45 protein-coding genes (1 of these 45 running past the window's edge) are annotated in these 57,671 nt (G+C 40.2%); 29 read left to right on the forward strand and 16 right to left on the reverse strand.

Going from position 1 to position 57,671, the window contains the following annotated elements; all coding sequences use genetic code 11:
- Window positions 1-4 precede the first annotated feature (4 nt).
- The 5 genes from ACWICE_RS06595 to ACWICE_RS06615 form a co-directional block, all read right to left on the reverse strand.
- The gene (locus ACWICE_RS06595; protein WP_454297891.1) at window positions 5-439 is read right to left on the reverse strand and encodes a DUF1801 domain-containing protein; all 435 of its coding nucleotides are present in this window, start codon (window positions 437-439) and stop codon (window positions 5-7) included.
- 2 nt (window positions 440-441) lie between these two features.
- Window positions 442-894, reverse strand: coding sequence for an SRPBCC family protein (locus tag ACWICE_RS06600; protein ID WP_254530077.1), 453 nt, complete (start codon window positions 892-894; stop codon window positions 442-444).
- 1 nt (window position 895) lies between these two features.
- Window positions 896-1,291 carry a VOC family protein gene (locus ACWICE_RS06605; RefSeq protein ID WP_185211971.1) on the reverse strand — a complete coding sequence of 132 codons (396 nt, stop codon included), beginning with the start codon at window positions 1,289-1,291 and terminating at the stop codon, window positions 896-898.
- Between the two features lie 12 nt (window positions 1,292-1,303).
- Window positions 1,304-1,720, reverse strand: a complete 417-nt coding sequence (locus tag ACWICE_RS06610; RefSeq protein WP_185217911.1) for an SRPBCC family protein — start codon at window positions 1,718-1,720, stop codon at window positions 1,304-1,306.
- 74 nt (window positions 1,721-1,794) lie between these two features.
- On the reverse strand, window positions 1,795-2,646 hold the full coding sequence (locus tag ACWICE_RS06615) for an alpha/beta fold hydrolase (RefSeq protein ID WP_454297892.1): 852 nt from the start codon (window positions 2,644-2,646) through the stop codon (window positions 1,795-1,797).
- A gap of 241 nt (window positions 2,647-2,887) precedes the next feature.
- Here ACWICE_RS06615 and ACWICE_RS06620 point away from each other — a divergent pair, with 241 nt between their 5' ends.
- From ACWICE_RS06620 to ACWICE_RS06655, 8 genes are all read left to right on the forward strand, one after another.
- Window positions 2,888-3,340, forward strand: a complete 453-nt coding sequence (locus ACWICE_RS06620; protein ID WP_185217913.1) for an SRPBCC domain-containing protein — start codon at window positions 2,888-2,890, stop codon at window positions 3,338-3,340.
- Window positions 3,341-3,351: 11 nt separating this feature from the next.
- The gene (locus tag ACWICE_RS06625) at window positions 3,352-4,287 is read left to right on the forward strand and encodes a DUF1801 domain-containing protein (RefSeq protein ID WP_454297893.1); all 936 of its coding nucleotides are present in this window, start codon (window positions 3,352-3,354) and stop codon (window positions 4,285-4,287) included.
- A 101-nt stretch (window positions 4,288-4,388) separates the two neighbouring features.
- Entirely contained in the window at window positions 4,389-5,504 is a 1,116-nt protein-coding gene (locus tag ACWICE_RS06630; protein ID WP_313258036.1) for an aldo/keto reductase, read from the forward strand.
- Between the two features lie 8 nt (window positions 5,505-5,512).
- Window positions 5,513-6,379 (forward strand): NAD(P)-dependent oxidoreductase, encoded by an 867-nt coding sequence (locus ACWICE_RS06635; RefSeq protein ID WP_313258034.1) that lies wholly within the window; start codon window positions 5,513-5,515, stop codon window positions 6,377-6,379.
- Between the two features lie 16 nt (window positions 6,380-6,395).
- Window positions 6,396-7,136 (forward strand): dienelactone hydrolase family protein, encoded by a 741-nt coding sequence (locus tag ACWICE_RS06640; protein WP_454297894.1) that lies wholly within the window; start codon window positions 6,396-6,398, stop codon window positions 7,134-7,136.
- 1,364 nt (window positions 7,137-8,500) lie between these two features.
- Entirely contained in the window at window positions 8,501-11,734 is a 3,234-nt protein-coding gene (locus ACWICE_RS06645; protein WP_237219527.1) for a SusC/RagA family TonB-linked outer membrane protein, read from the forward strand.
- 12 nt (window positions 11,735-11,746) lie between these two features.
- Entirely contained in the window at window positions 11,747-13,621 is a 1,875-nt protein-coding gene (locus ACWICE_RS06650) for a RagB/SusD family nutrient uptake outer membrane protein (protein ID WP_454297895.1), read from the forward strand.
- A 160-nt stretch (window positions 13,622-13,781) separates the two neighbouring features.
- Entirely contained in the window at window positions 13,782-16,244 is a 2,463-nt protein-coding gene (locus ACWICE_RS06655) for a phosphocholine-specific phospholipase C (protein WP_454297896.1), read from the forward strand.
- Here the strand turns inward: ACWICE_RS06655 and ACWICE_RS06660 are convergent.
- On the reverse strand, window positions 16,204-17,076 hold the full coding sequence (locus ACWICE_RS06660; RefSeq protein ID WP_185217918.1) for a universal stress protein: 873 nt from the start codon (window positions 17,074-17,076) through the stop codon (window positions 16,204-16,206). The genes ACWICE_RS06655 and ACWICE_RS06660 overlap by 41 nt on opposite strands.
- 181 nt (window positions 17,077-17,257) lie before the next feature.
- Here ACWICE_RS06660 and ACWICE_RS06665 point away from each other — a divergent pair, with 181 nt between their 5' ends.
- Complete coding sequence (locus tag ACWICE_RS06665; RefSeq protein WP_454297897.1) at window positions 17,258-19,933, forward strand: cation-translocating P-type ATPase; 2,676 nt, start codon at window positions 17,258-17,260, stop codon at window positions 19,931-19,933.
- A gap of 4 nt (window positions 19,934-19,937) precedes the next feature.
- On the opposite strand, the gene ACWICE_RS06670 is transcribed toward ACWICE_RS06665, so the two are convergent.
- Window positions 19,938-20,441 (reverse strand): thermonuclease family protein, encoded by a 504-nt coding sequence (locus tag ACWICE_RS06670; protein WP_454297898.1) that lies wholly within the window; start codon window positions 20,439-20,441, stop codon window positions 19,938-19,940.
- Window positions 20,442-20,789: 348 nt separating this feature from the next.
- Here ACWICE_RS06670 and ACWICE_RS06675 point away from each other — a divergent pair, with 348 nt between their 5' ends.
- From ACWICE_RS06675 to ACWICE_RS06720, 10 genes are all read left to right on the forward strand, one after another.
- On the forward strand, window positions 20,790-22,133 hold the full coding sequence (locus tag ACWICE_RS06675) for a sigma-54-dependent transcriptional regulator (RefSeq protein ID WP_454297899.1): 1,344 nt from the start codon (window positions 20,790-20,792) through the stop codon (window positions 22,131-22,133).
- A gap of 324 nt (window positions 22,134-22,457) precedes the next feature.
- Window positions 22,458-22,817: a DUF7674 family protein gene (locus tag ACWICE_RS06680; RefSeq protein WP_185211984.1), complete on the forward strand. Its 360-nt coding sequence runs from the start codon at window positions 22,458-22,460 to the stop codon at window positions 22,815-22,817.
- 92 nt (window positions 22,818-22,909) lie between these two features.
- On the forward strand, window positions 22,910-23,245 hold the full coding sequence (locus tag ACWICE_RS06685; RefSeq protein WP_185211985.1) for a DUF7674 family protein: 336 nt from the start codon (window positions 22,910-22,912) through the stop codon (window positions 23,243-23,245).
- Between the two features lie 4 nt (window positions 23,246-23,249).
- Window positions 23,250-23,327, forward strand: a complete 78-nt coding sequence (locus ACWICE_RS06690; RefSeq protein WP_185212105.1) for a potassium-transporting ATPase subunit F — start codon at window positions 23,250-23,252, stop codon at window positions 23,325-23,327.
- A gap of 21 nt (window positions 23,328-23,348) precedes the next feature.
- On the forward strand, window positions 23,349-25,037 hold the full coding sequence (gene kdpA, locus ACWICE_RS06695) for a potassium-transporting ATPase subunit KdpA (protein ID WP_454297919.1): 1,689 nt from the start codon (window positions 23,349-23,351) through the stop codon (window positions 25,035-25,037).
- Between the two features lie 16 nt (window positions 25,038-25,053).
- Complete coding sequence (gene kdpB, locus ACWICE_RS06700) at window positions 25,054-27,063, forward strand: potassium-transporting ATPase subunit KdpB (RefSeq protein WP_454297900.1); 2,010 nt, start codon at window positions 25,054-25,056, stop codon at window positions 27,061-27,063.
- 6 nt (window positions 27,064-27,069) lie between these two features.
- Window positions 27,070-27,657 carry a K(+)-transporting ATPase subunit C gene (locus ACWICE_RS06705; RefSeq protein WP_454297901.1) on the forward strand — a complete coding sequence of 196 codons (588 nt, stop codon included), beginning with the start codon at window positions 27,070-27,072 and terminating at the stop codon, window positions 27,655-27,657.
- On the forward strand, window positions 27,647-28,726 hold the full coding sequence (locus ACWICE_RS06710) for a porin (RefSeq protein WP_454297902.1): 1,080 nt from the start codon (window positions 27,647-27,649) through the stop codon (window positions 28,724-28,726). The genes ACWICE_RS06705 and ACWICE_RS06710 overlap by 11 nt, the downstream gene beginning before the upstream one ends.
- Before the next feature lie 13 nt (window positions 28,727-28,739).
- Window positions 28,740-29,864, forward strand: coding sequence for a sensor protein KdpD (locus tag ACWICE_RS06715; RefSeq protein ID WP_185211989.1), 1,125 nt, complete (start codon window positions 28,740-28,742; stop codon window positions 29,862-29,864).
- Entirely contained in the window at window positions 29,861-31,573 is a 1,713-nt protein-coding gene (locus ACWICE_RS06720; protein ID WP_454297903.1) for an ATP-binding protein, read from the forward strand. The genes ACWICE_RS06715 and ACWICE_RS06720 overlap by 4 nt, the downstream gene beginning before the upstream one ends.
- Here ACWICE_RS06720 and ACWICE_RS06725 read toward each other — a convergent pair.
- Entirely contained in the window at window positions 31,570-31,881 is a 312-nt protein-coding gene (locus tag ACWICE_RS06725) for a hypothetical protein (RefSeq protein ID WP_214648481.1), read from the reverse strand. The two genes, ACWICE_RS06720 and ACWICE_RS06725, sit on opposite strands and share 4 nt — an antisense overlap.
- Before the next feature lie 662 nt (window positions 31,882-32,543).
- Here ACWICE_RS06725 and ACWICE_RS06730 point away from each other — a divergent pair.
- The 6 genes from ACWICE_RS06730 (at window position 32,544) to ACWICE_RS06755 (ending at window position 39,652) form a co-directional block, all read left to right on the forward strand.
- Entirely contained in the window at window positions 32,544-32,726 is a 183-nt protein-coding gene (locus ACWICE_RS06730; RefSeq protein ID WP_185211991.1) for a hypothetical protein, read from the forward strand.
- A 39-nt stretch (window positions 32,727-32,765) separates the two neighbouring features.
- Window positions 32,766-34,376 (forward strand): hypothetical protein, encoded by a 1,611-nt coding sequence (locus ACWICE_RS06735; protein ID WP_454297904.1) that lies wholly within the window; start codon window positions 32,766-32,768, stop codon window positions 34,374-34,376.
- 546 nt (window positions 34,377-34,922) lie between these two features.
- Window positions 34,923-35,612, forward strand: a complete 690-nt coding sequence (locus ACWICE_RS06740; RefSeq protein ID WP_313258008.1) for a hypothetical protein — start codon at window positions 34,923-34,925, stop codon at window positions 35,610-35,612.
- 158 nt (window positions 35,613-35,770) lie between these two features.
- Window positions 35,771-36,718 (forward strand): DUF5106 domain-containing protein, encoded by a 948-nt coding sequence (locus ACWICE_RS06745; RefSeq protein WP_454297905.1) that lies wholly within the window; start codon window positions 35,771-35,773, stop codon window positions 36,716-36,718.
- Window positions 36,719-37,764: 1,046 nt separating this feature from the next.
- Entirely contained in the window at window positions 37,765-38,169 is a 405-nt protein-coding gene (locus ACWICE_RS06750) for a hypothetical protein (protein WP_185211995.1), read from the forward strand.
- Window positions 38,170-38,437: 268 nt separating this feature from the next.
- On the forward strand, window positions 38,438-39,652 hold the full coding sequence (locus tag ACWICE_RS06755) for an MFS transporter (RefSeq protein ID WP_454297906.1): 1,215 nt from the start codon (window positions 38,438-38,440) through the stop codon (window positions 39,650-39,652).
- Here ACWICE_RS06755 and ACWICE_RS06760 read toward each other — a convergent pair.
- A complete protein-coding gene (locus ACWICE_RS06760) occupies window positions 39,641-40,249 on the reverse strand; it encodes a class I SAM-dependent DNA methyltransferase (RefSeq protein WP_454297907.1) in 609 nt (202 codons plus the stop codon). The genes ACWICE_RS06755 and ACWICE_RS06760 overlap by 12 nt on opposite strands.
- Before the next feature lie 7 nt (window positions 40,250-40,256).
- The gene (locus ACWICE_RS06765; RefSeq protein ID WP_185211998.1) at window positions 40,257-40,817 is read right to left on the reverse strand and encodes a DUF4230 domain-containing protein; all 561 of its coding nucleotides are present in this window, start codon (window positions 40,815-40,817) and stop codon (window positions 40,257-40,259) included.
- 219 nt (window positions 40,818-41,036) lie between these two features.
- Here ACWICE_RS06765 and ACWICE_RS06770 point away from each other — a divergent pair, with 219 nt between their 5' ends.
- Window positions 41,037-42,548: a TPM domain-containing protein gene (locus ACWICE_RS06770; protein WP_454297908.1), complete on the forward strand. Its 1,512-nt coding sequence runs from the start codon at window positions 41,037-41,039 to the stop codon at window positions 42,546-42,548.
- Here ACWICE_RS06770 and ACWICE_RS06775 read toward each other — a convergent pair.
- Entirely contained in the window at window positions 42,516-42,974 is a 459-nt protein-coding gene (locus tag ACWICE_RS06775; RefSeq protein ID WP_454297909.1) for a hypothetical protein, read from the reverse strand. The two genes, ACWICE_RS06770 and ACWICE_RS06775, sit on opposite strands and share 33 nt — an antisense overlap.
- A gap of 311 nt (window positions 42,975-43,285) precedes the next feature.
- Here ACWICE_RS06775 and ACWICE_RS06780 point away from each other — a divergent pair, with 311 nt between their 5' ends.
- Entirely contained in the window at window positions 43,286-44,353 is a 1,068-nt protein-coding gene (locus tag ACWICE_RS06780) for a baeRF3 domain-containing protein (protein WP_185217938.1), read from the forward strand.
- A gap of 301 nt (window positions 44,354-44,654) precedes the next feature.
- Here ACWICE_RS06780 and ACWICE_RS06785 read toward each other — a convergent pair whose 3' ends face one another.
- Genes ACWICE_RS06785 through ACWICE_RS06805 form a run of 5 tightly spaced genes read right to left on the reverse strand, consistent with a single transcriptional unit; the run spans window position 44,655 to window position 53,680 of the window.
- Window positions 44,655-46,505 (reverse strand): glycoside hydrolase family 2 protein, encoded by a 1,851-nt coding sequence (locus tag ACWICE_RS06785; protein WP_454297910.1) that lies wholly within the window; start codon window positions 46,503-46,505, stop codon window positions 44,655-44,657.
- 11 nt (window positions 46,506-46,516) lie between these two features.
- The gene (locus ACWICE_RS06790) at window positions 46,517-48,007 is read right to left on the reverse strand and encodes a sulfatase (RefSeq protein WP_454297911.1); all 1,491 of its coding nucleotides are present in this window, start codon (window positions 48,005-48,007) and stop codon (window positions 46,517-46,519) included.
- Window positions 48,008-48,013: 6 nt separating this feature from the next.
- Window positions 48,014-48,688, reverse strand: coding sequence for a DUF3823 domain-containing protein (locus ACWICE_RS06795; RefSeq protein ID WP_185217940.1), 675 nt, complete (start codon window positions 48,686-48,688; stop codon window positions 48,014-48,016).
- Window positions 48,689-48,692: 4 nt separating this feature from the next.
- A complete protein-coding gene (locus ACWICE_RS06800) occupies window positions 48,693-50,510 on the reverse strand; it encodes a RagB/SusD family nutrient uptake outer membrane protein (RefSeq protein ID WP_313257988.1) in 1,818 nt (605 codons plus the stop codon).
- A 2-nt stretch (window positions 50,511-50,512) separates the two neighbouring features.
- Window positions 50,513-53,680: a SusC/RagA family TonB-linked outer membrane protein gene (locus tag ACWICE_RS06805; protein ID WP_214649466.1), complete on the reverse strand. Its 3,168-nt coding sequence runs from the start codon at window positions 53,678-53,680 to the stop codon at window positions 50,513-50,515.
- A gap of 180 nt (window positions 53,681-53,860) precedes the next feature.
- Between ACWICE_RS06805 and ACWICE_RS06810 the strand changes: the two genes are divergently transcribed.
- On the forward strand, window positions 53,861-56,971 hold the full coding sequence (locus ACWICE_RS06810; protein ID WP_454297912.1) for a ligand-binding sensor domain-containing protein: 3,111 nt from the start codon (window positions 53,861-53,863) through the stop codon (window positions 56,969-56,971).
- A gap of 4 nt (window positions 56,972-56,975) precedes the next feature.
- Window positions 56,976-57,671, forward strand: partial view of a response regulator transcription factor gene (locus ACWICE_RS06815; protein ID WP_454291583.1) — the 5' portion only. Its footprint extends 108 nt past the window's final position; the window shows 696 of its 804 coding nt (coding positions 1-696); the start codon lies at window positions 56,976-56,978; the stop codon falls past the right edge of the window.

The following is a 57,671-nucleotide window of genomic DNA, read 5'->3' on the forward strand; positions in this document are numbered from 1 at the left end:
AAGTTTATTTTTCTGGATGGATCCTTTCGTATTTATCTGAAATAAATGCAATCGATTCTTTCATCATGTTCTTGAGAACATTAATGTTTATATCCTCCAGTTTTTTGATATAGATACAGGCTTTACCCATCTTGAATTTTCCGAAACCTTCCAAGAGATGCTTATGTTCCTCACATCCGGTAAATACATATAGGGAAATGGCAGCTTTCCTAGGAGAAAAACCCAATAAAGGGGCGTCTCCCCGATGCCCCGTAGGATATATGTAATGATATTGACCAAAACCGATAATACTTGGTCCGAACATTATTGCTGGTTCTCCAGTAGCTTCTTCCATCAGCTCAATCAGTGCCAAGGAGTCTTTTTTCTTTTGTTCATTGTCTATTTCATCGATATATGCATAGACATCATCTGCAGTAAATTGCGTTTTTACTTTAGCCATAACTATTGTTCACAGATTTCCTTTAATTTCTTTAATGCATCAGGCCACATTTCATCAAACATGTGTAGATCATCTTCATCAGAAATTTCCAAAGAGCAGAGGACATTTGTCTTCCCGCCTTCTTCCTTAAACCTATAGATCTCCAGCGCATTTCGCCAATTGTCAATTCCTGGACCTTCATATTTTTCGCCGTTTTGGTCAAACATGCCCAGATGTCGGATGATCACGATCTCTCCAGGGATATTCTTGTCTATTACCGAGACCATTCCAGCCTCATTGCCATTTTGATCCAAGGATAGAAACTTTACTTTCGAATTTTCTTCCCAATTGCCTTTTACATCTGATGTAGGGCTGAAGGGTTTAGTCCATTCCCGATAACTATCCCGGGTTAGCATTTTGGAATGAACAGTTTTTGCATCAGCATTGATTTGCTCGCTAAAATATATTGTTTTCATTTTATTGGAATTTACCGAACCCAAAAACTGCACCAGCTGGATCCTGAATGATTACATAATTATAGGTGCCATCGGCTTTCTTGTTTTCATGCACAAGCTTTCCGCCACGGGCAATAGCCTTTTCCAGTGTAGCTGCCACATCATCTACGCAGACATACATGATCCACTGTGGTGGGATGCTCGCATTGATTCCCCGTTGGTTGCAAATGCCTCCAGCTGGATTCTTCTCGTCATAGAGCATCGCATAATCGTTGTAAGATTCCTCGCCATCTTTCATGGCCACTGGATATTCCTGCCAACCTATGACATCTTTATAGAATTCCTTCAAGGAATCAGCTTGATTGGTCGTCAGATCTGCCCATACGATCTGACCTGCTTTATATTTCTTTTCTGTCATGTTCTTCGTTTTTTATTTGCTTTCCACGTGTTTCTTGAAATTATCCAAGATCGCTTGCCAGCCTTCCCTTTGCATATCCTCAGGATTTGAAGCCTCCATGTCAAAGTCAATGCTGACAGCTGTCTTTCCATTCTCGTCTTTAAACTTGATGTCCGTTTCGCGATTGTCCCCCAATACATAAGATATGCTGTTCATGGCGGTAACTTCCGTATAGGTGCCTTCAAAATCAAATTCAAAACTGCCATCCTTGGCTGCCATTTTGTTTTTGAACTTACCACCAACGCGTAAGTCATTTTCAGAAGAGGGGCAATGCCAATCCTCTGATGCATGGTTCCATTGTTTAATATCTTCTGGATTATTGTAAGCATCCCAAACTGTTTGAATAGGAGCATTGATTAAGGTCTCAATGTGAATTCTTTTCTTTTCCATTATAGTTTTTTCTTGTGTTAGTCGAATTTAAAGGATTAATATTTACATCAACTTGCCCTATGGCAAGAAATTATTTATTGCTCCCCAATCTTCACTAGGTTATTGATCGAATTGATGATCAGGTTCCAATCCTCCTCATGCAATTCATGGCCTGTACCCTCAAGCACAACCAAATTTTGGCCTTTTATTTTTTGCATCAGGGATATGGCGTTTTGAAAATGACAGATAATATCCTCTGTACCATGGATTACCAAGACCGGAACATTGATTTTATCCAACTGATTATAGTATTCCATACCACCGGCAATACTGGCATGATTGAACTGGCTCCTGAAATTTTTTGCCCTGCGATAGGATTCCCGTAAATAATTCTCTGCTCGCAAAACGTTCAAAGGTTTTTTGCCACTCATCAAATGGGATCCCTCCAGCAAATAATGGATGACCTTGTCTTCATTTTCCCAATCAATTTCAGCTGCTTTTGCATGGAATTCTAAAATCATAGGGTCCATTTCCGGGACGGGAATGTCCGAATCTCCCCATGGCATCGTACTGAATAGACATAAAGATTTTACCCGTTCAGGATGCTTGATTGCTACAATCTGCGCAATCATTCCGCCCAAAGATATACCGACTAAATGCGCTGCCGGAATTTCATAGGCATCTATAATAGCGACCAAATCCTCAGCAAAATCTACAATGTCATAGCTTGCTTCACCTTCAGGCACAGAAGTGGATTGACCGGTATCCCTAAAATCATATCGAATCACAAACACCCCCTTGTCCGCCAGCTTTTGGCAAAACTCGCTGTCCCAAAACAACATGGAAACTGTTGCTCCTGCAATCAGTACCACGGCAGGATTTCTTTTATTTCCAAAGGATTGAGTAAATAAACTGATGTTTTGATGCTGTACAATCTTATCCATCATATGTTATGTAAACTGGTTTTTTGTATAAATTAGTCCGTCGTTAATGATAAAACAATGTAATCATCTTTTCTGTTTTATTCTGTCCATTAGGATGGATTTATAAATAATATCTTTTTCAAGATAAATTAAACATTAAATTAGATTTATAATTGAGGGCGTTAACAAAACTAGAGCTACTTTAATAATCCATTTTCAGCCTAGCATAACACTCAATTAGGTTTACACTATCAAATAAAACAACATGAACGAAAATCTAAGTGCGAGAGCATCGATACAGATCTTGAAACCTATCGAAGAGGTTTTTGAGGCTATAGTAGATCCTGAAAAAATGAGCAATTATTTTATTGAAAGATCGAGTGGAAGATTAGAGGAAGGAGTGACGGTAGAATGGAAGTTTCCTGAGTTTGAAGATATCTTTCCGGTAACCGGAAAATTTATCCGGGCATACGATTACATATCATTTGATTGGAGTGGAGGCGAAGAAGGGATGATGGTAGAGATCTTTTTGGAACCTTTCCATGATAATTTTACGGTAGTCCGAATCAAGGAAAGCTATATGCCGGTCAATGAAGAAGGTATAAAGCAAGCCATTGGACAAACTGAAGGTTGGGCTAATTTTCTTTCATCGCTGAAAGCTAGCCTTGAATATGGGATTAACCTGAGAAAAGGGGCTTTTGATTTTATGAAACCTTAAGCTGATTACCTATGTCAACATTTACCAATATCGATGAATACATTGCAGGCTTTGATGGGGAAGGCCAAAAAACATTGAAAGATGTTCGCGCAATCATCAAAAAAGCGGCTCCAAAAGAAGCCAAGGAAACTATCAATTACAGGATGCCAACTTTTAGGTATAATGGAAACTTGATCCATTTTGCCATGTTCAAAAATCACCTTGGACTGTATCCCGGAACAGAAGCTATCGAACATTTTGCAGATGCCCTTAAGCCATATAAAACCTCAAAAGGAGCCATTCAAATTTCATTGGACCAAGCGCTGCCTGAAAAATTAATTACAGATATTGTCCAATTCAATGCCGAGCGATTAAAAGAAAAGGAATATCCTAGTTGGGAAACCAAAAATGAACGCTGGAACGATTGTCAGGAACTGATGAACCAAATCGTCTTAAAGAATAAAACGCCACTCAAGCGAGAAATTAAATGGGGATCCGATGTCTATACTTACGAAGGTAAGAACGTCATTGGATGGGGTGGATTCAAGGATTTCTTTTCTTTGTGGTTCTACAATGGAGTTTTCCTTGAGGATAAAGAACAAGTTTTGGTTACAGCTTCGGAAGGAAAAACCAAATCTTTAAGGCAATGGAGGTTTACCGATATCAAGGATATGGATGAAAAGAAAATCCTAGCCTATATCGAAGAGTCCGTACAGACCATCAAGGATGGAAAGGAAATCAAACCAGACCGTTCTGCCCCAAAACAAGTGGATGGCCTGTTGAAAGAAGAGCTTGCGAAAGACAGGATATTCAATGAAGCATTTGAAAAGCTTACTCCCGGAAAGAAAAAAGAATATATCGAATACATTGACGAAGCCAAACAAGAGAAAACCAAACTCAGTCGGGTGGAAAAAATAAAACCTTTGATCCTCGAAGGAAAAGGTTTACACGATAAATACAAGAAATAAGTCTATCTTAATGATAGGCTTTTTTTGTTTTAATACAACAAATACAAATTTTATCTGTTCAGTTAATAGAGGGTTTTCATAAATCTTTAAATAATCAATGAATGAATAGAAGAGATTTTATCAACCAAGGTTTAGTTTTAGGTGGCAGCCTTTCCTTAGGCTGGAAATCCTATGCCGGAAATAGACCGATAAGCAAAGAAAATTTAATGGAAAAAAACAATCAATCAGGAAGGTTTCGTCCCAAAACTCTTAGTGGTTTTGGAGGAGTAGCGTTAGGAAATGGATTTAACCATAACACAGACCTGGCTTGTCATGAAGCCATGGATGCGGCTTGGAATGCTGGAGTCAGGTATTTTGACACTTCGCCATGGTATGGCCTAGGTATCAGTGAAAGAAGGATGGGCCTGTATCTGAAAGAAAAAAACAAGGAGGAATACAGCATATCCAGCAAGATTGGAAGGATATTGGTGCCGCACGATAATTACAAACAAGAAGGTTTGATGTGGAAGGGGCAAATGAATGCCTCCTATAAATATGATTATTCGGCTGAAGGGGCAAGGAAATCGGTTGAAGATAGTTTACAGCGATTAGGCATTGGGTCGATGGACATTGTATTTGTCCATGATCTGTCTCCCGACAATGGCGATATGGGGAAAGATTGGCTCTCATATTTTGAAACGGCAAAGAATGGAGCATTTAAGGAACTGACCAAAATGCGTGAGGAGGGAATCATCAAGGCTTGGGGATTAGGGGTCAATACGATTGAACCTATCTTAAAGACGATGGAGGTAGCAGATCCGGATATTTTCCTCTCTGCTTGCCAATATTCCCTGATCCATTATGAGGACGACCTTACCCAGGTCTTTCCTAAAATTGCCGAAAAAGGTTTATCCATTGTGGTAGGCGCTCCACTATGCGCGGGTTTCCTAGCCGGCAAGCCTCGGTACCTCTATGGATCCAAGATCCCTGAATTTGCAGCTGAAAAGCTAAAACAGCTTCAACAGGTAGCCGATAACCATCAGGTTGATCTCAGGACAGCAGCTCTGCAATTTTCAGCAGCACCAGAGGTGGTGTCTTCTGTTATTCCTGGAGCTAGTTCAGCAGAACAGGCCAAGCAAAATGCAGCTTCCTTTGAAGTGAAAATACCAAGTGGATTCTGGGATGAGCTGAAACATGAAAAGATTATTTCTGAACAAGCTCCAGTACCAAATGCTTAAATTGCAGCATGGATATAAAAGATAAAATCGGCTTCATCGGTTTGGGAAATATGGGGAAGCCAATGGCAAAGAATCTAGAAAAAGCTGGATTGGACCTCTATGTATACAACAGGACTGCAGAGAAAATGCAAGATTTTGCTGAAAAAAGCACTCCTTGCAATGATATCGGAAGCCTCGTAAAGAACTGCGATATCATTTTTACTATGCTGACCAATGATGATGCCGTGCATGCCGTCTACGAGACGATATTGACCATGGACATCAAAGGGAAGTTGTTTGTGGATATGAGTACCATTTCCCAAGATGCTTCCAAGACCATCTCTGAAATCACGAAATCGAAAGGTGCCAGTTTCATCGATGCGCCAGTTGCTGGTAGTACCCAGCCAGCCAAAGAGGGAACCTTGATTTTTATGGTCGGTGCCGAGGAAGAGGACAAACAGCGCGTTATGCCTTATCTGGAATTGATGGGCAAGGAGGTGAAATATATGGGTAAAAATGGAAAGGGTGTTTCGGCAAAACTCTGTATCAATTATTACCTGTCCATATTATATCAAGGAATGGCTGAAACTGTTCTGTTTGCAGAAAAACTGGGAATATCTAGAGAAGATATGATGAGCATTATCAATGAAAGCGCCAGCGGTAGTGGAGCCTCCAAAGTTAAGACCGCTTCCATCATCAAGAATGAATTCCCCGCAGCCTTTTCGGTTGACCTTATGCTGAAAGATGTAAAATTGGCGGTAGATGCCGGTGCTGATTACCCATTGACCCAAGATATCCTAAAGACCTATCAGGGAGCCAAGGATGCTGGGTTTGCTACGATGGATGTCATGAGCATTATCCCATTCATCAAAGAGCATGGAAATTTAGAATCGTAAATCAAAACTATAAATTATGAAAAATCAATCTTTTATAATTTTATTAAGTCTGCTGTTGAGCAATGCGGTATTTGGCCAAGAGCTTAAAGAAGTGGATTATAAAGAAGGTAATCAGGCCTTAAAAGGGATGGTCAGCAGTAATGCGGGCCAAAAACTTCCAGGAGTTCTCATTCTTCCGGCATGGAAGGGAATCGATCAGGAGGCAAAAGATGCCGCTATAGCACTTGAAAAAGAGGGTTATATCGCTTTTATTGCTGATATCTACGGAGTCGGCAATGCACCAGCGGATAATGCCGCATCTTCAAAATTGTCCTCCCAGTATAAGAATGATTACCAAACTTATCAAAAAAGGATCCAAGCAGGCATAGACGAACTAAAGAAAGCTGGGGCAACCAAGGTCGCTGTTATAGGTTATTGTTTTGGTGGTACCGGAGCGTTAGAAACGGCTAGGGGAGGTTTACCAGTAGAAGCAGTGGTCTGCATCCATGGTGGACTAGCAAAAGCTGCCGACCGACCAAATGGAGAAATCAAAGCCAAAGTATTAGTCGAGCACCCCGCAGATGATGCTGGGGTAAAACCGGAACATTATGAGGGCTTGGTCAAGGAATTAAATGAAGGGAAAGCAGATTGGCAGATCATTACTTATGCCAATTCCAAACATACTTTTACAAATCCGGAATCTCCTGATTATAATCCAACGATGGCTAAACGCGCATGGAATCATACGCTCATGTTTTTGAAAGAGGCCTTGAAATAAAGGAATCTATTCATTAAAATTATTTTTTGTTTTATGCCCCAAGGAATTGGGGCTTTATTTCGATGGGGTGGAATCTTTGTAGAAAGTGAATGTTTGAAATGGCCAACCCACAGCGCGGGTGTAATATTTTTCAATAGATCTTTCTGAATGGAATTAAATCAAAAAAAATGGTTTCCTCATCTTACGATTTCGGAATGACCCCAAATTCCCAAAAAAAATAAAAAATAGATTCTTCGTTTCACTCTGAATCCCCCTGTAGCGCATTTTGATCCTGAACGATTAGTGAAGAACCTGTACGGTTCTCCTCCCTCAGGTCCTGTCATGCTGCAGCAAAGGTGCAGAACTGTTCGCCAAACCAAACTATCTAAGATTGACGCACTGTACGCCAATCCAAATTCTTTTATATTAGGTTTGCATTGCTCCGAGATACTTCGGATGAACCTCAGTATGAAAAAAAAATAATCAAATGATATTGTCTGGGGAGGGGAGTATGGAGTCAAGTATTGACCTTGTTTTGGTCTTGTTTTCAAAATTCGCAATATGCATCAATCTATATCCACATTCCATTCGAAGACTTCTTAACTTGATGGAAAGTCAAGTCCGAAAGAATGCTGAAAAAATCATGATCAATCACCTTATTTTTTCAAGGTAAATTTCGGCTGTTTCTCGAATATGTCTCGAATGAGTCTCGAATAAAACCTGTATAAATCACTGGGTATTCTGATCAAAAACAAGAGAGTTTTTGAGTTAGTTTCTACAGGTTAATATAGGATTGATTTGTTTAATATCGAGGTACTCTTTTATATTTCTTCTTATAGATCCATAGATGGAAAAGGGAAGTGATAAATAAAGCAAAAAACAAGGTCCATTCGCTGGTCATAATTTGGGTTTTTATGGAGTATACGGCAGTCCAAAGAAAACTACTGAAAAAGATTAATAATGTTAGGATGGTTTTCATGTTAATAATTAATTCTTGAAAATATTTCTTTCAAGATAATGTTAATATTATTGAAGGTCAACATTTTAGTTATAAATATATATTAATTTTTTGTTTACTTATAAATATTTCGTATAGAAATAAATTGAGCTTTTGTTATAAATTTTTGAAAATTTAGCCTGTTAATTAGATTATCTTTAGTTTTTGTTACAATATGTTGTGAAATTAGTATAGATACTCCGATGTTTTTTAATTTATTGAAAAGCAATAGGTTGATAAATGTTTGTTGAACATTTAATTTCTTTAAAAAGAAAATTTACCGGATATAATTAGCGTTTTATTTAGCGAATGGTTTGCACATCTTATCCTTTTGTCTATCTTAGGATAACTAAACATAAATCTATAATAACTTAAACGCCTTAATTCTATGGTTAAACGCCGCCATCTTTTCAATGGAAAGGGTGGGTTAAAAATGCTTCGGGTTGGAGGAATCACAATGCTTTGCAGTATTGCCTCTGTGTCCGCATTTTCCCATTCCGCAGTGCATGCAACTCATTTTGCAACGCATTGGCAAAATCAAGTAACTGTAAGAGGAACAGTGAAAGATATCTCGACAGGCCAACCCTTGGCCGGAGTAACTGTAAGTGTTAAAGGAACTAACCAAGCCACAACAACCGATGAAAATGGAAATTATTCTTTGGAAGGTGTGCCTGGGTCAGCAACCTTGGTATTTACTTCAGTGGGACTAGAGAAAAAAGAAGTCTCTGTCTCCAATCAATCCAGCATCAACGTAGATCTAACCCCGACATCGGATAATATCGATGAGGTGGTAGTCGTTGGTTATGGTACACAAAAGAAAGAAACCGTAACAGGAGCGGTATCAGCTGTTAAGGGGGAAGAGCTGAAAAAATCTCCTGCAATCAACCTATCCAATGCGATGGCCGGACGTGTTCCGGGTGTGGTAGCAACGAATGGAAGTGGTGAACCGGGTTATGATGGTTCCAATATCCGTATCCGTGGTACGAACACCTTGGGAGATTCAGGTCCACTGATCGTAATCGATGGTATCCCTGCACGTGCTGGAGGTATCGATCGTTTGAACCCTGCAGATATCGAGAACATCTCGGTGCTGAAGGATGCGTCGGCAGCCATTTATGGTGCCCGTGCAGCAAACGGGGTAATCTTGGTAACGACAAAACGCGGTAAGACAGGCAAGCCATTGCTTTCCTATACCTTCAACCAAGGTTTTTCGCAACCTACTGTAGTCCCAAAATTGGCTGATGCAAGCGAATATGCCGAAATGAGAAATGAACTGGAAATCTACAAACTTCCGGTGGCCGAGTGGGGCGCTGCATTGGATGCCTTTAATTCAGCAGGTTCCTATAAGCGACCGAATGGTAACACGATAACGGCTCCATTTGATCCAGAGGACAAAAAACTATTTGCTGATGGATCTGATCCTTGGGGTCACCCAAATACCGATTGGTACGGAGAAGCATTAAAGAACTGGTCACCACAAGCCAAGCACAATGTGCAATTGGAAGGTGGTACCGAAGACCTTCGTTACTTAATGTCAATGGGTTACCTGAACCAGGATGGATATTACAAGAATTCAGCAACGGGGTATAAACAATATGATATCCGTGTGAACTTGGATGCCAATATCAACAAATACATCAAAACACAGTTTGGTATATTGGGCAGACAGGAAAACAGGAACTTTCCAACAAAAGGAGCAGGAACCATTTTCCGTATGTTGATGCGTGGTAACCCGACCATGCCAGCTTACTGGCCAAATGGAATGCCGGGACCTGATATCGAATACGGGGAAAACCCAGTGGTAATTTCTACGGATGCAACAGGTTACGACCGCGACAAGCGCTATTATTTCCAAACCAACGGACAGATCGAGATCAAGATCCCTGGCGTGGAAGGATTGAAAGTGACCGGTACAGCAGCCGTGGATAAATATGTAAGAGGTACCAAAAGATGGGAGATTCCATGGTTCCTATATACCTGGCAGGGTGACTACGAAGCCGATGGAACCACACCAAAATTGGTAGCTGGTAAAAGAGGTCCTGCAGAGCCTAGATTAAACCAAAGTAGTGAAGATCAAATGAACGTATTATTGGGTGCTGTTGCATCTTATGATAAAACCATTGGTGACCATATCTTTAATATCTTGGCCGGGGTAAACCGCGAAACGATCCGAAACGACAATTTCTCTGCATTTAGAAGATACTTTATCTCCAATAATATCGACTATCTATTCGCTGGTGGTGATACAGAAAAGGATAACAATGGTAGTGCATGGGAAAGAGCTCGTTTGAACTATTTCGGTAGGTTCAACTACAATTATAAGAACAAATACATCGCTGAGTTATTGTGGCGTGTGGACGGTTCTTACATGTTCCCTACAGATACCCGTTATGGATTCTTCCCAGGAGCGATGTTAGGTTGGATGGTTTCTGAAGAGAATTTCTGGAAAGAGAATGTGCCATTTGTAAATTATTTTAAAATCCGTGCATCCTATGGACAGATGGGTAACGATAATATCTATTTTGAAGGTGCATTACAAGAATACCAATACTTCAACACCTATGGTTTCAACTCTTACATTATCAATAATGAGATCGTAAAATCCCTAAGAGAAAGTCGCGTTCCGAATATGTTCATCACATGGGAGGTTGCCAATAACTACAACTTAGGATTTGATCTACAATTCTTGGGCGGTAAATTCAATGCTGAATTTGATCTCTTCAAAAACAGTCGTGAAAGTATCCTTTGGAGAAGAAATGCATCTATTCCACAAAGTACAGGGATGTCATTACCGGTAGAGAACATCGGTAAGGTAGATAACTCCGGTTTTGACTTGAATATCGGCTACCGTGAGACGTTCGGTGAACTAGGATTCAGTGCATCGGTGAACGGAGGTTATGCGAAGAACAAGATCATTTTCTGGGATGAAGCACCAGGAGCACCAGAATGGCAAAAGAGTACAGGAAGAGCGATCAACGCGGGCATGTACTATATCTATGATGGTGTTTTCAAAGATCAAGCAGAGATTGATGCGAACAAAATCGATTACAGTGATATCACCGGGAACCTACGTCCTGGGGACATGAAATATCAGGATTATGATGGCGATGGAAAGATCACACCGGATGACCGTGTACGTCGTGACAAGAACAATGTGCCAACCTTCCAGGGCGGTTTGAACCTAGGGTTTACCTATAAGAACTTTGATCTATCAGTCTTGTTCCAAGGAGCCATGGGGGCAGAAACGCGTATCGGTACGGATGAATCCGGAGCCATTGGTAACTACCTGATTGATTTCTATGAAAACCGCTGGTCTATTGATAACCCAAGCAGTGAACATCCACGTATTACAGACCGTAGTGATCAATACTTCTCCTACAACAATACCTATTGGATGCGTAACACCGATTACCTACGTTTGAAAAACGTTGAATTGGGGTATAATGCACCTACCGACTGGACGAAGAAATTCGGAGTAAGCAGCCTGAGGGTATTTGTAAGTGGACAGAACTTGTTGACTTGGAGTGGAATGAAAGTTTATGATCCGGAATCGACCAATGCTATTGGGCATTATTACCCACAAGCTAGATTGATCAATTCAGGCGTAATGGTTTCTTTTTAAAAATAGACAGACATGAAATTTAAATTCAAATTACAATATATATCCTTGGCCTTTGTGGGGTTAATGGCTTCCTGTAATGATGATTTCGTCAGCACACGACCATTAAACGAAGCGCCTGAGGAACTAGTGTGGACGGATGCCGCATTAGCACAAGCCTTTATCTATGAGATCTACAATGGATTTGGGGTTGGAGGATTCGAAGAGCAGCAGATGGCTTCGATGACGGATGAGGCATTGTTTACCCATCCAGGACGTGGAATCAATACCGTAACCGAGAGCAGATCCAATGCTGCCGACCAAGGTTATATCATGGGTACCTACAGCTATGGGAACATGTACAGCCGCATCCGTGCGACGAATGTTGCCATCCAAAAATTAAGGGCCCCGGAAATCGATAAAGCAAAAGCGGATCAACTTTTAGGTGAAGCTTATTTTTTAAGAGCCTATTTCTATCAGCAGCTATTGCGTTTTTATGGTGCTGTTCCATTGGTAACGAAGGTTTACCAATTAGGGGAAGCAGACTACATGAAAGAAAGAAATACCTATGAGGAGTGTGTGAACCTGATCGTGAGCGATTGTGATTCGGCGACAACATTATTGACAGGCGTAGCGAAAGTTAACGGTCGTGCCAATGAGGTTGCTGCGCTTGCATTAAAAGCTAGGGTATTGACCTATGCAGCATCAGATCTGCATGATATCCCAACAGCTAAAGGTAAATCTGCCGTTATCAGTGGATATGGAAAGCCAGAATTCTTGGGTTATTTGTCAGGCGACAGAAAAGCAAGATGGCAAAAAGCTAAGGATGCAGCGAAGAAGGTTGTTGACCGTGCTGAGTACGGTTATCAAATGAGCTTGACTGCTCCAGCAACAGCCGAAGAGGGTAAGGCAAATTACCTGGATATAGCGATGGGTGGTGGAAGTAAAGTGGCGAATGCGGATGGTAAGAAAGACCTGATCTTAGGTCGTTTCTTTGTTGACTTGAAAGATGAGCGTGGTGGCTGGGTAGGTCGTGATAACGGTCCTAACGGATACCATAACTGGTCTGGAAACTCACCAATTCAATTATTGGTTGATGATTATGAGTTTAGGTCAGGTGTGAAGTTTGACTGGAACAATCCAACCCATAAAGCAGCACCTTATACGGATCGTGACCCTAGGTTCTACGTGACCATCAGTGCTGATGGTGCAGGTTGGAAACCAAGAACGGAAGACGTTCGGAATAGAGATCCATTCAATCAGATCCAGACAGGCCGTTATGAAATCGGAAACGGTTCAGGAACGAAAACAGTGGTATTCGGATTGGATACCAGAAACAGTCCGATTGAGGATTGGAATGGTTCGTACACAGGTTATTACTACAGGAAATTTGTGGATCCAAACCCGGCAATCGTAGATCAAAATACACGTCAGCAGATTCCTTGGCCATTATTGCGCTACACCGAAGCCGTATTGAACTATGTGGAGGCATGTATCGAACTGGGCGAGGATGCAGAAGCGAAAACTTGGTTAAACAAGATCCGTTTCCGTGCAGGTATGCCAGCGATTACCGAAGCGGGGGCAGCCTTGAAAGAGCGCTACCGTAACGAGCGACGTATTGAGCTTGCATATGAAGAGCACCGTTTCTTTGATGCACGCCGTTGGATGATCGCTTCGACCACCTTAGGTCGTAAAGTAACGATCATGGATGTTTTCGGGCAATTGAAACCGGGAAAAACCGTAAGTCTGTACAAACATGATCCAGCAAATTACACGTATATCTATACGGTAAATACATTGAATCCAGGTATTGAAAACAGAAGCTGGAATGATAAGATGTACTTTAGTTCATTCCACCGAGATGAAATCAACAGGAACACTAAATTATTGCAGAATCCTGGTTACGAATAGGATTAGGTAAGTTTATAGATTGGCCCAACCGGAAGGTTGGGCTTTTTTGTGTAATAATATTAAGGTTATGATAAGTTTTGGTTAAATCTTAGGGTTAGAATGCCTATATTAAAGTTTAAACTGATTAAAATGATAGCTTTGCTGTCTAAACTAATTTTTAATGGATAATAGAAGAGAATTTCTAAAGAAAGCTTCGATGCTTGCAGGTTCCACTGCTGCCATAAACCTAATACCTGAATCAATACAAAGAGCCTTAGCCATTGATGCCAAACCAGGAAGTAGCTACTTGGATGCGGAACACATTGTTTTTTTAATGCAAGAGAACCGATCATTTGACCATTGTTATGGTACCTTGAAAGGTGTCCGTGGATTCAATGATCCTCGGGCCATGCGTCAACCCAGTGGTTTGCCGGTTTGGTACCAACAGAATAATAAAGCGGAGATCTATGCTCCCTTTCATTTAGATATTGAAAACACCAAGATTACCTGGATGGGAAGCCTACCACATGGCTGGCGCGACATGGTCGCCGCCCGCAATGAGGGGAAGATGGATACCTGGTTGGAAGCTAAACAAGCCGGAGATCCTGAGTACAAACATATCCCACTGACCATGGGCTATTTTGAAAGAAAGGATATTCCATTTTATTATGCTTTCGCGGATGCCTTTACGGTGTGTGATCAACATTTCTGTTCCTCCCTGACGGGTACCAGTGCCAATCGTTCCTATTTTTGGTCGGGTACAGTGCGCGAAGAACCCCATAATCCAGAATCTACGGCCCATGTCGATAATTCGCAGATCAATTACAAAGATGTGAGTTGGAAAACTTATCCAGAGCGATTGCAGGAAGCTGGAATTTCATGGAAGGTATATCAGAATGAATTGAGTCTGCCCGTTGGATTCGAAGGTGAAGAAGAGGATTGGTTGGCCAACTTTACCGATAATAACCTAGAATTCCATAAACAATATCAGGTAAAATTCCATCCAGCATATTATAGCTTTGCGCAGAAAAAAGTTAAGGAAATCGAGCATTTACTGACCGTAGCTAAATTTGCGAACCAAGAAGCCTATCAAAAGGTGGTGAATGAATTGGAGGGTTATAAAAAGGATGTAGAAAAATATTCAGCAGAGAATTTCAAGAAATTAAGCAAGCAAGAGCAAGAAATCCATCTTCGTGCCTTTGCGACCAATACAAATGACCCGAATTACCATAAGCTTTCCAAGATCAAGGGGCAAGATGGGGTCGAGATAGAAGTGCCTAAGGGTGATGTTTTTCATCAGTTCCGCGAGGATGTGAAATCAGGAAACCTGCCTGCAGTATCTTGGTTGGTAGCGCCATGTCGTTTTTCGGATCATCCAGGATCACCATGGTACGGTGCTTGGTATGTTTCTGAAAGCTTGGATATCCTGACAGCCAATCCCGAAGTATGGAAGAAAACCATCTTTATCCTGACCTATGATGAGAATGATGGTTACTTTGATCATATTGCGCCTTTTATTTCACCATTGAGCAGTAAAAAGGAAACTGGTGCAGTTCCAAAAGGGATGAATACAGCAGACGAATATGTAACCGTAGAGCAAGAGAATAAGAGAACAGGAAGGGAAACCGGGGTTCATGATAGTCCAATAGGATTAGGATATCGTGTGCCATTGGTCATTGCCTCACCATGGTCAAAAGGCGGGTGGGTAAATTCAGAAGTATGCGACCATACCTCGACCTTGCAGTTTTTAGAGCATTTTATCCAGAAAAAATATAAGAAAGAAGTCAAGGAGACAAACCTGACCGATTGGAGAAGACTGATCTGTGGAAACCTAACATCTTCCTTCAGGCCGATTCCAGAAAATCAGCGTCCGACCATTGATTTTGTCAACAGGGATCAATATGTAGAACGGATATTTTCAGCAAAGGATAAGTCCATTCCTGGTAACTTCAAGGCCGTTAACCCTGATAGTCTTTCCAAGATTAAGAATAACCTTTCCTTTAATACCGGTTTAGGATTGCAAGAGAAAGGAACAAAACCAGCCTGTGCCATTCCTTATGATATGGATGTGAACCTATCTGTGGAGGGAGGGAAATTATACTTCCATTTTGGTCTTTATGGAAACCTAAGCCATAGTAAAACGGTAGGAGTACCCTTTCAATTGATTTCGCATACCGCCTATGGTGCGAAGAACGAAATCGGGAGAACCTGGAATTTTGCTGTTAAAGCTAAAGAAGAGTTGGTTTACAGCATAGATCTTTCCGATATAAAAAATGATACCTTCTGTTTCTCCGTACATGGGCCGAATGGATTCTATAGAGCATTCAAAGGGAAGGTGAAGTCAGCATTTCCAACCCTAAAATCTGTAAGCGGCCATGCGAATATGGGTTTCCAATTGGAATTGAAAAACAGTACCGTGGACCTGAAAGTACAGGATCCTTCCTATGGACATTCGCCAAAGATCCTTGCTGCTCGTAAAAGCAAAAAAGAGAATTGGAAATTGGATCAATCCAATGGCTGGTATGATTTTGAGGTTACCTCGGATCAAGATCCAGACCTATTCATTAAATATGCAGGTCATATAGAAAATGGCAAAGCAAGTATTACTGATCCCTTAATGGGTGGAGAAAATATTCTCGCATAAAGAAGCTCGGTACAGTCAGTTCATTGGCAATTGATTTTGTCAAACTTTTAGAAAATAAATTAGCAAAGAAGCTTTTCCTGGTATAAGTAAGAAGGAGTAAATCTACTCCTTCTTCCAGGATCATTTGCTCGATGCAATAGGGGATTGGTTGTTTGACATCAATCCTATTGATCATCTGTTTACTTTTGAACGTGACTGAATTCACGCCTGTATGTTTAAGCATCTTTTCTTCCCAATATAGTATAGTGTTCTGGTCATTGCTTTTATTGGACTCGAGCACATGCAAAAGTGTCAAGTCAATTGCAGGACTTGTTCTATGGATAAAACTATCGATGAGGTCAAATTCTGTAGCCTGGAAATTGGTCAGCATCCCGATATTTTCCAGTTTAAAGTCCTGATATGATTCAGGAACGGCAATTACTCCAATTGGGGATTCCTGGATAATTTCGAAGGTATTGCTGCCAAACACCAATCCCTTTAATCCGCTAGCACCTTTTGTACCCATAATGATGAAGGGTGCATTGTTTTCAGTAGCTACCTTTAAAATTGTTTCCGTCAAATTTCCGTCGATACATGCGGTAGTCAATCCAAGATTAGGAAAATCAGTTTTTATCCTGTTTTCCAGTTTCAGCATTTCACCTATGGAAGCATCTTCATTGTGTTTCGCTACGGCTTCATTGAATTCTGATGTGGCAAGCAGTCTATCAAACTTTTGATATACATGGAGTACATGAATATCCCAGTTAAATTTGATGGCTAGGTTTGCGGCATATTTAATGGCTACCCATGCGTTTTCAGAAAAGTCGGTTGGAATTAAAAGTGCGTTTTTCATAATACTATCGGTAGGATGAGTGTATTCCAAATATAGCCAAAAGAAAGGCCTGAATCAAGTTTTACCCCTGGAAGGGCAGAATGGTGTCCCATATTAACTAAAATGCTGAGTGAAAGTGATTGAAATCATCGAAAGAAAGATGATTTAGAACTATTTTTGGGTTTAGGGTATTTACTATAATATGGCAGAAGAACAAAAATCGATAAGCAACAATAGTTATTCATTAAGTGTAGAAGAGTCTCTCAAGAACATGGGCGTAAATCCATCGGAGGGTCTGAGTGGTCCGGAAGTAGAAAAGAGGTTGCAGGAATATGGCAAGAACAAACTTCAGGAACAGAAACGGAAATCCATTTTTCGCATATTCTTTGAACAGCTGAATGATGCGCTGATCTATGTTCTTTTTGCCGCTGTAGGGATTACCTTTTTTATGGGTGAATATACCGATGGTATCATCATTTTGATCGTCATATTGATCAATGCCTTTCTGGGGCTATTTCAGGAAGTGCGGGCAAACAATGCCATTGATGCTTTGAGAAACCTTTCCCATCCAAAAGCTATTGTGAGAAGAGAAGGAAAGGTTTTGGAGATTGATTCTGAGCTATTGGTTCCTGGTGATATTGTGATGCTGGAGGCAGGCCGATATATACCTGCTGATTTACGCTTGATTGAATCCGCGAATCTTCAGATTGATGAATCTGCCCTTACGGGAGAATCTGTTGCTGCTGAAAAAGATGCAGGGGCAAAATTTGCTGAAGAATACATCCCATTAGGAGATCGGATCAACTTGGCTTATATGTCAACTTTGGTGACCTATGGGCGAGGAGTTGGTTTGGTAATCGGAACTTCCAATCAGACCGAGGTTGGAAAAATTGCTGGTTTTCTGAATACTGGGGAAACGGAGGAGACACCATTGGAGATCCGTCTGGACCATTTAGGCAAAACTCTGGGTAAAGTGGCCATTGGTATCTGTGTGGTCATATTTATAATATCTTATTTCCAGGGCAGAGACTTGACGGAGATGTTCCTGACTTCGGTTTCCTTAGCGGTTGCTTCCATTCCGGAGGGTCTAGCTGCCATTGTTGCGATCGTGCTGTCCATCGGGGTTACTAAAATGGCCAAGCAAAATGCCATTATCAAGAAACTTCCAGCGGTCGAGACCCTAGGGTCGGTAACCATCGTCTGTTCCGATAAGACTGGGACATTGACCCAAAATAAGATGACGGTTCAGGAAGCTTTTACCTTTAGTGATGATTTGATCTCCGTGGATGATGAAGGGGAGAATACTTTTGAAGAAAACCTATTGGCTGAAGCCATGGTGCTAGCATCCGATGCAACGCTTGAAGAAGATAAACAGACTGGTGATCCAACGGAAGTTGCTTTACTGGCTTTGGCTGATCAATGGGAAATGGACAGGAAAGAACTTCAGAGCAATCAACCAAGGGTGGATGAGTTAGCCTTTGATTCGGATCGGAAAATGATGTCGACCCTGCATAACCATGATGCTAAATATATTTTGTATACCAAAGGTGCTGTGGATAGCCTTCTTCCGAACTGTAAATATATTATTCAAAGTGAAGAATTACATCCCATAACGGAAGATCATAAAAAGCAGATCACTGATGCCGTGGAGGCGATGTCTACTAAAGCATTGCGGACATTAGCAGTAGCTTTTAAGGAGAGTGATTCCAAAATAGAGAAGGAGGAGTTTGAAAAGGACCTGGTTTTTATTGGGCTGGTGGGTATGATTGACCCTCCAAGGAAGGAAGTGAAGGACTCCATAGAAAAGGCGAAAGAAGCTGGGGTGACAACCATTATGATTACCGGTGACCATGGCAATACAGCATTTGCCATTGCGAAGGAATTAGGGATTGCCGAAAATTTTGATCAGGTTACAACAGGGAAAGAGATCAACGCTATTTCCTACGAAGAACTGGAATCCCATATTGCTGATTACCGGGTATTTGCTAGGGTTTCTCCGGAACATAAGGTCAATATCGTCAAAGCATTCAAATCGAAAGGAAACATTGTTTCCATGACCGGAGATGGGGTAAATGATGCGCCTTCCTTGAATGCTGCCGATATCGGGGTTGCCATGGGGATTACAGGGACAGATGTTGCCAAGAACGCATCGGATATGATCCTTGCGGATGATAACTTCTCGACAATCATTGGGGCGATAGAGCAAGGCAGAAATATTTATAATAATATCAAGAAATCGGTCGTGTTTTTATTGGCCAGTAATTTGGGCGAGGTTATTACCATGTTGGTGACCATCGTGGCGGGCTTGCCTGTTCCGTTATTGGCGACACAATTGTTATGGATCAATCTAATCACGGATACCTTGCCAGCAGTTGCCTTAGGGATGGATCCGGGTGATCCGAATGTGATGAAGGAGAAGCCCAGGGAATTAAATGAAAACTTTTTTTCACATGGCGGTACGCAAAGGGTTATCGTAGCGGGAATTTTGATCGGCCTATTGACGGCAGCAGCCTTTTTGATCGGTTATTTTGAACATGGCTACAACCCATTTAAGGATCAAATTCCTGAAGATATACATTCCTATGCACGGACTATGGCTTTCTTGACCATTATTGCCTGTCAATTGTTTTATTCCTTGTCATTTAGGAGCGAGAGTAAATCCATCTTTAAGGTTGGAATATTCTCAAATAAGTATTTAGTGTTTGCCATTATTCTAGGATTTGCCTTGCAGTTATTAGTGCTGTTTGTTCCAGTGTTGAGGGAGTCCTTTAAATTGCAAATTATTGGGCTTAATGATTGGCTAAAAGTTTTAGGATTTGGTTTGGTGCCACTCTTTGTCAATGAATTATTTAAGCTGATTAGAAATAAAGCCAATTAGAATTCTATTTGGCTTTCAATCTCTGTTGCTGTCTCTTGATTTTTCGGAATTCCCAAGGGGCAGTAACGGTCTTAAGAGACCAGATATTCATTTTATTAAGCTTTGCTTCAGCTTCAGCAAGTGCATATTCTTCTGATTGATCAAATTGTGTGAAATGCCAAGCAAGACCAACCTTTAATAGGCTTAAATTTACCTCCAGACCATCAACATATATTTTGCCAATGGCACGTTTGTAATGGTCGTAATCCAGGATGGCTACTTCTACCTGTTTTTGGAAGCAGAGCTGACCTGCATAATCTTTTGCAACCTGATAATAATCCTGACCTTTCTCTGGGCTATCAATTCCATGGAGCCTAATCCTGTGCTGCTGGTTTAGACTGTCCAAAACTGTCATCGTATCCCCATCTGAGATTTTTACCACTTTGCCCTTTAGCAATTCCTGACTGAAGGCAGATTGGGAAATCAATAAAAGCAGGAAGGATATGCTCAGTAGATGTTTGAATGTCATGCTGCAAAAATAGCAATCAATTCCACCTTACAAACCGCATAGCAGGAATATTACCATCTGTATACTTTAATGCATTTGTAGTTAGAAGGATAGTTTTTTTATATGCCTGAATAAGCAACAGGGCTGAGTTGTTAAATTATGTTAAGATTGGCAAGGGTTGACGCGATTTGCTTTTGAGTTGCGTTATATCATCAACAAAGTAAAAAAGTAAAAAAAAGAAATTTCATAATTTAGGTTAATAATTGGTTTGATAAAATCCTGAGGCTCCCCGCCTTGGGATTTTTCTATTATTTTGACAATTTAGCGCCATATGTTGTAAATACTAATTAGTAAATACTAATTTAGACCATGCTTAAGAAGATTTTGCTTATTGATGATGAGGATAAACTACGCCAATTACTCGCTAGGATTATCCAATTGGAGTGGGATGATCTGGAAGTTTTTCAGGCGGCCAATCTCAAGGCTGGTTATCAGATCCTAAAAACCAAAGAAATCGATGTGGTTTTGTGTGATGTGAAGCTTCCGGATGGGAATGGGGTAGAAGCAGTTCTGGAAATCAAGAAGCTACAACCCTTGGCCGAAGTTTTACTGATGACAGCATTTGGGCAAATTGCCGATGGTGTACAAGCCATTAAAAACGGTGCTTTTGATTATATGACCAAAGGAGATGATAACAATAAAGTCATTCCATTGATCAATAAGGCTTTTCAAAAGGTAGAAATGGCGAAACCCTTGATGCAACTGGAGGAGAAAGTTGGTAAGAAATATTCCTTTGATCAGGTCGTAGGGAAATCTAAAGAATTGCAAAATGCGATATCCCTTGGCAAGAAGGTTGCCCAGACTGATGCCACAGTTTTATTGTTAGGTGAAACGGGTACGGGGAAGGAAGTGTTTGCACAAGCAATCCACTATGATAGCAAACGGAATTCGAAATCCTTTGTCGCCTTAAATTGTTCTGCAGTGAGCAAGGACCTTTTAGAATCTGAATTGTTTGGCCATGTGGCCGGAGCATTTACCGGTGCACTGAAAGATAAAAAAGGATTGTTTGAGGAAGCCAATCAAGGAACCTTATTCTTGGATGAAATAGGTGAAATGCCCATTGAACTGCAAGCAAAACTATTGCGGGTGCTGGAAACGGGAGAGTTCCTGAAAGTAGGGGAAAGTAGACCAACGAAAGTCAATGTTCGCGTTATTGCCGCAACCAATAGAAACTTGGAACAGGAAGCTGAGGAAGGAATGTTTCGATCTGATCTCTATTATAGGCTTTCGGTATTCACGATAACATTACCTTCTCTAAAGGATCGTACATCTGATATTCCGTTGTTAGTGAAACATTTTGTGGCTCTCCAAGCTGCAAAATTGAATATGCTTGTTCCAAAAATAGATGATTCCTATATTGATTTACTGCAAAAGCATACCTGGAAAGGTAATGTCCGGGAGCTTAAAAACAGTATCGAAAGAAGTTTGATTCTCATTGAAGGCGATACGTTGGATGCGAACGCTTTGCCCTATGAGTTTTGTATGCAAGAAGGTACTTCCAATAGCTTATCAGCTATGGCACTCGCCGAAATGGAACGTAAGCATATCCAAAAGGTTTTGGCCTTTACGAAAGGAAACAAGGCCGAAGCTGCACGTTTGTTGGAAATCGGAGTAGCTACCTTGTATAGAAAAATTGAGGAGTACAAGATATAGTATTTAGTATTAAGTATTAAGTATTTAGACCTATGTCCATCCCTAAATAGGGTTGACCGTAATCCTTTTCATATGTGTTTGTAGTATAATCTTGGTTTATCCTAAAATCCTATGCATCCTGGTTCATTCCATGAGCTTGGTTTATCCTCGAATCCCATTCATCCTGGTTCTCAAAATGATAACAACCCTATCAAAATGATAGGGTTTTTTATTGCCTATATTTTTCTGTTTTAATTTATCCTGTTGATAAGTAGTTAGTTAGGGGTTTGTTTCATTGGCTGGAATAGAGATTGGCATCTAGGGTCAAATATGATTTTTTTTATTATGGAAAAGATTACATCCCAAGAGATGGCAAATTATGTAGGAAGGCATATCCGGAAATTATCACCACGGCTGAAGAGTCTAAAATCTGAAGGTAATGTGGCTGCGGTTATGCAGGTGATCGTGAGTTATATGCGCGAATTATGTCAAAGGAAAAATTTCCGATATGTGCAGCGGATATTAGCCTGCGTAGGTATCCTATATCAAAAAGGTGATCAGCAGATCAGGCAACATGTGGAGTATCTGTTTATGCACTGCTTAACGAGAATGGACCATTTGTGCAGTTCCAAGCAATGGAGCAAGATTATCTCAGAGCTCCCTCAAGGTCTTAAGGAAGTTTACATCATTCAACACATCAAGTAACATGATATTAACCGTAGCATTATTGATTTTGGGCATTGTCTGCTTTGCTCTATTCTTCAAATCAGTTGATTTTTTCGACAAAATCTAAGGACATGGAAAGTAAAATTATTTCAACCGTAAAAGCTTGGCTACCTCACTGTGTGAAGGGAGGGAAGCTGGAGTCAGAATATGAGGTTCTTCAACGTGTTGCTGAATATTGTTTGGCAAATTTTGAAGGTTCTTCAGATGAACAGCAAATGACCCGTGAAGCATTGCATGTCATAGGGATTTTGTATGGCGGGGGATCTTTGCATGTGAAGAATGCCATTGAGAATGAGTTTCTGGAACGAATGGCTTCCATGGAATCTCCGGCAAGCTTAAGGAAACATCTTACCTTTTTCCCAAAGGAAATGAGGTCAGTTTATGTAAAAACTATTATAGAAAATTAGAGATATGATCGCATTATTAATCGTCGCCATCATGGTTTTTTTGTACACCATGTATGTATTGTTGAATCCTGAAAAATTTTAAGGAAAAGAAAAAATGAATCTAATTAACACAGAAATATGGGGAGTTGTCTTAATGTTTATAGCAACTATCATCCTTGCTATACCCCTTGGTAAATATATCGCCAATGTTTTTTCCGATAAACCTAGTTTCTTGGATAAAGTGTTTGGTCCGGTCGAAAAAGGGATTATGCGACTTTCAGGTGTTGACTTTAAGAAGGAAATGACCTGGAAGGAACATTTAGTCGCTCTATTGACCATCAACTTAGTCTGGTTTGTTGTAGGGATGTTGGTCTTGATGTTTCAAGCCTATCTCCCTTTAAATCCTGATGGTAATCCGAATATGTCGTCAGACTTAGCATTTAATACCGTCATTTCCTTTTTGGTAAACTGTAATCTTCAGCATTATTCAGGGGAAACGGGTTTAAGCTATTTATCCCAAACTGGATTGATGTTCCTTCAGTTCGTGAGTGCAGGTATTGGGATTTCGGCTGCAATTGTACTGTTCAAGGCCTTTAAGGATAAGGGCAGTAAGCTGCTTGGTAATTTCTACGATATTTTCTTGAAATCATGTACTCGAATCCTATTGCCGATATCATTTGTGGTAGCCTTGATCCTTGTTTTCCAAGGAACACCTATGACCTATGAAGGCAAGGATAGTATGTTAAACCTTCAGGGTGATACCGTGGAAGTGTCAAGAGGACCAGTGGCTGCATTTGTTGCCATAAAACATGTGGGTACGAATGGGGGAGGTTTTTTCGGTGCGAATTCAAATCATCCCCTTGAGAACCCCAGTTATATTTCAAACATTGTCGAAATGATAGGGCAATTTGTGATTCCAGTGGCCATGGTATTTGCACTTGGCTTCTTCATAAATCGAAAAAAACTTTCATGGATGATATTTGGAGTGATGACCATAGGTTTCTTATGCCTGGCTATTCCAAACGTCTTGATGGAAGCACAGGGAAGTCCTGCCTTCGAACGATTGGGTGTGACGCAGGATTTGGGGGCCATGGAAGGAAAGGAAATCCGGTTTGGTGCGGCGGCATCAGGTTTCTGGTCGATTGTAACTACGGTAATTTCTACCGGTTCGATAAACTCCATGCATGACAGCAGTATGCCGCTTTCGGGAATGAATGAAATGTTGGCCATGATGATCAATGCCTTTTATGGCGGAAATGGCGTAGGGATCCTGAATTTCTTTGTATTCATTATCCTAGGGGTATTTATTTCTGGATTGATGGTAGGACGTACGCCAGAGTTCTTGGGTAAAAAGGTTGAGGCAAGGGAGATGAAAATCGCCATGATTGTAGCCTTGATCCATCCATTCCTGATTTTGATTGGGACCGCAATTGCTGCTGCCTATCCTAGTATTGGAGCAAGTACGACCAATGATCCTGGATTCCATGGTTTTTCTGAAATGCTCTATGAATTCACATCCGCTTCAGCGAACAACGGTAGTGGTTTTGAGGGATTAGGTGATAATACTTTATGGTGGAATATCAGTACCGGTATAGTGCTCTTGTTTGGTAGGTTCATTCCAATCGTTGGTCCAATTGCCATAGCAGGAATATTATCTGAAAAAAGATATATCCCAGAAGGTGCCGGAACCCTTAAAACCGATACAGCAAGTTTTGGATTTATGGTATTTGCCGTGATCGTGATTGTTGCTGCATTGGCGTTTTTCCCTGCTTTGACCCTAGGGCCAATTGCAGAGTATTTTTCTATTAAATAATTAATTGAGATTCAAAATGAAATCAAATAATCCATTCTTTGATACCGAGTTATTAAAAGTTGCTTTTAAACAGGCATTTATTAAGCTCAATCCTAAAGAAATGCTTCGTAACCCAGTCATGTTTACTGTTGAGGTTTGTACTGTGGTGATGTTAGTGGTATGTATTGCCATATTATTGGGAGATCAGTCGCAAGGTTCCTTCGGATATAACTTTATTGTCTTCCTTATCTTATTGATCACTTTATTGTTTGCGAATTTCGCTGAGTCCTTGGCAGAGGCTAGGGGAAAAGCTCAAGCTGATAGTTTGAGGAAAACGAGGGAGGAAACGCCAGCTAAATTGAAAGATGGCAGGACCATTCCATCTTCGCAATTGCAAAAAGGAGATGTGTTTGTCTGTACGGCGGGAGATATTATCGCCAGCGATGGGGAGATCATTGAAGGCCTTGCGACCATTGATGAGAGTGCTATTACAGGGGAATCAGCACCTGTCATTAGAGAGGCTGGGGGTGACCGTAGTTCCGTGACAGGTGGGACAAAAGTGTTATCTGATGAAATCGTTGTATTGGTTACCGCTACTGCGGGGGAGTCTTTTCTGGATAAGATGATTGCCTTAGTTGAAGGTGCCAAAAGACAGAAGACACCAAATGAGATTGCCTTAACCATTTTACTTGCTGGTTTTACCCTGGTTTTTATCTTGGTCTGTGTGACCCTGAAACCCTTTGCAGATTATTCTAATGTGCCTATTAGCATTGCAGCCTTCATATCGCTATTTGTCTGCCTTATTCCAACTACGATTGGCGGCTTGCTATCTGCAATTGGTATTGCTGGGATGGACCGTGCCCTAAGGGCGAACGTATTGACCAAGTCTGGTAGAGCCGTTGAAACAGCTGGCGATGTGGATGTATTGCTATTGGATAAGACCGGAACGATTACCATTGGTAATAGAAAGGCTACGAAGTTTCATCCTGCAATAGGTGTTGATTCGGCGGAATTAATCCGTGCAGCGACATTGAGTTCCATGAGCGATGAGACTCCTGAGGGGAAGTCTATAGTCGAATTAGCAGGTCTAGATTTGGCGCCCTTTAGATTGCAGGAATCCAAATTTATCAAATTCACTGCAGAGACAAGGTGTTCAGGGCTGGATATCGCCAATCAGCGGATCCGAAAAGGTGCCACTGATGCCATTAAAAAACTGGTTGAATCTGCAGGCAATAATTTTCCGGAGGATGTCATAAAAACGGTGGAAAGCATTTCCGGGAATGGTGGAACGCCATTGGTTGTCTCTGAAAATGAAAAAGCCTTGGGGGTCGTTGAATTACAGGATATCATCAAACCAGGTATTTCAGAACGTTTTGAGCGTTTGAGGAAGATGGGAATCAAAACGGTTATGGTGACTGGTGATAACCCTTTGACCGCAGAATATATCGCTAAAAAGGCTGGGGTAGATGATTTTATCGCTGAAGCGAAGCCTGAAGATAAGATGAACTACATCCGTAGGGAGCAAGGTGAAGGTAAGTTGGTGGCCATGATGGGGGATGGAACCAATGATGCGCCTGCATTAGCGCAAGCCGATGTGGGTGTTGCGATGAACAGCGGTACTCAAGCGGCCAAGGAAGCTGGTAATATGGTGGATCTGGACAATGACCCAACCAAACTAATTGAAGTCGTAGAAATCGGTAAACAGCTATTGATGACCAGAGGAACATTGACCACTTTCAGTATAGCTAATGATGTTGCTAAGTACTTTGCCATCATTCCAGCTCTGTTTGTTTCCATGATCCCTGCATTGGCTCCACTAAATATCATGAAGTTGAGCAGCCCTGAATCAGCAATCCTTTCAGCTATTATTTTCAATGCTATCCTGATTCCTATGTTGATTCCTTTGGCATTGAAAGGTGTGGCCTATAAGCCTATCGGTGCATCCGCTTTGTTGCGAAGAAATATTTTGATCTACGGTTTTGGAGGATTGATTGTGCCATTCATTGGTATCAAATTGATCGATCTATTATTATCAGTATTTATTTAAACAGAAATGAAAACACATATTTTACCGGCAATTAAGATGAGTATCTTGTCTTTTATTTTACTTGCTATACTATATCCATTTGTTGTGTGGGCAATCGCTCAATTGAGTCCTAATCAAGGAAAAGGCTTTCTTGTAGAAGGAAATGGAAAATCATATTATAAAAATATCGGACAGCAGTTTACAGAAGATCAATACTTCTGGTCTAGACCATCAGCTGTAGATTATAATGCTGCAGGATCTGGTGGCAGTAACAAAGCAGGTTCTAACCCAGAATATATACAGGAAGTGGAGGGCAGGATCGAACATTTTTTGGCACATAACCCGGATGTGAACAAAGAACAGATTCCAACCGAAATCGTTACAGCAAGCGGAAGCGGTCTTGACCCCCATCTTTCTGTTAATGCTTTGGAAATTCAGGTTCCTCGGATTGCTAAGTTAAGAGGTTTGGAAGAATCTGCATTAATGGAACTGATCCAGGAAAAGACTGAGAAGCCATTATTGGGTATGTTTGGTCCAGAGAAGCTGAATGTATTGGAGCTAAACTTAGCATTAGACGAAATGGCCAATAAGAAAGGAGTTCAAGATGCTCAATAAATTTCTTTGCTCTGCTGCTGGTTTTTTAAGTATTAGTCTTGTTGAGGCACAGGAAATCTCCGATTCATTGAAATCGAACCTGACAATCTCCGGTTATATCGAATCGTATTATACCTATGATTTCAATAAACCTGAGGACCACAAAAGGCCGTCATTTATTTATAGCCATAACCGTAGCAATGAGTTTTCTGTTAATCTGGCGATGCTCAAAGCAGCGTATGATGGGGAAAGGGTTAGAAGTAACTTGGCTATAGCTGTTGGGAGTTATATGAATGCTAATTATGCAGGAGAAGAGGGGGTTTGGAAAAATGTGTATGAGGCCAATGTAGGTTTTAAACTTTTAGAGAACCATGAACTCTGGATCGATGCAGGTGTATTGCCTTCTCATATAGGAGGGGAAAGTGCGATAGGTCTGGATAATATTAGCTTGAGCAGGAGCCTAGCAGCGGAGAATTCTCCTTATTTTGAAACAGGAGCAAGACTTTCCTATACCACGAAGGATTCCAAACTTTATTTAGGTGCCGTTGCATTAAATGGCTGGCAAAGAATACAGTTGCCAAATACAAGTAAAAATATGTCCTTCGGGCATCAGATCCAGTATAAGCCAGTTGAATCTGTTGTTTTGAACAGTAGCTCGTATATAGGTGATGAAGGCTCAGACAGCATAAGGTTTTTTCATGATTTATATGTTCAGGTTGCGATAAACGATAAGATGAATATCTTGGCAAACTGGGATTACGGGATGCAGAAGCAACCGCTCCTTTCAAAAAATTACCATTGGTGGAATGCAGGAATCCAAGCAAATTATGCCATTGGTCCTAAAGTTAAAATGAATGCACGATTGGAGTATTTTAATGATGAGGATGGGGTAGTGTTCGGAAGGTATGGAGAGGTAGGGACAAACATTCTTGGCTATTCTGCAGGATTTGATGTAGACTTGTATAAAGGATTGATCTGGAGAACCGAAGTCAGGAATTTGAATTCCTCTGAAAAAATATTTGTGAACAACCAATCAGAATTAAAAAGCAATAGTACTACAATTAGCACTGCCTTAGGTTGGCGATTCTAATCAGTTATTTAAAATGGAAGAACAACGTAAATCGGCCGAACACTTTCTGGAACTGATCAAACAGTCCAGAAGAGGAAAGTTTAAGATCTATTTAGGGATGTGTGCTGGTGTTGGGAAAACCTACAGGATGCTGCAGGAATCGCATAACCTATTAAGGAATGGTATTGATGTGCAGATAGGTTATATTGAAACCCATAATAGAGAGGAGACTGTTGCACAATTGGCCGGTTTGCCGTTGCTTCCAAGAAAGAAAATATACTATAAAGGCAATGAGTTAGAAGATCTAGACGTCGATCTGGTTTTGCAGAAACATCCTGAGGTCGTGGTGGTGGATGAACTTGCCCATACGAATGTTCCGGGAAGCAAAAACGAAAAACGTTGGCAGGATGTAATGGAACTGCTGGATGCTGGCATAAATGTAATATCAGCCGTCAATATCCAACATCTGGAAGGTCTACAGGCAGATGTTGGGGATTTGTTATCTGTTCCAGTCTATGAGCGGATTCCAGATCGGGTAATCCAGTCAGCAGATGAAATAGTCTTTGTTGATATCTCCGTTGAGGACCTAATCGGTCGATTAAAGGAAGGTAAGATCTATACAAAGGAAAAGATTGAGACTGCGCTAAAGAATTTCTTTCAATCCGAGCAATTGCTTTTGTTGAGGGAGCTGGCTTTAAAAGAAGTTGCTGCCCATGCGATCAAAAAACATGAACGCGAAAAAAAACCAGATTCAAAGCGCAAGGCAGAAAGGTTTATGGTATGCATTGGAACGGATGAAAAGAAAGCCAAGAACCTGATTCGGAGAACAGCAAGGCTTGCGAGTTACTATCAAGCCGATTGGTTTGTCCTTTATATACAGACCCCAAAAGAGAGCACCGATAAAATAGCGCTCGATAAGCAACGTTATCTCATTAATAATTTTAAATTGGCGACCGAATTGGGTGGACAGGTTATCCAGGTTCAAGGGAAGGATGTGCCGGAGAGCATCGTCGATCAAGTTCTTCGTATGGAGATCACGACCCTCTGTGTTGGTTGGCCATATTGGCCATTCCTCAGGATCCTTTGGTCCATGGGGATATTTAGAAGACTATTAAAGAAATTGGAAAAGATTCAAGTTGACATCATTATTCTATCATGAAAATTAAAGCTAAACTCTATTTAGGTATTGGATTGTTATTTCTAATGATCCTGATCCTTGCTGCGGTAAGCACCTTATTTGTCAGCTCCTTGAAGAAAGATACGGAGAACGTGCTTTCAGCAAACTACAATTCTGTGGAGTATGCCCGCAATATGCTGAAGGCTTCAGATGAAATGCATTTGAATAAAGAAGCCATAGCTCAATTGGAAAGCAATTTTGCTAGGCAGAAACAAAATGTAACTGAACAGGGTGAAAAGGACATCACCGAGAGGCTTTCCACGCAGTTGGCCCGCTTAAAGGAAAACCCAGACGATCCCATTGTAGGTCAGGAATTCCGTGCTGATTTGGTGAAACTGATGACCGTGAATATGGATGCCATTGTCATGAAAAGTGATCATGCCAAGGAAATGGCAAGCAATGCTTTCGTCCTGATTTCCGTTATTGGCGCACTCTGCTTCCTTATTGGTTTTGTATTATTTATCAATCTTCCAAGCAATATTGCCAATCCTATCAAAAAACTGACGGAAAGCATCTCTGAGATCGCCCGTCAAAATTATAAACAACGCTTATATTTCGAAGGAGATTCCGAATTCGTTGAACTGGCGAGCTCATTCAATAGTATGGCTGAACGACTTCAAGAGTACTCGAACAGTAAATTAGATCAGATCCTCGAAGAGAAGAAAAGGGTAGAAACGCTTGTCAATAGCATGCATGATCCTGTAATTGGTCTGGATGAGGACCGAAAGATCATCTTCATCAATGATGAATGCCTACAGGTTTCAGGACTAAAGCGCACAGACCTATTACATAGCAATATTGATGAATTGGTAAATCACAATGATTTGGTCCGTAATCTGATCGATGTAAATAATAGAGAGTCAACGCTAAAGATCTTTGCCGACAATAAGGAAAGTTATTTTGAAAAGGAAGTCATTCCTATGGAAATTACGCCTACAGGGGAATTGAAAAGCCAGAAGATAGGGGAGTTGATCGTACTGAAGAATATCACCGCCTTTAAGGAGATGGATGTGGCAAAGACCAATTTCATCGCAACGGTTTCGCATGAGTTACGGACTCCAATTGCATCCATACAGTTGAGCTCTGAGTTGCTTAAACATCCAAGAACAGGTTCATTGACCGATGAACAAAAAAAGCTATTAGAAGGAATTGAAGAGGATAGCCTTAGGCTATTACGGATAACAAGCGAATTATTGAATGTATCGCAGGTTGAAACAGGGAACATTAAGCTGTATTCCCAAATATCGGACCCATTGCCAATTATTCAGTATGCATTAAATGCGACCAGGATGCAAGCCGAACAGAAGCATATTGAAATCAGCACTGAAATAGAAGATGATATATCCAAGATATATGTGGATGAGGAAAAAACGGCTTGGGTGCTAACCAACTTTATCACCAATGCAATCAGGTATTCACCGGTAAACAGTAAGATTGTTGTATCCCTTATAAAGGAAAATAAGCATTTATTGTTTTCCGTCAAAGACCATGGTAAAGGTATTGATGCGGCCTATCGTTTGAAGGTATTCGACCGATATTTCCAAATACCAGGCAGCGTACGTACAGGAACAGGATTGGGATTATCTATCTCCAAAGACTTCATTGAAAATCAAGGCGGTAAAATTGGTGTCGAAAGTGAATTGGGAGTCGGAAGTACCTTTTATTTCAGGCTTCCAATGATAAACCCTTAATCAATCAAGTAAGTTTCAAAATGCGTAACATACTCTTCGAATTCTAGCAGGTATTTCTTGTCTTCCTTGTAATACCTTGCTTTTTCGAAGGTTTCTCCAGCAAATTCCTGGATGCTATTGACCGAATCCCATTCGGTAATGGTCATAAAGTGGCAAATATCATGGTCAATCCTCCTCAAGACTTTGGTGGAAAGATTCCCCTTTATGCTTCTATAGTCCTTGATCCCTGTATCAAAAAGGTAATTTAAATATGCGTCTGCATCCTCCTTTTTGGTAATCCCATGCCAAATCCTAGTGATGATCTTCATGATTTCCTCCTTTCGTTGGTTTATTGACCTAATTTACTTAATTCCGTTCTCAAATGTGATAGAACCTTCCTATATACTTACCCAAAATAGTGCGAAATTGTTTGTTATGGCCTTTTTTAGTTACAGAAATGGTTACTTTTTCCATGATAATATCGTTTTAGCAAATGTAATTCTTGTCGTGCAATTAAAAATTAGCACTGCAACTATTTTTCCTTCCGAAATTTAATTCATAAACCTTTTGCCGGCTTAATATATTTTATTTGAGGTTAATGGGGTGTATAATTACTAAAACTTTTTGTTGTTGAAATCATTTTAAACCTTACTCAAGACGCTAATATTACTAAAATTAAACCTATTATTTATTTTCGGTTTATTGTAACAATCTGGTTGTAAGGTTATTACTACATAACCGAATTAATTAAATCTAATGATTGAATACCCTATAATGTTGCCATATTTTTGTGCCAATAAATAATGATAATTTATTATTATTTAAAGAATGAATCAATAATTAATTAACTGGCTTGGGAGAAGTCAAATGATGACAGAAGGGTTTAGAAGATGCTGTTATAAAATCTTGGGGAACAGTATATCTATATTATCAATAAATCAAAGATCCTTCAAAAGCAACCATGAGAATGGTTGGAAACAAAAAAATAACTATGAAAAAGAAAGTATTGGGTGTATATGTATCACCAAAAATTGTGCTTTTAAAAATTGAACTCGAGCAAGGAATCCTTGCATCATCCGCAACTTTTACACCGGGCAACGGAACCAACGGTAACTACACTCCAGAAATTGATAACTGGATGGATTCCAAGGAAACCCATGAAATTGATTTATAGAATTAAGGGCAAAAAAATAAAATGAAATTATATCAAAAAATGTCAAATACAAGTCTTATTAGATTCTGTGTTTTAGGAGTTATCTCCTTAGGATTAATGACAAGTTGTGATAAGAATGCAGGTGCAGGAGACGGTGCCGATTCTGGGTCTGCAGCATCCCTAAGCATTCAGGTAGAGGGAATTGAAAACGAAATCGATACTAAAGCTAGTAAAGCTTCCAATTCAAGGAGTTCATCCCAATTGCCTACAGGGGTATTGGAAGAAAAAGATGTGACCTACAAAGAATTTGATGCTATTGTAAGACTGCAAGAAGATCAAGTTGCTGGAGACCGAACCGTTTCCAACAATCAGTTTGCAAAAGGAACAGCAGGAAAGTCAGCGACAAAAGCCCTTGCTATGGACCCAGGAATTAAGTACAGATTACTGCTTTATAAAGACGGTAAATTTGTTACTTCCTTACATGCTCAGTCGGGTGTAGCTTCACATGTGGAGGTCGTGAAAGGTGAAGAGTATACTTGGTATGCATATTCGTATAATACGACTGATAACATTCCAGATGTGGCCAATCCAGCTGCTCCAGTAATTGAATCGGCAGTGGATAAACCGTTGCTTTATGCAAGCGGAACCGTAACGGTTACAGGTGCTGGAAATGTTGATAAGCCATTGCTGGTTAGGTTTGCGCACAGAACCTCAAAAATCGGCGCTGAACTGAGTGCTAGAGGGATGTTTGCTGGCTTGGAAAGCATTACAGCGAATTTTGCAGGAACAGATTATATCCAAAAAGGTACTTTAAATGTTCTTACCGACCAGTATGAAAATATGACGGCAGTTGATGTTGGTAATCTTGTTTTTACCAATTTTAGTGTAAAAACAAAGGATACGATTAAAGTTGCTTCTTATTATACTGCTGCACAAACTCCAATCCCTGCAATGACTGTCAATGTACAAACCTTTACGATAAAATTGGATAAGGTCTATAATGGAGTAGGTACACGTACATTCTCGACTCCATTCCAATTTTCAATGGACTTGCCAGAGATGACATGGGGACATCGATTGACCAGTGCGATGGACTTGATTGAATCGGCCGTAACTGTAAATGGTATTCGTTGGTCAAGAGCTAACCTGTACTTTAGTGAGGCAGATAGAGCCTATCGTTTCAGACATCAGATCGAGCCTATATATGGCAGGGTTTCAGAGGAATATTGGAATTTTAAAGCTCCGTTTCCAGGGGGTACCATTGGTGCCCAGGACCCTTGTACTCGAGTTTATCCTTTAGGAAAATGGAAAATGCCTAACAGGGCTGAGACTGACAAGCTGATTTCGCAAACTGGATCTAATCGTCAATTGACTGGTGATTATGTTGAATACGTAGCTACTGGAACAGCGGCTCCTTATCCTAGCAACAAAATGAGGGTTAATAAAATTGGCTATTTCCATGTTATTGCCGGAATATTTGGTGTAAATGAGGACGGTACTAATGGATATTTTTGGACCAGCGAAACAGGTTTTGCCGGTGGAGCCATAACAGGAGTTTTTACCTATCGCGTTAGTGATGGAAGATATTTGCTTGTTGGTGACTATGTCTGGGAACACTGGGCGGCATCCTCTTGGGGAGGGAACTTAAATACTCGATGTATCCGAAAATAATTTCATTCTATCCTAATTCATAATTTAGGGCTGTCGGCATGGACAGCCCTTTGCTGTTCTCCATTTAATATTCCTGATTCTCCCCAGTTTCCAAGTTAAAATTGACTGTAGATAAACATTTACAAAATCATTTAAAGTCAAACTCAATTTATTGTTAAATAAAAATGTTATGAGTAAATTCATGTCATAAAAAGACAAAATTGTTTCTTTCAGAACGTCGTCTTTGAATGTATTTTAAATATTTGATGAAAATATATAAAATCTTGATGTTTTAAAATTAATTAATAGTATAATTTTGAGATTCTGATAAATTTGCTCCTGTTAAAATAGCATGTATATTCGTAATGTTGTTCAGAGAGAAATTGAAAAAAATAGAATCACACTAACTATTAATTTTCAAAAATTATAGAAAAGTATTTAAGCTGGTTGTATAGTTTAAATGCATTACATTCAGAAGCGTTCGTAAAAAGAAGAAGCGATTTTTGTTTGCTAGTATATAAACTGATAGTAATAAAAAATCTTCTTTTTAATCATAAAACAACATTAATGAAAAAGTTAAGTAGTATTGTTTTTGCAACATTGTTTGCAGTTGTAGGTTTCGCGAAGGAACCAGTTAATGACACCCCTTGGAAAACGCAATTCATAGCGAAGAAAGCTTTCCAAGAAAGTTCCGAATTGAATCATTGGTTTGTTGGTGCAAGTGTGGGCGGTCAAATATATTTTGGTGACCATGACAAACAACTTTCTGTCGGAAAAAGAATCACGCCTCAGTTTGAGGTGTATGGAGGGAAATGGATTAACGAAAAATTTGCAATTAGACTTGGGCTGAACGGTTTACATTACAAAGGCCTTACCCAAACTAAAATGTACACAACTGGTGAAGTTTTTCATTCTGGTCAATCATTGGAGTACCAAAAATTTAACTTCATTAATGTTCATGCAGATTTTATGTTCAATTGGACTAATGATGCATTGGGCTATGACCCAAATCGTTTGTACAATTTAATTCCTTACGTGGGTATCGGTTTCGGAGCCGTATTGTCTGATCCAGGATCACTGAAATTCAGTCCTAACCTTGGAGTGCTGCAAACTTTCCGATTAACTGATAAGTTAGATTTCACATTGGATATCAGGGGTAACCTGTATGGTGACGAATTCGATGGTGAAGTGGGAGGAAGGAATTTTGAAGGGGCCGTATCTACCTCGGTAGGTGTGAAGTATACCCTGAATAGGTAAGCTTAGATTCACTAACTATTAATAATTAGCCTTGATCTCGCCCGATTTCAAGGCTTCTCTTTTTTTATGCCTTCCAATCCCCAACAATCCTTCTTATTTTATCAAAAAAACTTACCTTGGCACAGTATTTCTAGTTAATGCCTTATAATAAATTGAATATGAAAATAAATAATATATTGACCTTAGGATTCCTTGCCGGATTTCTTTTATTGTCATCTTGTAACCAAAATACAAACTCGAAAAACAATGATGCCGAAGCCTTAGGTGAACCTACCGAAATTGTTGCCTATACCCCGCCAAAAGCACCTGATAATATCCAAGGGGAGGAGGCAAAGATCACTTATGTATTCAACCATTTCTGGGACAACTTCAATTTTAGGGATACCAGCAAGCTGTTTGATCCTAATTATGGGGAACAAGCTGTCGCTGATTATATAGGACATTTTCCATTGGTTCAACCGGATACCCTGAAAGATGGTATAGAAAATCTGTTAAATGAAGCGAAGATCGAAAACTCAGTTTTTGAATTCTTTAAGTACCAATTTGACAACTATCTTGGCAATCCTAATTCCCCAATGCGAAATGATCAGTATTATGAAACTTTTTTAGACTATTTGATCGGGTCAGGTAAGCTATCTCCAGATGAAAAGATTAAATATGAAACCTTATTGCCCCTGTTAAGGAAAAATAAGCCGGGCAGCACAGCCACTGATTTCAGTTTCCTTACAGCAGATGGCTCTATTTCTTCCCTAAATGAAATCAAAGCGCCATTTACCATGCTTATCTTTTATGAGCCTGGTTGTAGTACTTGTGAAGAGGCTATAGGTCAGATAAAATCTAACCCTGGCTTTAATGCTGTCCTTGAAAAAGGTGCCCTTAAGATTTTAGCGCTTTACCCTGATGGTAATAAGGAGATTTGGGAAAACTATCAAAAAAATATACCTAGCAACTGGATCAATGGCTTAGATGAAAATCAAACAGTCGTTACCAAAGGATTGTATATGATCAAAGCTACACCTACCATTTATTTAATGGATGAGAATAAAAAAGTCATATTGAAAGACACGAACTTGAATCAAGTCATCCAATTCTTCCAAAACATTTAGTGTTAAATAATATGTGTCCTTAAATGGAATGGTTAGATTGAACCAGTATTAAAGGGATGAGAGGATAGACCAAGATCATGGAATGAACCAAGATGTTCGGGATTCGAGGATGGACCACGATCTGGGAATGAACCAGGATGTTCGGGATGAGGGGATCGGCTCCGCTCACCTATCGGATGGGCCAAGGTCGTGTCAATCGTATCGCTGGAAAGGTAGCCGATTTTGTAGGGGCTTATTGCATAAGCCCGTCTGCTGCAATCCTAACATCAATATCACTCTTTAGGGTGATTAACTCCTTTTTCCTTTTAGGACAGATAATAAACCCACAGAGTGGGTGGAATCTTTGTAGAATCTGGATATTTAAATTGACCAACCCTCAGCGTGGGTGAAATATTTTTCTATACCCTTTCTGTGTCACCCTGAGGGCACCCCGATGGGTCTCGGAACTATCCCTACTACATTTGAAATAGTTCCCTCATCTTACGATTTCGGAAAGACCACGATCCTAAAAAACACCGAAAAATAGATTCTTCGTTTCACTCTGAATCCCTCTTTAGCGCATTTTGATTCTGAACGAATAGTGAAGAATCTGGACGGTTCACGCCTCAATGGGTCATGCCATCCTGGACCGAAGGTCCAGGAACTGTACGCGAAATGCAATCCTCAACAAATCAATGCTGTAAGCGTTATTCTGAAATCCATCCTTCGTACCAACGAAATTAATGTTGGATATCTCTGGCTATCCAGACCCACAATTTTTTTCCCGAAGATTATTTTTGACATATTGCCCTCGATGGAATAAGTCCAAAAAAGCCAAAGTGTCCTTGCACAGGTCTCATATCTCCAATCTATTCATCCCTAACTCCTTTACTTTGAGGGAGATTCTGTACGCTTAATTTTCCTGTATATAAATTGTATATAAGCCAAAAATGCCTTGTATACGCTTTGTCATTCTATATTTTCTTGCTTTTAGGGCTTTATCCTGACCTTTATCCCATCAATAGAAAATAGAAACAAATTAATTTTTAAACTTATAAAAATAGCACATGATGAAGAAGCATTTAAGTTGGATAGCCATTGTATTATCGGTTTTGATTTTTTCTGCCTGTACAGGTCAAAAGGGAGATGTGACCAAAGATCCTAAATACGCGGATATTGCAAACAATATTTTCATTACCAAAGAACCCCTTTATTACTATCATTACACGCATTCGGATGGTGGAAAATCTGGATATTTTCTTTCAGCAGAGAACAGTATGCCGAATGCAGAACTGAAATCTGAAATTCCAGTAGGTGGACATGTCAAGATTTCAAAAGTATTGGAGGTTCCACAGCAAGACGGAAATGTGCAGGTCATGGTACAAGGTGAAGTGATCAATGCTGGACAGGCAGGAATGGAATACATGGCTATTTATGAAGATATCAAGCCTGCCCTAAGAATAAATGAGTAGATTTTTTACGGTCAATAATCCATTTTTATTGGCTTTTATAGACTAATAATGAGAGAAGAAGCGCGATTTTCGCGCTTTTTTTATTGAGATAAAGTAAATTCTTAAAACCTCGCATTCATTTAAGGAGATTTATACCGGATTCTTTGGAATTCCAATTATTAATGCCTTACATTTGTGCAGTTTACCCTCCCAATAAGATTTTATTGTCTGGATATACGCTTTGATTTTTAATGATTTGCTTACAGCAATTTAATTTATTTGTCAGTTTATGCCAAAACAATCATTCTCATACGATCAATCGAAAACTTCTTACCCAATCCTCCTTGCTATCGCCCTTGCCCATCTTTCCAATGATATGATCCAAGCGATTATTCCCGCTTCATATCCACTATTGAAAGAAAACTTTCACCTGAGCTTTGCGCAGATTGGCGTGATTACCTTCTGTTTCCAACTATCTTCCTCTTTATTGCAGCCAGTTGTGGGCGCTTATACTGATAAGCATCCCAAACCATATTCCCAACTGATCGGCATGATGTTCAGTATCATTGGAGTTATTGCATTAGCCTATTCCAATAATTATTATTCGGTATTGTTTTCGGTAACTATGGTTGGTATTGGATCTTCCATTTTCCATCCTGAATCTTCTCGGGTGGCTTTTTTATCCTCTGGCGGGAAAAGGAGCTTGGCACAGTCCATTTTTCAGATCGGGGGAAATACAGGTTCTGCACTGGCACCCTTATTACTGGCCTTGTTTGTCGTTCCGCATGGTCAACGTTATATTTTATGGTTCTTATTGGTAGGTGTGTTTGCGCAGATCGTCCTTTCCTATATTGCGGTTTGGTACAAGCAGGTCCTTACTGCCGTAAAGGGACAGGCCAAAAAAATGGTCAAATTGCCTGACCTATCGAATGCTACGATCAACTTTTCCATCTTTATCCTTTTTCTGTTGATCTTTTCTAAATACGTCTATATTGCCAGCATTACCAGTTACCTGCAATTTTACCTGATGGAAAAATTTGCCATCAGCGATGTACAGTCACAGGTATATCTATTTTATTTCTTGATAGCTATTGCTTTGGGAACCCTGTTTGGAGGCTTTTTAGGAGATTATTTGGGCAGGAAGTATATCATTTGGTTTTCCGTTCTTGGCTGTGCGCCATTCAGTCTGTTGTTGCCTTTCGCTAGCCTTTTTTGGTCCGGCATATTGGTCTTTATCATAGGCCTGATCATGGCTTCTGCCTTTCCATCTATCTTAGTCTATGCACAGGAACTCTTACCGAGAAAATTAGGGATGGTTTCCGGACTTTTTTATGGATTTGCATTCGGAATGGGAGGGATAGGAGCTGCAATCCTAGGTTATTGGGCGGATCATACCTCACTGGAAAATATCTATATGGTATGTGCGTATCTGCCTTTAATTGGCATCACGGCATATTTCCTTCCTAATATGAAAAAAGTGAAGTTTAAGGAATCATTGGATTAACTGAGCGATCCAAACTGTAGCACCGCCACATTCGGGATCTTCAACGCTATGCTGGATAAGTTTAAATTGATGTACCGACAATAGCTCTTGGTACTGTTCAGGAGATAAGGAAGCATGATATAAGTTCTGCCCATAATTTTCACTCCAAACTTCCGCATGCTCATTGCCAGTGGTAAACATCAATATTCCATTAGGCTCCAAAAGTTCTTGGAATATGTTGAACATATTTTCTTGGTCCTTTGCCTCCAGATGAAAGAAACTGTGCCAAGCAATGATGGCATGAAACTTTTGATCTAGGTTCAATTGGCGCATATCCATCAATAGGAATTCATCTTCAGGAAAGTTTTTTCTGGCGATAGTCAGCATTTTTTCACTGGCATCTACGCCAAGCAGTTTATATCCCCTTTTTTTGAAATACTCGAAGATCGGTTTCCCGGAGCCACAACCCAGATCCAATATTTTCCCTGCTTTTGGAATCAACGAGCAGATCGATTCTAGATACTTTTCTTCCATCAGGTTCTGGCTTCTATTTTCATAGAAGCTTTCCCCAATGATATCATATACCTTAAATACATCTTTCCGCTCTTTATTTGACATCCTTGTTCTAATAAAAAGTTAAATTGATTTTTGTATAGCCTAATCCTTCTAATAAAGGACGCAATACATGCGTAGCGTTGTTTTTGGTCTGTTCCAAAATATCAGACTTCTTAACCTGATTGGTGATTTCTTGCTCAGCCGCCTTAAAAGCTTCATCTACCAAGGTCGCTTCCCTAAAAAATGCCATTTTAGTATCATACACCTTTGAAGCTTTGTGGTCTATTTTTACATAGCAGATTTCTGGTTTCGGTAAACTAATGGTTACTGAATCATCGATGACCTTTACATCTTCTGCTTTCAGTTTTCCCAAGTCAATACAACCAACCGCATCCGCTTTGATGATCAACAAAACACTGGCATCGGGAAGATAAGCTGTCATATTCTTATGCTCCACGACATCGCTCAAGCGATATTTTACAAGTTCTAGTTTACCCATTGACTCGATTTTCTCCACTAGTATCTGGTGATTGGTCTCTTTTGTGGGAGCTGGTTTTATCCTTTCCCATACAAACCAAGTGATTCCAATGATCAATCCTAGAACGATTAATACTTTCAATATCTTTGTCATATCCTGCTGTTCTCAAAATATAGACCATTCTACAAAATTAATGTCAAGAAACTGTAATGCTATCATTATGACTTGATTAGTAACCATTTAATTACAATTCCCTAATCTAATTACCCAAAAACATGACATAATGTTTGTCGATTTTATATATATCTATTAAACGCATTTAGCATGACAGCTTAGATTTTATTATTTTTATGTAACCCAATTTTTGAATCGATGAAGAGCGATATCCAACATCATTTAGCACTAAAATTTACAAATTTATTATGGATTGGTTTAATCCTAAGTGGATTGCTATTTTCATCTGGTCTTACTGCCCAAACAATCTATAGCATCGATCAGGTGCCTAATCCTAAATCTAAAGGTCAAGATTACTACGTCAGTGACCCAGATGGGATATTGGGTAGCTATACAGTCAGTTTACTGGATAGTATATCCTTAGATATCGAAAAACAGACAGGAGCAGAATATAGCATTGTGCTTGTCAATGATTATCAATCGGATGATGATTTTCAATTTGCCTTTGATTTGTTCAATAAATGGGGGATAGGAAACAAACAGGCCAATAATGGCCTTTTGCTGTTCATTGCTAAAGAAAAACGTCAATACCGTTTTATTTCTGGCTATGGAATGGAAAGGATCTTTCCTGATATCTATCTTAAGCAGGTAGGTGAAAAATATCTGGTACCCAATTTTAAGGAGGGAAATTATGAAATCGGATTACTACAGGCCAGTGAATTTATTTCCAAAATCCTAAAATCACCTAACTCGCTGGAAGAATTAAAATCCATGATGCCCGAAGCTATTCCATTTTTTAGCTTTCAAAATCCGTATTTCAAAAATAGTCTTTTAGTGATAGGTTTTTTTTTGCTCCTCTATATCTATATACATTTAATAGGTAAAAGGTTAAAAACTGACAAACAAAAACTAAAGCCCATAGCTCCGTTTTTCTATGGATTAGGCTGTATGGGATTCTTAATGTTTGTTTCTATTTTCATTTTCGCATTTATATTTAAAAATTTCGAACAAGTCTATCAGGTAAAGAATACGCCATATTTCTTGTTTGTTTTTTGGGGTTTGGTCCTGTGGATGAAAATCCATGATACCCAAGAAGCTATCAAAAAGAGCTATGTGGATGAGAAAGAAAAAGGAATAGCGCTGAAAAAATTTGCAGGCTTGACTTTAATTCCTTCCATCTTAGCGCCATTAGCGCTATTCAATATGGGCGGTATCCTGTTCCGTCTGAATAAATATAAACATCGTTATGATCCACCCGATAACTCTGGGGATTGGGAAAGAATTGTAAGAACCTCCAAAAAGGCTGAAACTAGCCAGTATCTGAACAAAGGGCAAATAAAAGAAGAAAAGATTGGGTCACGGCGATATGAGATCTGGAAAAACAATAAATCCCAAGAGATCAAGTTAATTCCATGGGATGTCAACAAGCGGCTTTATGAATGTCCGGAATGTCATTTTTTTACCTTGGAGAAGGATAAAGAAAAAGTTATCAAGAAAGCTACCTATACGAGTTCTGGTGAAGGTGAAAAGATCGACAAATGCGAAAACTGTGATTACATGATCGTATTGGGCACCTATATCATTCCAAAATTAGAAAGAAGTTCAGGGGGCAGTGGTTCATCTGGTTCTGGTGGAGGCGGATCCTCTGGTGGTGGTGGTTCCTTTGGTGGTGGTTCTTCAGGAGGAGGTGGAGCTGGAGGACGCTGGTAACCTGCGCTCCTCATGAGCTAATTTTTTATTATTAATCGGCTGATGGATGAAATAATAGAAAAGAGCACCTGAAAAATAACAGACCACATCAACTATATCAGCAGTATTGTAATCTGTGATTCTTGGACTTAGGTATTCGAAGAAAATGGATGTCATGAAAGCCAATGCCAGTAGCTGCCATAAGGGAAATGAAAAGCCTTTTTTTAGATCTAGTATGAATATTCCTGCACAAAAGGCAAAATGGGCGATCAAGGGAACAAAGACAAAATCTGTAAGCCAATTATTGATATAGGGTATAGGATGCCCTGACAACCTGCTGTACCTCACGAAGAGCCAAGCAAGACAATAACCTACAAAATAGGGGTTCAGTAAAAATATCCTTAGTGAGCAAAGGATACGGCTATTACCATGGATAGCAGTCCACATGTCATCAAAATTAAAAACATAACCCAACCTAATTTTTTTCTTCGCCTCTGTCCAGGACTGTCCTCTGGATCATAGGGAAAGATAGTATCCTTGATCTCATCCAAATGCCTTTGAAAGAAATTTTTCTGCTTGTTCTTCATAAATCGTTTCTAAAAGGCAAATTTAGCTATCCTAATCCATCTTTTGTAATATTCTGCATTTAATCCCTCAACTAGCTGGACCTTATCCAGATTATCTAAAACCATAAGCCCTCCAACCTGTTGTATATATAGATAATAAGCAGTATTTCACAATTTTAATTAATAAAACCTATGGCATTAAAAGATATAATTCAGTCGTTGACAGAAAAAAATGAATCTCCAAGTATAACACTTTCATTTAATACCTATAGAACCTTTCCTGATAGCGAGAAAAATCCAATCATTCTCAAAAACCTGATCAAGGAAGCGGAAAGCAGATTACTTGAAGAGTATGGAAAAAGAGATATTCCAGAGATCCTAGAAAAATTGGAAGCATTGCCAGAAAAGGTAACATCCCAAAAATTAATGGACAGCTTGCATGTATTTATTTCCAAGGAGGTTGATGAAATGGTCGTTTCACCATGGCCGGTGGATAATGAGGCCGTCTTTATTGATGATTCTTTTGCTGTTAAACCTTTGATCAAGGCATTGAATAGAACCAAAGAATATATGATTTTGTCCATAGCCCAAGGTGGTGCCCATCTGTTTGAAGCATTAAACGATGGAGTTGAGAAAGAAATCGTAAACGATGATTTCCCGTTTGATGCCAATCCATTGGAAGTGACGGGATCCGACAATAATAAAGTTGAAAACCGTTTGAAAGAATATTTCAATCAAATCGATAAGGCAGTTGTTGAGGTCCATAATGCAAATGATCTGGATGTTGTGGTTATCTCCACGGAGCCCAATTATGCGATGCTCATGGAGGTCGCCGATATTCCTAAGATGTACATAGCCCATGACAATATGAACTATGATGCCTCAGAACCTGATAAAATGGCAAAGCAGGCCTTTGAAAGCATTAAGGACCTGCAAAAAGAAGAGCGTTCCAATGCTATTGGCGACTTGAAGCAAGCCGTATCCTCCGGTCAGGTATTGACAGACCTTCAAGATATCTATCAAGCAGCCATTGACGGCAGAGGAGAGTTACTTATGGTACAGCAAGATTATGAGCAGCCCGTTAAGATGACATCAGACCGTACTTTTGATTTGGTTGATGATTCAAAAGAAGCGGGTGTTGTCGATGATATTGTCTCCAATATCGCTTGGAATGTACTTTCAAAAGGTGGGAAAGCTTATTTTACGGGTCAAGAAGAACTGAACGATTTGGGGCAGATTGTGCTTAAAGTACGTTATTAGTGCTCTAATATAATATTATCTTAAGGCTGTCTATTTGTTTAGTCAGCCTTTTCTTTATTAAGGAATTTCCAATAATAATAGCGGTGATATCCGGAATTTTTCAATCAAAAATGGAGAATAAGTTTCGAGCCATATTCGAGGCATGTTCGGGCCATATTGCGAAAATTCCGAATGTGTCTCGAATAAGGTCAAATTAAAGGTCGAATGAAAGAAGATTTAGGTTAACTAAACTTAAAAAAGAAGCTGGTCGAAATTGCTCTCGACCAGCTTTGCTATATTCTATTATTGGGTATAATCGTTTCTATTTAACCAGATCACTTTGGTAAAGTTTGCTATGGATTTCTTTCAATTCATTCGCAGGGATCTTCATAACTTTTCGGTCATATGTCATCAATCCGTTGGTTTCGACTTCCACATCCGTGGTCTGTGTGTATACTCCAGCAGATAATCCTTTAGGGATTAATTTGCTTAGGTCAGAAACCACCTCTTGATATCTTTTCTTCAACTCATCCGCATTTTTGAAAGACTGGTAACCCCAATTATCCTTTTGTTGCCAGGTATGGCCTTCTACCGGTAGGCCTAAACCACCATATTCGCCCAGTACCAATACATATTTGTCACCAAACAGTTCAGCTCTTGGCATTGCAGCATCTGGATAGTTGTGGATGTCAAAGATATGTCCAGGTGCATCGAAATTACCACCTGATGCTCCGTTCACTAATCTGGAAGGATCGTTTTGGATCGTCCAGTCCACAATTTCTTTGGATTTAAATTGTCCCCATGCCTCATTGAAAGGCACCCATACCACGATGGAAGGGAAGTTATGCAGATGGGACATGATAGCTTTCCATTCTTTTTTATAGATGGCTTCTGATTCTGGTGTACGGTCTTTATCATGTTTTCCGATCCTGATCTTTCCAGGGTTCATATCCCAGATGTTGCCTCCTAGGTCACCACTTGGCATATCTTGCCATACCAAAACGCCGATGCTATCGCAGTGTCTGTACCATCTAGCAGGTTCTACCTTGATATGTTTTCTGATCATGTTGAAACCCATTTCCTTGGTTTTCTCTACATCAAAGCGTAAAGCCTCATCCGAAGGAGCGGTGTGTAGACCATCTGGCCACCAACCTTGGTCTAAAGGACCATAATGGAAGACAAACTTATCGTTCAGGTACATTCTTTGGATGCCATTGGCATCTTTCTTCACGCTGATCTTACGCATGGCAAAGTAAGAGCTGGCTTCATCCACAACTTTTCCTTTTCTTAATACCTTAACCTTCAGGTCATATAGTTTTGGTGAGTCAGGAGACCATAATTTTGGGTTATTGATTTTTAATTGGGTTTCCTCTCCAGCATTTGCTTTTGCTTCTGCAACCTTGTTATTGTTATCAAAAGCTTCTACCAAGATCTCGTCACCAGCTTTTGCTGAAGATAGTTCAGCGGAGAATTTCAAAACTGAATTGTCTACATCTGGAGTCTGCTTAGTACTTACGATATGCGTTTCAGGTACAGATTCCAACCATACGGTTTGCCAAATTCCGGAAACTGGCGTATACCAAATCCCATGTGGATTGTTGATCTGTTTACCCCTAGGTTGCGGACCATCCGAGGTAGGATCCCATACGCGGATAGCAATATCTTGGGACTTTCCTTTTTTGATTGCTTTTGTAATGTCAATACTGAAAGGATCAAAACCACCTTGATGATTTCCTACATGCTGTCCATTTACATAGATATCGCATTCCCAATCAACAGCACCAAAATGCAACAGGATCTGACCTTTGTTCAGTTTTTTGTCGATGCTGATCTTATTGTTGTACCAAAGGGCATCATCTTTCGTTACTGGCTTAGCAACACCCGAAAGGGCTGATTCTACAGCGAAAGGCACCAAGATATCACCATCCCAAGAGCTAGGGATATCTTTTTGGTCTTTATTGGTAATTTTATATTTCCATAAACCATTCAGGTTCTGCCAATTGTTCTTTCGTTCGAGTTGTGGCCTTGGATACTCTCTGTGCGCATTTTGAGGGGTTACCTGTTCCGCCCATGGAGTAAGGATTTTATCGCGGACCGGCGCCCAGTTCTGAGCATTTCCCTCCGTGATAGAAGCGGCAATTAAGCATGCAATTGCAATTGTTTTCTTCATCATATTCTTGTTTGTTAATGTTTTCGTGGTTTAGATGCAGGTCTCATGGGCAATGGTTTTGGCTGTGCCGATAAGACTTCCTTAAGTTTTATAAATGCTGGATGATCTTCTCTCCAAATATTTTCAGTTTCTACCAGTCCATTTTTATAGTGGTAGAGTTCGTATTGTGGATCCTCAGTTCCTTGAAAATTCTGCCAAGAAATCAGTCGATAGTCTTTGTCCCGAATGGCCCTTCCAAGTTTTCCATCTCTCGGAAAACAATGGTACACGGTTTCCCTTAAGCTTCCATATCCAGAAAGCAGCATATTTGCATAGCTTATCCCGTCCAAAGGTTGTTTCGCTTCTTTTAGGTCCAGGCCGCTCATCGCTGCCAACGTAGGATAGATGTCAACTGTTTCAATCAATTCCTTGCTGAGTCCTGTTTTTTGCATAGCAGGATGTTTGATCAGCAAGGGAATGCGATTGGCTAATTCATAGTTTACATGTTTCGACCACATGCCCATTTCACCTAATAGGTAACCGTGGTCTCCCCAAATTACGACAATTGTGTTCTTGTCCAAGCCCGTCCTTTGTAAATGTTTTAATACTTTCCCAATTTGAGCATCTACATAACTGACCCCTGCATAATAACCATGGATTAAGGTCTTGGTTAATTCTGGTGGAAAGGGATCGCTGTCTTTTGCCGAAGGCACCTGGGCATATTGGGATATTTCACCATCTCTTTTTACCGCCCAAGAAGGTGCGTTCTTTGGATTGCCCTGTATGTTTGGAAACGGTAGTTCATCCTGGTCATATAAGTCCCAGTATTTCTTCGGGACCGTAAAGGGTAGGTGCGGCCTTGCAAAACCAACGGCTAAGAAAAAAGATTGGTTGTTGGCTTTTAGGTCGTCCAATCGTGCTATAGCTTCATTCGAAACCCGGCCATCGGCGTAGGCATCATCTGCTACATCCAGTTTTTCCCAAGCAGAACCTTTTTCCAGTTGATTGGCATATTCCCAACTTTTATTGGCGAATAATGCTTCTTCCCTGGTTTCCTTATTATGGTCTTTGGCTGCATATTCGATCACCTTGTCATGCCAATGGTTCACCGACCAAGATTGCTCGTCGTTGTACGTATTATGGCCAACATGGAATACCTTCCCAATGGCCGCTGTATAATAACCATTGTTCTTATACAATTCTGGGAGGGTCGTAGCATCGGGATAAAACTCCCGAAATGCCCTCCCAAAATCATATAATCCGGTAGATGTAGATCTTGAACCTAAGAGTAGGTTATATCTTGATGCTACGCATACAGCCTGATTGCTGTAGGCTCTTTCAAAGACCATGGCATTCTTTGCCCATTGGTCAATATTTGGACTGATTGCAGCTTTATCGCCGTATACACCTAATGTAGGACGTAGATCATCCACTAGGATCATCAATACATTATAAGGCTTTTCTTGCGCTTGGCAAAAGCTTATTATGGTAAGGACAATGAGGGTAATACGGCTTAAAATCTGCATATCCAATTATTTAACCTGATGTATGTTAGCGTCGTAAATAGCTTCAGTGATACCATTGATTTTAGCGGCAACCCTCGCAAATAGGATTGGATTCGATTGCAATTCCGGACCGATATCCACGGTCAAGGTGACATTTCCGTTCGAATCCCCCGATTTATTCGCTCTTTTCAGAAAATGACCTAAGTCGACAAACTTGGTCTTACCAACCAAAAGGTTGATATCATCCAAGGTTTTGCTGGGATCAAGTTTCTCTACATTGAAGGTTGCTGTTAGGTTGTTGCCGTTCAATTGATATTTGATATCCTTGAGGTCATAATAGAGCTCTACAGGAAAGTCAATATTGGTGTTACCATTTAGCTGCACGGTCATGGTATCTGTCTTGGATTTCCAAGGGCCATTTCCAGGAACCGTAATCAATTTATAGGTCCCGTTGAAAAGCGCTGCTGAGAAGGAACCATCTTGGGTGACAAAAACATCAATTGGGTTTTTAAGAGCGTATCCATCTTGCCATAACTGTAGGCGAACGGAATTATTGGAACCTCTCACACCAACTGCTGCACCCTTATAGGTCACTTTCCCTGTCAAGTTTGCATTTGGGGCGTCGTAATTATCCTTTCCGCAGGAAAAGAGTAGGGCAAGGCTTAGGAATAATCCGATGGCTAATATGTTTATTCTTTTCATTGTCTTATTGATAAGGGTTACGGACTAATTTTGGATTTCTATCGATCCAACCTTGGTCGATGAAGTTGTAATAATTTTGGAACCTAAAGTATCGAGGGTACATCACGTGACTAGATTTACGCTTTTCAAAAACCCACTTACCATGATTTGCAGTTCCAGGGGCATACACTTTGTAGGGAAACAGTACATACATGGTAGCCTTAGGGTTGTCCTGCTGGCCGTTCCAAACGGTATGTGCCAATCTCCATCTTTTCAGATCCCAATAGCGGTGATCCTCGAATGCTAACTCAACCCTTCTTTCCTGAACAATGTCATTAAAGGTTACCGTCGTTAATTTTTGGATTCCTGCACGGTCTCTCAATTGGTTAATAAATCCAGCAACTTCGGTCTGAGGTTTGTTTAGTTCCAGAGCGGACTCGGCAGCGATCAAAATGATCTCACCCAATCTAAAGCGCACAAACCACATATCGCTACCACGACCACGGGTTGAAGCATCCCTGTTTTCTTCTAAAAATTTACGGATATTGAATCCAGATTTATTGACAAATTGATCATTGGAAGTGGTAGGTCCGTCCATACTGGTAATCAAACCGTAGGGAGCTTCTGATTTTCCAGGTTCAGCTGTTTTTATCTTCCATGTACCACCTTCCAAATACCTTACGCCGGCTTGATAAGTAATGGTAGAACCTAAGAAATCAGCCCCAGAATAAATGATGGTTCCATATAACCTTGGATCCTTTTTGGCAAAGACATCTGATGGATTATTGTAATAGATGAAATCACCGGCACCGTTGGTCAGTTTTAAAGCGCCATCACGGTCATCTGTGTATTCAAAATCCTCTACTAAGTTCAAGACTGGTGTAATGATGTTGGCATCAATATCTCCGCGTACTGAAGAGGCGATGATATTGTTGGTGTACTGGTGGGTTTGTCCAGGATATTTATAATCTCTAGCCCAGATAACCTCCGTACTGCCTTTACTGCTTACAGCCTCGTAGAAATTTCTTCCTTTGTCAGCGTTTTTATTGTACAGTTCATATGGACTGTTTTGTAAAATATCCTTTGCAGTTTCATAAGCGAGCGTGTAATATTTTGGTGCTTCTGCAACTGGGATACCTACTTCACCACCGCTAGTCTTTACCTCTGGGGTCTTGTAATTGTATTTTGCAATAGATCCTGCATATAAGGCGGCCCTAGCTTTTAAGGACAGTGCAGCCCATTTATTGGCTCTAGCAGAATTGGTATTCTTGGCATCGGACAATAAGCTGCTGATTTCAGTACATTCTTTTATGATATAATCATAGATCTCTTTTTCGGTAGATCGTGGATATTGCAGGGTCGTGATATCGATTCCAGCCTGGTAATCAAATACCTCATCATTGATGATCGGTACACCACCGAGGCCTCGTGCCATGTTGAAGTATGTCCATGCCCTCAGGAAGCGAGCTTCACCTTCAAAATTATCCTGTGTGGTTTCACTGAAAGATGAGTTCCTTACACCATTGATAAATAAGTTGAGGTCTCTGAGTAGGGTATAGTCATACACTCGCCAAAGCGCATCACCATAATCTTGCATATTGTTGGGGCCTCCAGAAGAAAATGCAGCTTCATCGAGCATTGCCATACTGCCGGTATTTGCGATATGTTGCCCCCAACTCACTCTTCCATAATAATTGGCCAATACGGAAGCAACCATTTTTTCGTCTGAATAGACCTGTTGATCAGTTAGGATGGATTCAGACTCTCTGTCCAAAAACTTGGAACAGGACGCAGTACCTGCCAATAATGCTGCTGATAGTATATAAATTTTAAATTTCTTCATGACTAAAAAGTTAGGTTTAATCCCACATTGATAACTCGGTTAGTAGGGTATTGGATTCCAGACTCGGATGTGATTTCTGGGTCTATTTTCATCTCGCCCAAATTATCGATGCTGAATACGTTCTGCATCATGGAATACACACGAATGTTCCTGAATCCCCATCGTTCTGTCATTTTACTTGGCAAAGTATAGCCTACTTGAAGGTTTCTTAATTTTAGGTAGGTCACGTTCATGACCCAAAAGTCACTATGCCAATAGTTACTGTGGTTTTGGTTTCCTCTGATCAATGTCGGGAACTTACCGGGAATCAAGTCGCTGTTTGGATCTGTGATGTCGCTCAACATCCATTGGTTTTCCATGTAATACCCAGCGTTGTTACCTCCATCATGAAATGGTAGCATACCTTCCCAGTTTGCGCGGTAAGAAGCGAATGATGCACCGGTAAAATCCGCAGCAAGGTCGAATCCCTTGTATCCAAGACCAAGGTTAACGGCAAAGTTCAAGTAAGGTAATCCACCTTGCCTATAACCGATTGGTCGCTGATCTAGTCCATTGATAACCTTATCGCCATTGACATCATTGTATTTAATGTCACCTGGACGAAGGCTGGTATTGCCTTGGCCATCATTGTCCACATCATAGTTACGGATCTCATCCCAGCTTTGGAATTGTCCAAGGGACTCATAGCCCCAGTTCAAGAAGGCATAACGGTTTAGGATTGACCCTCTATATTGATCCCAAGCATTTCCAAATCTTGGTTTATATTGTTCACCATCAATCTGTCTGGCAAATGTGAAGTTACCTCCAATATTATATCTGAAGTCCTGTAGGGTGCTGCTCCACATAATACTACCATCCATACCACGGTGTATATCAGAATTCAGGTTTTCATAGGGTAAGCCAAAGCCCACTTCAGTAGGTAACAATACATCATATCTAGAGGCTGGTAAACCAGTTCTTTTACGGTTAAAGTAATCTAATGAACCGGATAATTTACCGCCGAACAAGGCGAAGTCAACCCCCACATCAAAGGTATTCGCTCTGATCCATGATAGGGTAGTCACTGGTAATCCGCGAGGCTGAGCACCTACCACATAGTTTCCATTGATCACGGAACCACCTTGTTTGTAGGTGTATCCTGGCATAAAGCCAAATGCGAAATAGTTCCAAGGGTCTAGGTTGTCATCTCCCAAAACACCATAAGATGCACGCACCTTGAAATCGGTGAATTTGGAGCCGAAATTAGATTCTTTCCAGAAATTCTCCTGTGAAATCCTCCAACCTGCAGAAACTGATGGAAATAAACCCCAACGGTTGTTTTCTGGGAACTTCCAAGAACCATCATAACGTGCCGATAATTCCAAGAGGTATTTTTGGGCAAAATCATAGTTGATACGACCTGCGAAACCTGCTCTAGCTTGCGTGTCATTACCGAAATCATCAAATTGGTCCATCGTTTGGAAATACATCAATGATAGTGCATTTGAAGCAGGTCTATCATGAGCCCAGAATCTTGGAGTATCTCTTTGAATGGCCTCAGCAGCAAATACACCGGCAATGGTATGTTCTCCAAATGTGCGGTTATAGTTCAAGGTTCCCTGATAACTTAATTCTTCAATCATTCTGATATCACGCTCGCGCCAAGGATTGTCCATGCTGAAGACCACTGGATAGGTATCGGTCGCTTCATCATAACCATAAAGCTTATAGGTATATTCTTGGTTATCCATCCAGCGGTTCGCTAGATAATAGCCCATTAAACCAGTCAATTTCAAATGGTCATTGATTTTGTACTCTGCATTGAAATTCAATTGCATCACACGCCATGTATCCCTAAATTCACCAGAAAGATCATAATTCAACATCGCGAAGTTTGTTTCGGTGTTGGCAGCTGTCCTTGCTGGGTACAATGGGTTATCATTGGCATATGGTCTTGCGGTAGGTAAGTTTCTATAGATTGCAAACAAAGCTTGCCAAGTATCATCACCACCCGGTACACCTGGTTGTCTACGTTTCTCTATACGACCATTCAAGTTACCGCCGATCTTTAATCTTTCCGATACATTGGCCTCTAGGTTCAATTGAACATTGGTTCTTTTGAAACCACCATAATTTCTGATGATAGATTGCTGGTCTAAGTGGCCGGCACTTAAGTAGTAATTGATTTTTTCAGAACCACCTGATACGCTTCCGGAAAGGTATTTTTGTGGGCTTGTTTCCAAGATATAATCATACCAGTCCCAAGGTCGGTATCCTTTCTCCGTTCCTTGTTCCCATTTCGCTAGATCATCTGGCGTGTACTGTGGGTTGGGTATGCCCAAGATGGCGTCAGATTGGATATAACTTTTTACATAGGTAGCTGCACTTGCAGGTCTAGGGAATCTAAACATGCTCTGCCAGCCATAATATGAATTGATATTGAATTCATTTTTATCGCCGCGAGATCCTTTTTTCGTCGTTACCACGACAACTCCGTTCGCAGCTCGCACACCATAAATGGCGGCAGAAGCATCTTTTAGAACAGAGATACTCTCGATGTCATTAAAGTCCAGGTTGTTAAATTGTCCTTCATCTTTCTGTACCCCATCGATAACATAAAGTGGAGTTCCCATGTTACGGATATTGATACTGGTTGATGCACCAGGACGACCATCTGGCATCCGGCTGTTTACACCGGCGATCTTTCCGACCATGGCTCCCGAAGTAGTGGCAGCAACCGACCTTGCGATATCTTTAGAAGTTACCGTTGAAATAGCTCCGGTTAATGATTCTTTCTTCTGTGTACCATAACCAACAACAACGATCTCCTCCAGGTTATCATCTGAAGCCTGTAAGCTGATTGCCATATTGTTGCTCGCTGGAAGCTCTTGGGTAACATAGCCAATGTTTCTAAAAACAATGGTTTCGTTAGCTGAAGTAACAGTGACGGTGAAATTTCCCTGTTCATCAGTTACGGTGCCAGCATTAGGTCTTGATTTGGGGAATACTGTTACACCTTGTAATGGTTCACCTTGTTGATTGCGAACAGTACCTTTTACTTCCTGTTGCTGTAATGCTGAAGCACGAAAGGTAACTGGATGAGCATGGACAAACATAGGAACCAATGGCATCGATAAGCCCAAAAGCAATAAATACCGAATGTGCAAAGAGTTTAGATTTCTTTTTTTCATTGGAAGATTGGTTAGTATATAATTGATACTCAAATTTAAAGAGGGGGCTTTTCATTAAATTGACTAATTATCTCAATTTATAGCCATTTTGTATCAAAGCCTGTTACAAGCAGCTTATTACAGATGCTAAGTGTTTCTTTATCGGGAAAATTGTTATTTTGTCCTTATTAAACCTATCTGATGAGAAACCTGTTGATATCTGTTGTGCTTCTGATTTCCTTGCTTGGCAGGGTTTGGGGACAGGTATTTAATTTTGATCATCTCAATATTACCGAAGGATTATCCAATAATGCGGTCTTGTGCAGTACCCAGGACAAAAATGGATTTCTTTGGTTTGGGACCAAGGATGGACTGAATAGGTTTGACGGGTACACCTTTAAGAAGTACTTCAGTGATATTGAAGCAAGGAATGGCCTAGCCAGCAATTATATTACTTGCCTTTTGGTCGACCAATATAACGTCCTATGGGTTGGAACGGATAATGGACTGTATAAATTTCATGCTAATACGGAAACCTTCAAACTGGTGCCTGGCACTGAAATGAAAGAAATCATTGAGATGCAGCATGATGGAAAGGAGAATTTATGGTTCCTTTCCAGCTATAAACTCTTTAAGTTGAATTCCAAAGGATTGGAACTTAAAGCTGAACCTCTTTTTTCTGAGATCAATGTGACTTCCTTAACAAAGAATTCAAAGAATGAGGTCTGGGCTGCTGGTCACCAAAGCCTTTTCTCGGTTGATGGGAAGCACAAAATTCTATTCAAGGTAAATAAGGATAGATCCCTTAATGTAGAATCCATAGCCTTTGAAGATGATGACAAAATCTGGATCGGGACACAACATAATGGCTTGATATCGCTGGATTTAAAGTCTAAGGTATTTGAACAGGTAATTCCTTTTGTAAAAAATGGAACCAGGTTGTTTGTTCGGGATATCAAAAAAATAAATGCCCATGAATTATGGATAGCCTCAGAATCAGGATTGGTTGTTTTAGATACCAGGGACAATGCTTGGCGAGTATTCTGCCATGAGCGAGACAATCCCTGGTCAATTTCAGATAACGCGGCGTACAGTATCCTAAAGGACCATCAAGGCGGGATTTGGATAGGAACCTATTTTGGAGGACTCAATTATTTCCATCATAAGCACAATCTATTTGAAAGAACATTTCCGATGGAGAATCCTAATTCGATCTCTGGAAATGCAGTCCGTGAAATAAGACAGGATAAAAATGGGAATCTTTGGATAGGAACCGAAGATAACGGCCTAAATTTCTGGGATAAGCGCAATAATAGTTTCATGCATTTTTCTACCAAGAACGGTCTGTCGCATAATAATATACATGGACTAGAAATCGTAGGTGACAGCCTTTTGGTAGGAACTTTCAATAATGGTCTGGATATAATCAATATCAACAACAAGAAGATCATTGCACATTATAACCGAGAAAATACACAATCGGAATTAGGGTCCAATTTCGTCATGAGCACATACAAAACTAAAAATGGAAGAGTATTCTTTACGACTCCAAATGGTTTGTATGAGTTTTTCCCTGGAAAGGATAGGTTCCGATTAGTAGATGCCGTTCCTGACTCCATATTTTTCACTTCGATGCTGGAAGATCGAATGGGCAGGATTTGGTTGACTACCTGGCGAGATGGTGTATATCTAGTTGATCCAGAATTGAAATCAAGTCAGGTATTTAAGCATGATTGGGATAATCAGTCGAGTATCAACAGCAATAGGACCAATAGAATTCAACAGGATTCAGAAGGTAAAATTTGGATCGCTACGGAGAATGGCCTGACCATCTGTTCGGAAGATAATAAGATCGTCAAGCGTTTCACCAAATCGGATGGCTTGCCGAGTAATCTAATCCTGTCCATGCAGGAGGATTCAAATAAAAATATGTGGCTGTCCAGTACCAATGGTTTGATCAGTATAGATATTAATACATATGTGTTAAGTGTTTATAATAAGGAGTTTGGTTTATCGAATTTACAGTTTAACTACAACTCCATGTTTAAGGATAAGGAAGGTAATCTATACTTTGGTTCCACCAATGGATTGATAAAATTTCATCCTGATTCCCTTCTTAGAGAAAGGAATACCGAAACTAAGGTGCCTATCTATTTTACTTTTGCCAGATCATCCAAAAGAAACCTAGAGGTCAATTATGAATATGGACAGGAATTTACCAAGTTAAACTATGATAAGGTTTTACTGGATTATGATGAGTCTACGATTCAATTTGACTTTGCCGCGTTGAACTATGTGGATGCCGCATCTACATCTTATTTATATAAGTTGAAAGGTTTTGATTCAGATTGGGTCCTGTCCAAAGAAAACAAAGCGTATTATACCAAATTGCCTTCGGGAGAATATCGATTGCTGGTAAAAGCTCTTGATAGCCAAGGAAGGATAATTTCTGATGAGATTGCTATTCCAATTGAAGTTCGCAAACCTTTTTGGGCAAGCGGATTGGCATTTGCCGTATATGCTATAATCCTTATTCTACTGGTCTTTTTTATCTATCAATATTTTGACAATCAGATTAAGGAGCGAAACCGCAGGCATCTGATGGAAATCAATGCTAATCGAGAAAGGAGATTGTATCAAGCAAAATTGGATTTCTTTACGCAGGTCGCCCATGATATCAAGACGCCGCTGACCCTAATCAAAGGACCATTGGAAAAGCTGGTTGACAATAAAAATTTAGGAGAGGATAGGACAGACAGGCTCTTGACGACCATGCATAAGAATACTGAAAAGCTGGTCCGGCTGACCAATAGCATATTGGATTTCCGAAAGGTAGAGACCGATGAAAAACAGTTGAACCTTACGGTATGTAATATTTCCGAGTTTATCACGGAGTTTATTAAAGACTATCAGACTTCCTTTCAGATCGAAGGCATTGTATTGACACAAAATATTAATCAAGGCATATTCGGAAAGATTGATGAGGACATGATCAGTAAGATTGTGGAAAATCTATTTTCGAATGCGCTTAAGTACGCTGATAAAATGGTGGATATCCAGTTGATTGATGATGATAAGTTGAATTACTGGATATTGGAACTGAAAAATGATGGTCATATATTGAATAGAAGGGAAGTGGACCTGTTATTTAAACCATTCCATCGTTCGAATCAGCACAGTCAAATTGAAGGTTCCGGATTAGGATTGGCATTGGCACATTCTTTTGCCTTGCTACATTCGGGTGACCTAAGGTATGTAGAGAATTCCGAAAATTTAAATATATTCGTTCTCGCTATTCCTAAAAACCTATAATAGAATGTCACAAGAATTAGAAGTCCGCAAAATAATTCTATTGGTAGATGATCATCAGGAAATCTTAGATTTTTTGACAGATGATCTATGTGATGACTATGATATCGTACAAGCTCATGATGGATATCTGGCATTAGAGGTCCTCCAAAAACAACATATCGACTTAATCGTATCGGATGTGATGATGCCTAAGATGGATGGCTTTGAGCTCTGTGCGCAGGTCAAGAAAAACCAGAATTACAAGCACATCCCTTTTATCATCCTAACAGCGAAAAACAGCCTTCAGGCAAAAATTGAGGGTTTGGAGTATGGGGCTGATGCCTATATAGAGAAACCATTTTCACCCTCATTCCTTCAGGCACAGATCAGGAGCCTATTGAAAAACAGGATGTTTGTGAAAGAACATTATGCACAACAACAGGACCCTGACGAATTGTTGTTGCATACGAACATAGAGGAAGATTTTATGGATAAGTTACAGCAACTGATCGTGGACCATATCGATGACACTTCCTTATGTGTAGAGTTCCTGGCGGATAAATTGAACATCAGTAGACCTACCTTGTATAGAAAGATCAAGCAAACATCCAATTTATCTCCGAATGAGTTGATAAACAACCTTCGTCTGAAGAAAGCCTCACAATTGTTAAACAGTGGATCCTATAAGGTTTATGAGATTTCCAATATGGTTGGATTCAGC

Source organism: Sphingobacterium sp. NPDC055346, from assembly GCF_053645235.1.

Bases quoted from the DNA above. Each gene is read 5' to 3' on its own strand.
- ACWICE_RS06800 (WP_313257988.1), bottom strand. From the start codon at position 50,510: ATGAAGAAATTTAAAATTTATATACTATCAGCAGCATTATTGGCAGGT.
- ACWICE_RS06595 (WP_454297891.1), bottom strand. From the start codon at position 439: ATGGCTAAAGTAAAAACGCAATTTACTGCAGATGATGTCTATGCATAT.
- ACWICE_RS06770 (WP_454297908.1), top strand. From the start codon at position 41,037: ATGAAGAGCGATATCCAACATCATTTAGCACTAAAATTTACAAATTTA.
- ACWICE_RS06795 (WP_185217940.1), bottom strand. From the start codon at position 48,688: ATGAAAAGAATAAACATATTAGCCATCGGATTATTCCTAAGCCTTGCC.
- ACWICE_RS06610 (WP_185217911.1), bottom strand. From the start codon at position 1,720: ATGGAAAAGAAAAGAATTCACATTGAGACCTTAATCAATGCTCCTATT.
- ACWICE_RS06620 (WP_185217913.1), top strand. From the start codon at position 2,888: ATGAACGAAAATCTAAGTGCGAGAGCATCGATACAGATCTTGAAACCT.
- ACWICE_RS06805 (WP_214649466.1), bottom strand. From the start codon at position 53,680: ATGAAAAAAAGAAATCTAAACTCTTTGCACATTCGGTATTTATTGCTT.
- ACWICE_RS06720 (WP_454297903.1), top strand. From the start codon at position 29,861: ATGAAAATTAAAGCTAAACTCTATTTAGGTATTGGATTGTTATTTCTA.
- ACWICE_RS06740 (WP_313258008.1), top strand. From the start codon at position 34,923: ATGAAAAAGTTAAGTAGTATTGTTTTTGCAACATTGTTTGCAGTTGTA.
- ACWICE_RS06615 (WP_454297892.1), bottom strand. From the start codon at position 2,646: ATGATGGATAAGATTGTACAGCATCAAAACATCAGTTTATTTACTCAA.
- ACWICE_RS06655 (WP_454297896.1), top strand. From the start codon at position 13,782: ATGGATAATAGAAGAGAATTTCTAAAGAAAGCTTCGATGCTTGCAGGT.
- ACWICE_RS06730 (WP_185211991.1), top strand. From the start codon at position 32,544: ATGAAAAAGAAAGTATTGGGTGTATATGTATCACCAAAAATTGTGCTT.
- ACWICE_RS06665 (WP_454297897.1), top strand. From the start codon at position 17,258: ATGGCAGAAGAACAAAAATCGATAAGCAACAATAGTTATTCATTAAGT.
- ACWICE_RS06750 (WP_185211995.1), top strand. From the start codon at position 37,765: ATGATGAAGAAGCATTTAAGTTGGATAGCCATTGTATTATCGGTTTTG.
- ACWICE_RS06690 (WP_185212105.1), top strand. From the start codon at position 23,250: ATGATCGCATTATTAATCGTCGCCATCATGGTTTTTTTGTACACCATG.
- ACWICE_RS06675 (WP_454297899.1), top strand. From the start codon at position 20,790: ATGCTTAAGAAGATTTTGCTTATTGATGATGAGGATAAACTACGCCAA.
- ACWICE_RS06640 (WP_454297894.1), top strand. From the start codon at position 6,396: ATGAAAAATCAATCTTTTATAATTTTATTAAGTCTGCTGTTGAGCAAT.
- ACWICE_RS06670 (WP_454297898.1), bottom strand. From the start codon at position 20,441: ATGACATTCAAACATCTACTGAGCATATCCTTCCTGCTTTTATTGATT.
- ACWICE_RS06685 (WP_185211985.1), top strand. From the start codon at position 22,910: ATGGAAAGTAAAATTATTTCAACCGTAAAAGCTTGGCTACCTCACTGT.
- ACWICE_RS06600 (WP_254530077.1), bottom strand. From the start codon at position 894: ATGAAAACAATATATTTTAGCGAGCAAATCAATGCTGATGCAAAAACT.
- ACWICE_RS06660 (WP_185217918.1), bottom strand. From the start codon at position 17,076: ATGAAAAACGCACTTTTAATTCCAACCGACTTTTCTGAAAACGCATGG.
- ACWICE_RS06760 (WP_454297907.1), bottom strand. From the start codon at position 40,249: ATGTCAAATAAAGAGCGGAAAGATGTATTTAAGGTATATGATATCATT.
- ACWICE_RS06785 (WP_454297910.1), bottom strand. From the start codon at position 46,505: ATGATGAAGAAAACAATTGCAATTGCATGCTTAATTGCCGCTTCTATC.
- ACWICE_RS06775 (WP_454297909.1), bottom strand. From the start codon at position 42,974: ATGTGGACTGCTATCCATGGTAATAGCCGTATCCTTTGCTCACTAAGG.
- ACWICE_RS06680 (WP_185211984.1), top strand. From the start codon at position 22,458: ATGGAAAAGATTACATCCCAAGAGATGGCAAATTATGTAGGAAGGCAT.
- ACWICE_RS06650 (WP_454297895.1), top strand. From the start codon at position 11,747: ATGAAATTTAAATTCAAATTACAATATATATCCTTGGCCTTTGTGGGG.
- ACWICE_RS06790 (WP_454297911.1), bottom strand. From the start codon at position 48,007: ATGCAGATTTTAAGCCGTATTACCCTCATTGTCCTTACCATAATAAGC.
- ACWICE_RS06710 (WP_454297902.1), top strand. From the start codon at position 27,647: ATGCTCAATAAATTTCTTTGCTCTGCTGCTGGTTTTTTAAGTATTAGT.
- kdpB (WP_454297900.1), top strand. From the start codon at position 25,054: ATGAAATCAAATAATCCATTCTTTGATACCGAGTTATTAAAAGTTGCT.
- ACWICE_RS06735 (WP_454297904.1), top strand. From the start codon at position 32,766: ATGTCAAATACAAGTCTTATTAGATTCTGTGTTTTAGGAGTTATCTCC.
- ACWICE_RS06745 (WP_454297905.1), top strand. From the start codon at position 35,771: ATGAAAATAAATAATATATTGACCTTAGGATTCCTTGCCGGATTTCTT.
- ACWICE_RS06780 (WP_185217938.1), top strand. From the start codon at position 43,286: ATGGCATTAAAAGATATAATTCAGTCGTTGACAGAAAAAAATGAATCT.
- ACWICE_RS06705 (WP_454297901.1), top strand. From the start codon at position 27,070: ATGAAAACACATATTTTACCGGCAATTAAGATGAGTATCTTGTCTTTT.
- ACWICE_RS06810 (WP_454297912.1), top strand. From the start codon at position 53,861: ATGAGAAACCTGTTGATATCTGTTGTGCTTCTGATTTCCTTGCTTGGC.
- ACWICE_RS06605 (WP_185211971.1), bottom strand. From the start codon at position 1,291: ATGACAGAAAAGAAATATAAAGCAGGTCAGATCGTATGGGCAGATCTG.
- ACWICE_RS06715 (WP_185211989.1), top strand. From the start codon at position 28,740: ATGGAAGAACAACGTAAATCGGCCGAACACTTTCTGGAACTGATCAAA.
- ACWICE_RS06725 (WP_214648481.1), bottom strand. From the start codon at position 31,881: ATGAAGATCATCACTAGGATTTGGCATGGGATTACCAAAAAGGAGGAT.
- ACWICE_RS06625 (WP_454297893.1), top strand. From the start codon at position 3,352: ATGTCAACATTTACCAATATCGATGAATACATTGCAGGCTTTGATGGG.
- ACWICE_RS06630 (WP_313258036.1), top strand. From the start codon at position 4,389: ATGAATAGAAGAGATTTTATCAACCAAGGTTTAGTTTTAGGTGGCAGC.
- ACWICE_RS06765 (WP_185211998.1), bottom strand. From the start codon at position 40,817: ATGACAAAGATATTGAAAGTATTAATCGTTCTAGGATTGATCATTGGA.
- ACWICE_RS06755 (WP_454297906.1), top strand. From the start codon at position 38,438: ATGCCAAAACAATCATTCTCATACGATCAATCGAAAACTTCTTACCCA.
- ACWICE_RS06645 (WP_237219527.1), top strand. From the start codon at position 8,501: ATGGTTAAACGCCGCCATCTTTTCAATGGAAAGGGTGGGTTAAAAATG.
- ACWICE_RS06635 (WP_313258034.1), top strand. From the start codon at position 5,513: ATGGATATAAAAGATAAAATCGGCTTCATCGGTTTGGGAAATATGGGG.